44 protein-coding genes (2 of these 44 cut by a window edge) are annotated in these 57,671 nt (G+C 68.0%); 25 read left to right on the top strand and 19 right to left on the bottom strand.

Annotated elements, in window-relative coordinates; all coding sequences use genetic code 11:
- From cheA to ACTG4X_RS26500, 12 genes are all read left to right on the top strand, one after another.
- Window positions 1-1,963: the 3' portion of a chemotaxis protein CheA gene (gene cheA / locus ACTG4X_RS26555; RefSeq protein WP_440532318.1), read on the top strand. The gene continues 101 nt to the left of window position 1, outside the view; the window shows 1,963 of its 2,064 coding nt (coding positions 102-2,064); its start codon lies beyond the left edge, outside the window; it ends in the stop codon at window positions 1,961-1,963.
- 29 nt (window positions 1,964-1,992) lie between these two features.
- Window positions 1,993-3,312, top strand: coding sequence for an EAL and HDOD domain-containing protein (locus ACTG4X_RS26550; RefSeq protein WP_440532317.1), 1,320 nt, complete (start codon window positions 1,993-1,995; stop codon window positions 3,310-3,312).
- Window positions 3,313-3,406: 94 nt separating this feature from the next.
- Complete coding sequence (locus ACTG4X_RS26545) at window positions 3,407-4,246, top strand: CheR family methyltransferase (RefSeq protein ID WP_371127567.1); 840 nt, start codon at window positions 3,407-3,409, stop codon at window positions 4,244-4,246.
- Window positions 4,243-4,881, top strand: a complete 639-nt coding sequence (gene cheD, locus ACTG4X_RS26540) for a chemoreceptor glutamine deamidase CheD (RefSeq protein ID WP_093178162.1) — start codon at window positions 4,243-4,245, stop codon at window positions 4,879-4,881. Before ACTG4X_RS26545 ends, cheD begins: the two co-directional genes overlap by 4 nt.
- A gap of 56 nt (window positions 4,882-4,937) precedes the next feature.
- Window positions 4,938-5,963, top strand: coding sequence for a protein-glutamate methylesterase/protein-glutamine glutaminase (locus tag ACTG4X_RS26535; protein ID WP_373559405.1), 1,026 nt, complete (start codon window positions 4,938-4,940; stop codon window positions 5,961-5,963).
- A 31-nt stretch (window positions 5,964-5,994) separates the two neighbouring features.
- The gene (gene cheY, locus ACTG4X_RS26530; RefSeq protein ID WP_172839779.1) at window positions 5,995-6,390 is read left to right on the top strand and encodes a chemotaxis response regulator CheY; all 396 of its coding nucleotides are present in this window, start codon (window positions 5,995-5,997) and stop codon (window positions 6,388-6,390) included.
- A gap of 1 nt (window position 6,391) precedes the next feature.
- On the top strand, window positions 6,392-7,033 hold the full coding sequence (cheZ, locus tag ACTG4X_RS26525; protein ID WP_093058575.1) for a protein phosphatase CheZ: 642 nt from the start codon (window positions 6,392-6,394) through the stop codon (window positions 7,031-7,033).
- Between the two features lie 143 nt (window positions 7,034-7,176).
- Window positions 7,177-8,319: a flagellar biosynthesis protein FlhB gene (gene flhB, locus ACTG4X_RS26520; RefSeq protein ID WP_093178159.1), complete on the top strand. Its 1,143-nt coding sequence runs from the start codon at window positions 7,177-7,179 to the stop codon at window positions 8,317-8,319.
- On the top strand, window positions 8,316-10,415 hold the full coding sequence (gene flhA / locus ACTG4X_RS26515) for a flagellar biosynthesis protein FlhA (RefSeq protein ID WP_093077268.1): 2,100 nt from the start codon (window positions 8,316-8,318) through the stop codon (window positions 10,413-10,415). The genes flhB and flhA overlap by 4 nt, the downstream gene beginning before the upstream one ends.
- Window positions 10,416-10,486: 71 nt before the next feature.
- Window positions 10,487-12,847 (top strand): flagellar biosynthesis protein FlhF, encoded by a 2,361-nt coding sequence (gene flhF / locus ACTG4X_RS26510; RefSeq protein WP_440534427.1) that lies wholly within the window; start codon window positions 10,487-10,489, stop codon window positions 12,845-12,847.
- Window positions 12,848-12,857: 10 nt separating this feature from the next.
- A complete protein-coding gene (locus tag ACTG4X_RS26505) occupies window positions 12,858-13,664 on the top strand; it encodes a MinD/ParA family ATP-binding protein (protein WP_093178156.1) in 807 nt (268 codons plus the stop codon).
- Window positions 13,665-13,698: 34 nt separating this feature from the next.
- On the top strand, window positions 13,699-14,433 hold the full coding sequence (locus ACTG4X_RS26500; RefSeq protein WP_097198379.1) for an RNA polymerase sigma factor FliA: 735 nt from the start codon (window positions 13,699-13,701) through the stop codon (window positions 14,431-14,433).
- A gap of 30 nt (window positions 14,434-14,463) precedes the next feature.
- Here ACTG4X_RS26500 and ACTG4X_RS26495 read toward each other — a convergent pair whose 3' ends face one another.
- Window positions 14,464-15,120: a hypothetical protein gene (locus tag ACTG4X_RS26495; protein WP_093058581.1), complete on the bottom strand. Its 657-nt coding sequence runs from the start codon at window positions 15,118-15,120 to the stop codon at window positions 14,464-14,466.
- A 265-nt stretch (window positions 15,121-15,385) separates the two neighbouring features.
- Between ACTG4X_RS26495 and ACTG4X_RS26490 the strand changes: the two genes are divergently transcribed.
- On the top strand, window positions 15,386-17,335 hold the full coding sequence (locus ACTG4X_RS26490) for a glycoside hydrolase family 15 protein (RefSeq protein ID WP_440532316.1): 1,950 nt from the start codon (window positions 15,386-15,388) through the stop codon (window positions 17,333-17,335).
- On the opposite strand, the gene ACTG4X_RS26485 is transcribed toward ACTG4X_RS26490, so the two are convergent.
- The 4 genes from ACTG4X_RS26485 to ACTG4X_RS26470 are packed head-to-tail and all read right to left on the bottom strand — an operon-like array spanning window position 17,301 to window position 19,924.
- The gene (locus tag ACTG4X_RS26485; protein ID WP_093058583.1) at window positions 17,301-17,639 is read right to left on the bottom strand and encodes a hypothetical protein; all 339 of its coding nucleotides are present in this window, start codon (window positions 17,637-17,639) and stop codon (window positions 17,301-17,303) included. The genes ACTG4X_RS26490 and ACTG4X_RS26485 overlap by 35 nt on opposite strands.
- A 47-nt stretch (window positions 17,640-17,686) precedes the next feature.
- Window positions 17,687-18,586 (bottom strand): NAD(P)-dependent oxidoreductase, encoded by a 900-nt coding sequence (locus ACTG4X_RS26480; protein ID WP_440532315.1) that lies wholly within the window; start codon window positions 18,584-18,586, stop codon window positions 17,687-17,689.
- Window positions 18,583-19,140 carry a gluconokinase gene (locus ACTG4X_RS26475; protein WP_440532314.1) on the bottom strand — a complete coding sequence of 186 codons (558 nt, stop codon included), beginning with the start codon at window positions 19,138-19,140 and terminating at the stop codon, window positions 18,583-18,585. Before ACTG4X_RS26475 ends, ACTG4X_RS26480 begins: the two co-directional genes overlap by 4 nt.
- 4 nt (window positions 19,141-19,144) lie before the next feature.
- On the bottom strand, window positions 19,145-19,924 hold the full coding sequence (locus ACTG4X_RS26470; RefSeq protein WP_176928978.1) for an SDR family oxidoreductase: 780 nt from the start codon (window positions 19,922-19,924) through the stop codon (window positions 19,145-19,147).
- A 133-nt stretch (window positions 19,925-20,057) separates the two neighbouring features.
- Here ACTG4X_RS26470 and ACTG4X_RS26465 point away from each other — a divergent pair, with 133 nt between their 5' ends.
- Both ACTG4X_RS26465 and ACTG4X_RS26460 read left to right on the top strand, forming a co-directional pair.
- Entirely contained in the window at window positions 20,058-21,011 is a 954-nt protein-coding gene (locus ACTG4X_RS26465; RefSeq protein WP_440532313.1) for a 2-hydroxyacid dehydrogenase, read from the top strand.
- A gap of 19 nt (window positions 21,012-21,030) precedes the next feature.
- On the top strand, window positions 21,031-22,104 hold the full coding sequence (locus tag ACTG4X_RS26460; protein WP_093058588.1) for an L-idonate 5-dehydrogenase: 1,074 nt from the start codon (window positions 21,031-21,033) through the stop codon (window positions 22,102-22,104).
- Between the two features lie 26 nt (window positions 22,105-22,130).
- On the opposite strand, the gene ACTG4X_RS26455 is transcribed toward ACTG4X_RS26460, so the two are convergent.
- On the bottom strand, window positions 22,131-24,458 hold the full coding sequence (locus ACTG4X_RS26455) for an ATP-binding protein (RefSeq protein ID WP_440532312.1): 2,328 nt from the start codon (window positions 24,456-24,458) through the stop codon (window positions 22,131-22,133).
- An 18-nt stretch (window positions 24,459-24,476) separates the two neighbouring features.
- Window positions 24,477-25,328: a helix-turn-helix domain-containing protein gene (locus tag ACTG4X_RS26450; RefSeq protein WP_426389918.1), complete on the bottom strand. Its 852-nt coding sequence runs from the start codon at window positions 25,326-25,328 to the stop codon at window positions 24,477-24,479.
- A gap of 224 nt (window positions 25,329-25,552) precedes the next feature.
- Here ACTG4X_RS26450 and ACTG4X_RS26445 point away from each other — a divergent pair, with 224 nt between their 5' ends.
- From ACTG4X_RS26445 to ACTG4X_RS26435, 3 genes are read left to right on the top strand one after another with little or no spacing between them, the layout of a single operon-like run.
- Window positions 25,553-33,619 (top strand): SdrD B-like domain-containing protein, encoded by an 8,067-nt coding sequence (locus tag ACTG4X_RS26445; protein ID WP_440532311.1) that lies wholly within the window; start codon window positions 25,553-25,555, stop codon window positions 33,617-33,619.
- Window positions 33,616-37,890: an OmpA family protein gene (locus ACTG4X_RS26440; protein WP_440532310.1), complete on the top strand. Its 4,275-nt coding sequence runs from the start codon at window positions 33,616-33,618 to the stop codon at window positions 37,888-37,890. The genes ACTG4X_RS26445 and ACTG4X_RS26440 overlap by 4 nt, the downstream gene beginning before the upstream one ends.
- A gap of 31 nt (window positions 37,891-37,921) precedes the next feature.
- Window positions 37,922-38,206 (top strand): hypothetical protein, encoded by a 285-nt coding sequence (locus ACTG4X_RS26435; protein WP_143042651.1) that lies wholly within the window; start codon window positions 37,922-37,924, stop codon window positions 38,204-38,206.
- 19 nt (window positions 38,207-38,225) lie between these two features.
- On the opposite strand, the gene ACTG4X_RS26430 is transcribed toward ACTG4X_RS26435, so the two are convergent.
- Window positions 38,226-39,236, bottom strand: coding sequence for a LacI family DNA-binding transcriptional regulator (locus ACTG4X_RS26430; protein ID WP_093077247.1), 1,011 nt, complete (start codon window positions 39,234-39,236; stop codon window positions 38,226-38,228).
- Between the two features lie 278 nt (window positions 39,237-39,514).
- On the opposite strand from ACTG4X_RS26430, the gene ACTG4X_RS26425 reads away from it, so the two are divergent.
- Genes ACTG4X_RS26425 through ACTG4X_RS26410 form a run of 4 tightly spaced genes read left to right on the top strand, consistent with a single transcriptional unit; the run spans window position 39,515 to window position 44,190 of the window.
- Entirely contained in the window at window positions 39,515-40,438 is a 924-nt protein-coding gene (locus ACTG4X_RS26425) for an SMP-30/gluconolactonase/LRE family protein (protein WP_440532309.1), read from the top strand.
- Window positions 40,435-41,961, top strand: coding sequence for a sugar ABC transporter ATP-binding protein (locus tag ACTG4X_RS26420; RefSeq protein ID WP_440532308.1), 1,527 nt, complete (start codon window positions 40,435-40,437; stop codon window positions 41,959-41,961). The genes ACTG4X_RS26425 and ACTG4X_RS26420 overlap by 4 nt, the downstream gene beginning before the upstream one ends.
- Window positions 41,958-43,046 carry an ABC transporter permease gene (locus ACTG4X_RS26415; RefSeq protein WP_093058597.1) on the top strand — a complete coding sequence of 363 codons (1,089 nt, stop codon included), beginning with the start codon at window positions 41,958-41,960 and terminating at the stop codon, window positions 43,044-43,046. Before ACTG4X_RS26420 ends, ACTG4X_RS26415 begins: the two co-directional genes overlap by 4 nt.
- A 28-nt stretch (window positions 43,047-43,074) precedes the next feature.
- Window positions 43,075-44,190: an ABC transporter substrate-binding protein gene (locus ACTG4X_RS26410; RefSeq protein WP_093178136.1), complete on the top strand. Its 1,116-nt coding sequence runs from the start codon at window positions 43,075-43,077 to the stop codon at window positions 44,188-44,190.
- A gap of 36 nt (window positions 44,191-44,226) precedes the next feature.
- Here ACTG4X_RS26410 and ACTG4X_RS26405 read toward each other — a convergent pair whose 3' ends face one another.
- The 3 genes from ACTG4X_RS26405 to ACTG4X_RS26395 all read right to left on the bottom strand — a co-directional run bounded on the left by ACTG4X_RS26405 (window position 44,227) and on the right by ACTG4X_RS26395 (window position 46,082).
- A complete protein-coding gene (locus tag ACTG4X_RS26405) occupies window positions 44,227-45,171 on the bottom strand; it encodes an alkaline phosphatase D family protein (RefSeq protein ID WP_093077243.1) in 945 nt (314 codons plus the stop codon).
- A 117-nt stretch (window positions 45,172-45,288) separates the two neighbouring features.
- On the bottom strand, window positions 45,289-45,690 hold the full coding sequence (locus tag ACTG4X_RS26400; RefSeq protein ID WP_093058600.1) for a phage holin family protein: 402 nt from the start codon (window positions 45,688-45,690) through the stop codon (window positions 45,289-45,291).
- Window positions 45,684-46,082: a VOC family protein gene (locus tag ACTG4X_RS26395; protein WP_093077241.1), complete on the bottom strand. Its 399-nt coding sequence runs from the start codon at window positions 46,080-46,082 to the stop codon at window positions 45,684-45,686. The genes ACTG4X_RS26400 and ACTG4X_RS26395 overlap by 7 nt, the downstream gene beginning before the upstream one ends.
- 101 nt (window positions 46,083-46,183) lie before the next feature.
- Here ACTG4X_RS26395 and shkS point away from each other — a divergent pair, with 101 nt between their 5' ends.
- Window positions 46,184-47,599, top strand: a complete 1,416-nt coding sequence (gene shkS / locus ACTG4X_RS26390; protein WP_093058602.1) for a surface-behavior sensor histidine kinase ShkS — start codon at window positions 46,184-46,186, stop codon at window positions 47,597-47,599.
- A gap of 148 nt (window positions 47,600-47,747) precedes the next feature.
- Here the strand turns inward: shkS and ACTG4X_RS26385 are convergent, their stop codons facing one another.
- The 8 genes from ACTG4X_RS26385 to ACTG4X_RS26350 all read right to left on the bottom strand — a co-directional run bounded on the left by ACTG4X_RS26385 (window position 47,748) and on the right by ACTG4X_RS26350 (window position 55,762).
- Entirely contained in the window at window positions 47,748-48,350 is a 603-nt protein-coding gene (locus tag ACTG4X_RS26385) for a LuxR C-terminal-related transcriptional regulator (protein ID WP_093058637.1), read from the bottom strand.
- A gap of 74 nt (window positions 48,351-48,424) precedes the next feature.
- Window positions 48,425-49,756 (bottom strand): tryptophan--tRNA ligase, encoded by a 1,332-nt coding sequence (locus ACTG4X_RS26380; protein WP_097198389.1) that lies wholly within the window; start codon window positions 49,754-49,756, stop codon window positions 48,425-48,427.
- A gap of 18 nt (window positions 49,757-49,774) precedes the next feature.
- Window positions 49,775-50,446 (bottom strand): site-2 protease family protein, encoded by a 672-nt coding sequence (locus tag ACTG4X_RS26375; protein ID WP_093077238.1) that lies wholly within the window; start codon window positions 50,444-50,446, stop codon window positions 49,775-49,777.
- 41 nt (window positions 50,447-50,487) lie between these two features.
- Window positions 50,488-51,123, bottom strand: coding sequence for an L-threonylcarbamoyladenylate synthase (locus ACTG4X_RS26370; RefSeq protein WP_093058605.1), 636 nt, complete (start codon window positions 51,121-51,123; stop codon window positions 50,488-50,490).
- Window positions 51,124-51,139: 16 nt separating this feature from the next.
- Window positions 51,140-52,117 (bottom strand): DMT family transporter, encoded by a 978-nt coding sequence (locus ACTG4X_RS26365; RefSeq protein WP_097198390.1) that lies wholly within the window; start codon window positions 52,115-52,117, stop codon window positions 51,140-51,142.
- The gene (locus tag ACTG4X_RS26360; RefSeq protein ID WP_093058607.1) at window positions 52,114-52,971 is read right to left on the bottom strand and encodes a 3',5'-nucleoside bisphosphate phosphatase; all 858 of its coding nucleotides are present in this window, start codon (window positions 52,969-52,971) and stop codon (window positions 52,114-52,116) included. Before ACTG4X_RS26360 ends, ACTG4X_RS26365 begins: the two co-directional genes overlap by 4 nt.
- A gap of 97 nt (window positions 52,972-53,068) precedes the next feature.
- Entirely contained in the window at window positions 53,069-54,121 is a 1,053-nt protein-coding gene (locus ACTG4X_RS26355) for a transporter (protein ID WP_093077234.1), read from the bottom strand.
- A gap of 9 nt (window positions 54,122-54,130) precedes the next feature.
- A complete protein-coding gene (locus ACTG4X_RS26350) occupies window positions 54,131-55,762 on the bottom strand; it encodes an inorganic phosphate transporter (protein WP_097198391.1) in 1,632 nt (543 codons plus the stop codon).
- A 146-nt stretch (window positions 55,763-55,908) separates the two neighbouring features.
- Between ACTG4X_RS26350 and ppk2 the strand changes: the two genes are divergently transcribed.
- Together ppk2 and ACTG4X_RS26340 are read left to right on the top strand one after the other, a co-directional pair.
- Window positions 55,909-56,835 carry a polyphosphate kinase 2 gene (gene ppk2 / locus ACTG4X_RS26345; protein WP_097198392.1) on the top strand — a complete coding sequence of 309 codons (927 nt, stop codon included), beginning with the start codon at window positions 55,909-55,911 and terminating at the stop codon, window positions 56,833-56,835.
- 77 nt (window positions 56,836-56,912) lie between these two features.
- Window positions 56,913-57,671, top strand: the 5' portion of a protein-coding gene (locus ACTG4X_RS26340) for an extracellular catalytic domain type 1 short-chain-length polyhydroxyalkanoate depolymerase (RefSeq protein WP_097198393.1). Its footprint extends 294 nt past the window's final position; the window shows 759 of its 1,053 coding nt (coding positions 1-759); its start codon is at window positions 56,913-56,915; the stop codon falls past the right edge of the window.

Below are 57,671 nucleotides of genomic sequence, written 5' to 3'. Positions count from 1 at the left end.
CAGCGAACAGCTCAACGCCATCTTCCGCGCGGCGCACTCGATCAAGGGCGGCGCCGCGACTTTCGGTTTCGTCGCCCTGACCAACACCACGCACGTTCTCGAGTCGCTTCTGGACCGCGCCCGCCACGGGCAGCTGCGCCTGAACGGCCGAATGATCGATGCATTCCTGGAAACGAAGGACGCCTTGCAAGAACAACTCACTGCCTACCAGGCCGGCAAGGAGCCGGACCCGGACATGGTCGCGCACATCTGTGGCGTGCTTCAGCAACTCGCGCTCGAAAGCGGCGACGACAGCGCGGTGGCGCAGGTGTCCGCACCGGCGCCTGCTCCCGCTTCAGCGCCAGTGGCTGCGCCTGCAGCGCCGGTCGCATCGTCCGCATCGAGCAGCGGCGCGCTGCGCATCCGCTTCGCGCGCCTGTCCGACAGCGAATGCGACCTGCTCGCGGGCGAGCTGGCCAACCTCGGCAAGGTGTTGTCGCGCACGCGCAGCAACGACCAGCTGACCGTGCTGCTGGAAACCACCTGCGCGCCCGACGACATCGTCGCGGTCTGCTGCTTCGTCATCGACGAGTCGCAGATCGACATCACGCATGAAGCCGCTGCTGCTGCCGTAGAGGCTCCGGCCGTGGCCGAAGCCCCGGCACCCGTGGCTGCGCCAGTGCCCGAGCCTGCTGTAGTCGCCGAGGCATCGAAGCCGCAGGCAGCGGCATCGGTCGTCGCACCCGCCGCCAAGGAATCGAGCTCCATCCGCGTCGATGTCGAGAAGGTCGACCAGCTCATCAACCTCGTGGGCGAGCTCGTCATCACGCAGTCGATGCTCACGCAGGCCGCGACCATGCTCGACCCGGTGGCCTACGAGCGCTTCCTGAGCGGCCTCGGCCACCTGGAGCGCAATGCGCGCGACCTGCAGGAATCGGTCATGTCCATCCGCATGATGCCGATGGACTATGTGTTCAGCCGCTTCCCGCGCGTGATCCGCGACGTCAGCGCCAAGCTCGGCAAGCAGGTTCGCCTGGACACCTACGGCAAGGAAACCGAACTCGACAAGGGCCTCATCGAACGCATCGTCGACCCGCTCACGCACCTGGTGCGCAACAGCCTCGACCACGGCATCGAAACGCCGGAAGTGCGCCTGGCCAAGGGCAAAGACGCCACCGGCCAGCTGCTGCTGTCGGCGCAGCACCACGGCGGCAACATCGTGATCGAGGTGAGCGACGACGGCGGCGGCCTCAACCGAGAGCGCATCCTGGCCAAGGCCATGCAGCAGGGCATGCCGGTCAGCGAGTCGATGCCCGACGAAGAGGTGTGGCAGCTCATCTTCGCGCCCGGCTTCTCCACAGCCGAACAGGTTACCGACATCTCGGGCCGTGGCGTGGGCATGGACGTGGTCAAGCGCAACATCCAGGAGATGGGCGGCCACGTGGAGATCCACTCGCGCGGCGGGCAGGGCACCACCACCCGCATCGTGCTGCCGCTCACGCTGGCCATCCTCAACGGCATGTCGGTCAAGGTGGGCAGCGAGGCCTACATCCTTCCGCTGAGCTACGTCATCGAGTCGCTGCAGCCGCTGCCGGAGCACCTGCATTCCATTACCGCCGACGGCCACGTGATCCGCGTGCGCGGCGAATACCTGCCGTTGATCGAACTGCACCGCGTGTTCGACGTGTCGGGTGCGCAGACGCATCCCACGCAGGGCATCCTGGTGATCGTGCAGGCCGACGACAGCCGCTTCGCGCTGCTGGTGGACGAACTGCTCGGACAGCACCAGGTGGTGGTGAAGAACCTGGAAACCAACTACCGCAAGGTGCCCGGCATTTCCGCCGCGACCATCCTCGGCGACGGCAGCGTGGCTTTCATCATCGACGTGGGCGCCATGCCGCGCATCCAGCGCGCGCAGGCCGCGAGCACGGCCGCGCTGGCGGGCGCCGCCCGGAGGATTGCCACCGACGCCATCGCGCTTTGATCGCTCTGACACCCCACGGAGACAGCTGAATGCGGTTTGATTTCTTCCGGCGTTCCTCCGGCGACACAGGGGCCAACCCCGATCTTGGCGCCGGCACCGACGCGTCGGCACAGCCCGACGCGGGGCCCGACGGCCACGTGGCCTACGCCATGCTGCTCGACGCGCAGCGGCGCGTCATGGGCTATCGCATGGCCTGGCGCGCGGCGGGCGGCGAGGGCTCCGGCGTGTCCGGCGCTGCCGGCGTCAAGGCGCTGATGGACACGCTCGCCATGCACCTCAACCCCACGCCCGCGGGCTGGCTGCTGGGGCCGCAGCTGGTGTTCGTCGACGTGACGGTCGATGCGCTGTTCCAGAGCGAGCTGCAATCGCTGCCGCCACAGCACATGGTGCTGTGCATGGGCGTGGACGAACTGCTGGACGCGGACATGCGCTCCATCCTGCTGTTCCTGCGCGAGCAGGGTTTCGGCTTCATGCTGTGCGGCGCCACTGCGCTGCCCGAAGACCTCGAGCTGCGCGCCATCGTCACTCACTTCGAGGTGGATGCGCGCGACGCCGACACCGTGGCTCGGCTGCGCCGGGACGCGGAGCTGGGCCACCCGCCGGTCGAGCCGATCGCCTCGCGCGTGGAAAACTGGGACGAATTCGACGCCTGCGCCGGGCGCCGCGTGAATGTGTTCATCGAAGGCGCGTTCCGCAACCCGCCGGTGCGCGAGACCGAAGACGCGCTGCAGCCCGAGTCGCTGCTGATCGTGCAGCTGATGCAGATGCTCCAGCGCAACGAAGACGTGCGCGTCATCGAGGCCGCGCTCAAGCACGACGCTGCGCTCACCTACCGGCTGCTGCGCTACATCAACTCGCCCTCGGTCGGCATGGCGGTGGAAATCCATTCGCTGCGCCATGCGGTGGCCATGCTCGGCTACTCGCCGCTGTACCGCTGGCTGTCGCTGCTGCTGGCCACCAGCAACAAGGGCGGCTCGCCCTTCATGATGAAGAAGGCGATCCTGCGCGGGCGCTTCGTCGAACTGATGGGGCAGGGCATGCTGCCGGCCAGCGAGGCCGACAACCTGTTCGTGGCCGGCATGTTCTCTCTGCTCGACCAGTTGCTGGGCGTGTCGATGGAGGGCGTGCTGCGCAAGGTGCAGCTCACCGAGTCGGTGCAGCAGGCCATTCTTTCGCGCGGCGGCCTGTACGGCCCCTTCGTGGCGCTGGCCGAAAGCTGCGAGCTCGACGACGGACAGGCTTCGCGCCTGTCGGAAGCGTTGTTCCTGAGCGCGGACCAGGTCAATGCGGCACAGCTGTCTGCGCTGGTGTGGGCGCAGGACGCGAGCCCGGTCGCGGCCGGCCCCTGAACGCGCGCGAGGCCGGAAGTGCAGGGCATTTGTTCGTTTGATCGGGCCATTGGAAACGGCGGGCGCTATGTACATTGAAAGCCAAGCTTCCAGGATGGCCGTGACTACCGAGTTCCTTTTTACCGACAGCGACTTTTCCCGGATCCGCACCCTCATACACCGCCGCGCCGGCATCGCCCTGGGCGAGCAGAAGCGGCAGATGGTGTACAGCCGGCTCTCGCGCCGGCTGAGAGAGCTCCAGGTACCCGACTTCGCCACCTACCTCGACTGGCTCGAAGGGCGGCAGGATGGCGAGGAGTGGCAGTTGTTCATCAACTCGCTCACCACCAACCTGACCTCGTTCTTCCGTGAGGCCCATCACTTCCCGACGCTGGCCGAGCACGTGCGCAAGGCGAAGCAGCCCGTCACCGTGTGGTGCGCGGCGGCCTCGACGGGCGAGGAACCCTATTCGATTGCCATCACACTGATGGAGGCGCTGGGTGACAAGGCGGGCTCGTCGCGTGTGATCGCCACCGACATCGACACCTCGGTGCTGGCCAAGGCGGCTACCGGCGTGTTCACCGCCGAGCAGGTGCGCAGGCTTGCACCCGAGCGGCTGCGGCGCTTCTTCAACAAGGGCACCGGCGCGAATGCGGGCAAGGCGCGCGTGCGTCCCGAGGTGGCGGCGCTGGTGAAGTTCTCGCGGCTCAACCTGCTCGACAGCGCGTGGGCGGTGAAGGAGCCGGTGGACGCGATCTTCTGCCGCAACGTGATGATCTATTTCGACAAGCCCACGCAGAAGAAGGTGCTCGACCGCTTCGCGCCGCTTCTCAAGCCGAACGGCCTGCTGTTCGCGGGGCATTCGGAGAACGCGTCGCTCGTCAACCAGGCCTTCCGGCCGTTGGGCCAGACCGTGTACGAGCTGGCGCGCGCGCGTGCCACGGGCGTTCCATGATGGCTTCGAACCCTGCCGCACCGGACTCGGTGGCCAGCCACCACTACTTCGACCGCGACGTCGGCCTCATGGCCGTGAAGCTGTTGCCCTCCGAGTACTACGTGACTTCGAGCAACACCGTGCTGAGCACCGTGCTCGGCTCGTGCGTGGCCGCCTGCCTGCACGACAGGGAAGCCGGCGTGGCCGGCATGAACCACTTCATGCTGCCCGACGACGGCGAAGCAGCCGGCACCGGCACGCGCGATGCATCCGAGTCGATGCGCTACGGCGCCTACGCCATGGACACCCTGATCCGCGAACTGGTGCGCGCGGGGGCGCGCCGCGACCGGCTGCGCGCCAAGGTGTTCGGCGGCGGCGCGGTACTGGCCAACATGACCACGCTCAACATCGGCGACCGCAACGCCGACTTCGTGCTGCGCTACCTGCGCAACGAACGCATCGAAGTCGCCGCGCAAGACCTGCGCGGGCCGCATGCGCGCCGCGTGTGCTTCGTGCCGGCGACCGGCAAGGCCATCGTGCGCAAGCTGCGTGCGCAGACAGAAGTGGCGCAGGTGCAGAACGAAGAGGGCGAGTTGCTGCGCAGGCTGTCCGGCCTTCGCGCGGCGCCGGCTGCCTCAACCAAGGGAAACCCGTGAGCAATAAAAAAATCAAGGTGCTGTGCGTCGACGACTCGGCACTGATCCGCAGCGTGATGACGGAGATCATCAACAGCCAGAGCGACATGACCGTGGTGGGCACGGCGGCCGATCCGCTGGTGGCGCGCGACCTCATCAAGGTCACGAACCCCGACGTGCTCACGCTCGATGTCGAGATGCCGCGCATGGACGGGCTGGAGTTTCTCGAAAAGCTCATGCGGCTGCGGCCCATGCCCGTGGTCATGGTGTCGTCGCTGACCGAGCGCGGCTCGGAGATCGCGCTGCGCGCGCTCGAGCTGGGCGCCATCGACTTCGTGACCAAGCCGCGCCTGGGCGTGCGCGACGGCCTGCTCAACTACACAGAACTGATCGCCGGCAAGATCCGCACGGCCGCGAGCGCGCGGCTGCTGCCCGGCCGGCATGCCGCGGCCCCGCGCCCTGGCGGCGACGCGCCGCACGAATCGCTGCTGCGCAGCCCGTTGCTGAGCACCGAAAAGCTCATCATCATCGGCGCCTCCACCGGCGGCACCGAGGCCATCCGCGAAGTGCTGCAGCCGCTGCCGCCCGATTCGCCCGCGGTGATGATCGCGCAGCACATGCCGGCCGGCTTCACCCGCTCGTTCGCGCAGCGGCTCGACGGCCTGTGCCGCATCAACGTGAAAGAGGCCGAGCACGGCGAGCGCGTGCTGCCCGGCTATGCCTACATCGCGCCCGGCGGCTTTCACCTGTCGCTCGCGCGCAGCGGCGCCAACTACGTGGCCCACCTCGACCAGGAGCCACCGGTGAACCGCCACCGGCCGTCGATCGACGTGCTGTTCGATTCAGCGGCCAGGCACGCGGGCAAGAACGCCATCGGAATCATCCTGACCGGCATGGGCAGGGACGGCGCCGAAGGCCTGCTGCGCATGAAGCGCGCGGGTGCGCACACGCTGGCGCAGGACGAGGCCAGCTGCGTTGTCTTCGGCATGCCGCGCGAAGCCATCGCACTGGGCGCGGTGGACGACGTGTCCCCATTGAGCGAAGTGAGCCGCCGGGTGATGGCGCACCTTCGCACGTTCGGCGAACGTGCGAACCGAGTTTGAAAAACGACCTGTTGGAGTTGGAAATATCGTGATCGACAAGAGCATCAAAATCCTGGTTGTGGACGACTTCCCGACCATGCGCCGCATCGTGCGCAACCTGCTGAAGGAACTGGAGTTCCTCAACGTCGACGAGGCGGAAGACGGCGCGGCCGGTATCGAGAAGCTGCGCGGCGGCAATTTCGGTTTCGTGGTGTCCGACTGGAACATGCCGAACATGGACGGCCTGACCATGCTGCAGACCATTCGCGCCGACCCCGAGCTGAAGAAGCTGCCGGTGCTGATGGTCACGGCCGAGGCGAAGAAAGAGAACATCGTGGCGGCCGCGCAAGCTGGCGCCAACGGCTACGTGGTGAAGCCATTCACCGCCGCCACGCTCGAAGAGAAGATCACCAAGATCTTCGAAAAGCTTGCGAAGGAAGCGGCCTGACATGAGCCAGAACGCTGCCGGGGCCGCGGACCCCACCAACACCGCCGAAGAACTGCTGGGCCGCATCGGCCAGCTCACGCGCCAGCTGCGCGAAGGCCTGCGCGAGCTGGGCCTCGACAAGCAGGTGGCCAAGGCCGCGCAAGCCATTCCGGATGCGCGCGACCGCCTGAGCTACGTAGCCGCCACCACCGAGCGTGCCGCGCACCGCGCGCTGAACGCCATCGACGTGGCACAGCCGCTGCAGGAAGCTCTGGCCAGCGATGCCAAGGGCCTCAGCAAGCGCTGGGACCTGTGGTTCGAAAACCCCATCGAGCTCGACCACGCGCGCGAACTCGTGCTCGACACGCGCAGCTACCTCAACGAGGTGCCGGAGCGTGCCGGCGCGATCAACTCGCAGCTGATGGAAATCCTGATGGCGCAAGACTTCCAGGATCTGACCGGCCAGGTCATCAAGAAGATGATGGAAGTGGTCAACGACGTGGAGACGCAGCTGCTGCAAGTGCTGATCGACAACTCCGCGCCCGAGAAGCGCCAGGAGGCCGCGCACAGCCTGCAGAACGGCCCGCAGGTCAAGCCCGGCAACCCCGATGCGGTGACCGATCAGGCACAGGTCGACGACCTGCTGGAGAGCCTCGGCTTCTGAGCCCGGGCCGGGCTTCCAGGCCCTGCCTATTGTCCGAATAGCAGGGCGATAAGGGCCCTTATCGGCAGATTGTTCCGGACGACCGAATTCAATAATTTGGTCATGAGCAAGGCGTACTTCGCCACTGCTGGTTCGGAGCATGAATGGCTGAGGAAAGCGATCTCGAAAAAACGGAACCCGCCTCCGAGCGACGCCTGGAGAAGGCGCGCGAGGAAGGCAACGTAGCCCGTTCGCGCGAGCTCACCACCTTCGTCATGCTGGGCACCGCATGCGCGGGGCTGTGGTTCGCAGGGGAGTCGCTGGGCACGAGCATGAGCGGTGCGCTGCACCGCGGCCTGCAGTTCGACCGCGCCAGCGCTTTCGATCCCTCGCACATGCTGGCCCAGACCGGGTTGATGGCGATGCACACGCTCACGGCCATCGGCCCGCTGTTCGCGATGATGATCGTCGCTGCCGTGGTCGCGCCGCTGATGCTCGGCGGCTGGCTGTTCTCCACCAAATCGGTGGGACCGAACTTCAGCAAGCTCAATCCGCTGGCCGGCATCGGCCGCATGTTTTCCGCGCAGTCGCTGGCCGAGCTTTTCAAGGCGCTGGCCAAGTCGGCGCTGATCGGCGGCGTGGCGTGGTGGGTGGTATCGCGCGACATCGGCGCGCTGATGGACCTGATGGCGCAGCCCGCGCACTACGCGCTGCCGCACGCAATGGTGCTGGTGGCCAAGCATTGCGCGCTGATCGCGGCCACGCTGTTTCTCGTGGCGCTGATCGACGTGCCCTTCCAGCTCTGGAGCTACTACCGCAAGCTGCGCATGTCGCGCGAAGACCTGCGCCAGGAGCACAAGGAAAGCGAAGGCGATCCGCACATCAAGGCCGCGATCCGCCGCCAGCAACAGCAGATGGCGCGCCGCCGGATGATGGCCGAGGTGCCCAAGGCAGACATCGTGCTGACCAACCCCACGCACTTTGCGGTGGCGCTGAAGTACACCGACAGCGGCATGCGCGCACCGCGCGTGGTGGCCAAGGGCACCGAGCTGGTGGCCGCGCGCATTCGCGAGATGGCGCTGGAGCACAAGGTCGCGATTCTCGAAGCGCCGCCGCTCGCGCGCGCTCTCTACAAGCACACGAAGCTGGGCGATGAGATTCCGGCTGGCCTGTACACCGCGGTGGCCGAGGTGCTGGCCTGGGTGTACCAGCTCAGGCGCTGGAAGACCGAGGGCGGCGACGCCCCGCGCACGCCGACCGACCTGCCGGTGCCCGCAGACCTTCAATACACAGTGGAAGCCGCATGAACGCGATGACAAACCTGATGCGTCTGCCGACGCGTCTGTTCTCCGGCTCGCAGTTCAAGGGACTGGCCGGGCCGATTCTCATCATCCTCATCCTGAGCATGATGGTGCTGCCGCTGCCGCCCTTCCTGCTCGACCTGCTGTTCACCTTCAATATCGCCATGTCGGTGATGGTGCTGCTGGTGAGCATGTACACGATGAAGGCGCTGGACTTCGCGGCCTTCCCGGCCGTGCTGCTGTTCTCGACGCTGCTGCGCCTGTCGCTGAACGTGGCGTCCACGCGCGTGGTGCTGATGCACGGCCATACCGGGCCCGACGCGGCGGGCAAGGTGATCGAGGCCTTCGGGCACTTCCTCGTGGGCGGCAACTTCGCGGTGGGTGTGATGGTCTTCATCATCCTCGTGCTCATCAACTTCATGGTGATCACCAAGGGCGCGGGGCGCATCGCCGAGGTGGGCGCGCGCTTCATGCTCGACGCGATGCCGGGCAAGCAGATGGCCATCGACGCCGACCTCAACGCCGGCCTGATCGGCGAAGACGTGGCCCGCAAGCGCCGCACCGAGGTTGCGCAGGAGGCCGACTTCTACGGCTCGATGGACGGTGCCAGCAAGTTCGTGCGCGGCGATGCGATCGCGGGCCTGCTCATCATGGTGATCAACATCATCGGCGGGCTGGTGGTCGGCATGCTGCAGCACGGGCTCGACTTTTCCACTGCCGGCAAGACCTACACGCTGCTGGCCATCGGCGACGGCCTGGTCGCGCAGATTCCGGCGCTCGTCATCTCCACCGCTGCCGGCGTGATCGTGTCGCGTGTGACCACCGACGAGGACGTGGGCAGCCAGCTCACGGGCCAGCTCTTTTCCAACCCGCAGGTGCTGTTTCTCACGGCCGGCATCGTCGGCCTGCTGGGCATGATCCCGGGAATGCCGAACCTGGCCTTCCTGCTGATCGCGGGCGGCCTGGTGTGGCTGGGTCGACGGCTTGTGATGCGCAAACCGCAGGAGGCCGCGCAGAAGGCAGCCGCCGCCGCGCAGGCCGCGAACCCTGCGCCCTCGGCCGAGATGGAAGAAGCGACGTGGGACGACGTTGCAATGGTCGACCCGCTGGGCATGCAGGTCGGCTACCGGCTCATTCCGCTGGTGGACCAGTCGCAGCAAGGCGAGCTGCTGGGCCGCATCAAGAGCATCCGCAAGAAGATTGCGCAGGAGGTTGGCTTCCTGGTGCCGGTGGTGCACATTCGCGACAACCTGGAGATCAAGCCCAACACCTACGTCATCAGCCTGAAGGACGTGGAGATCGGGCGCGGCGAGGCCTTCCCCAACCAGTGGATGGCCATCAACCCGGGGCAGGTGACGGGCACGCTGCCCGGCACGCCCACGCGCGACCCGGCCTTCGGCCTCGCGGCGGTGTGGATCGACGCCAGCCTGCGGCAACAGGCGCAGGTGCAGGGCTACACGGTGGTCGATGCCTGCACGGTGATGGCCACGCACCTGAACCACCTGATCCAGACGCATGCCGCAGAACTGCTGGGCCGACAGGAAGTGCAGCAGCTGCTCGACCAGATCGCCAAGACCGCGCCCAAGCTCACGGAAGACCTGGTGCCGAAGGTGCTGTCGCTCAGCACGCTGCACAAGGTGCTGCAGAACCTGCTCGACGAAGAGGTGCCCATCCGCGACATGCGCACCATCCTCGACGTGATGGCCGAGCATGCGCCGACCATCAAGGACCCGACCGAACTCACCACGCTCACGCGCCTGGCGCTGGGCCGCGCCATCACGCAGCAGCTGTTCCCGGGCGACACCGAGATGCAGGTGATCGGCCTCGACGGCTCGCTCGACGGCGTGCTGCAGCAGGCCTTGACCAACAGCAGCGGCATCGAGCCGGGCATTGCCGACAACCTGCTCAGGCAGGCGCAGGCAGCGATTCTGCGCCAGGAGCAGATGGGCCTGGCGCCGGTGCTCGTGGTGCAGCACGCGCTGCGCGTGCTGCTGTCCAGATTCCTGCGGCGCAGCCTGCCGCAGCTGAAAGTGCTTTCGCATGCGGAGATTCCTGACTCCCGCACCATCAAGATCACCACCGCCATCGGAGGACGAGGTTGAATTCCAAGCAGACCGACGTGCGCACCACCGCGCGCAAATTCGTCGCGGCCACCAGCCGCGAAGCCCTGAGGATGGTGAGGGAGGCGCTGGGCGCCGACGCCATCGTGCTGACGCATCGCGCAATGGCCGAGGGCGTCGAGATCGTCGCAATGGTCGAGGGCGAAGTGCAGGGGGTGTTGAAAGACACCGCGTCTGTGCCTGCGAAGCCCGTGGTGATCGCGGCGCCCGTGGCATCGGTCCCCGTGCCTGTGGCGGCCCCTGTGCCCGCTCCTGCACCCGCACCCGCTGACACCGTGCTCACCGAACTGCATTCCATGCGCGGCATGATCGAAGAGCAGCTCGCCAGCGTCGTGTGGAACGACAAGCAGCGCCGCGACCCGGTGCGCGGCCGCCTGCTGCGCACGCTGCTTGGCGCCGGCTTCAGCGCGGGCCTGTCGAAGGCCATGCTGGAGAAGATGCCCACCGGCCAGACATACGCCGAAGGCATGGCCTACGTGCGCTCGGAGCTGATCCGCGCCGTGCCTGTGCATGAAGACGAAGACGCGCTGTTCGCGCAGGGCGGCGTCTACGCCCTGATGGGCCCGACCGGCGTCGGCAAGACCACCACCACCGCCAAGCTGGCTGCGCGCTGCGTGATGCGCTTCGGTGCCGACAAGCTCGCGCTGGTGACCACCGACAGCTACCGTATCGGCGCCTACGAGCAGCTGCGCATCTACGGCCAGATCCTCAATGTGCCGGTGTACGCCGTGAAGGATGCGGCCGACCTGCACCTGGTGCTGCAGGACCTGCGCGACAAGCACATGGTGCTGATCGACACCGTCGGCATGAGCCAGCGCGATCGCGCCGTGTCCGAGCAGATCGCGATGCTCGGCCAGAGCCAGCGGCCCGTGAAGCGGCTGCTGCTGCTCAACGCCACCAGCCACGGCGACACGCTCAACGAGGTGGTGCATGCCTACCGCCACGGCAACGAGCTCACCGGCTGCATCTTCACCAAGGTCGACGAGGCCACGCATCCGGGCGCACTGATCGACACCGTGATCCGCCACCGCCTGCCGGTGCACTACATCTCCAGCGGCCAGAAGGTGCCCGAGAACCTGATGCAGGCCGACCGCGCGCAGCTGGTGGACAGCGTGTTCCAGCCGCGCCAGCACAGCCCGCTGTTCGTGCCCGCGGAAAGCGATCTGCACGAGGAGCCGGCGGGCGCGGGCCCCTCGGCGCAGGTGGTGCAGGCGCAGGGCGAGACCGATCGCCTGCGGCTGAAGTACCAGAACCTGATTCGCGCCATGGCGCACGACGCGCAAGAGCTCGCCACTACCGCCAGCGCATTGGCCGGCGCGCAGATCGGCTTCGAGCGTTCGCGCGCACTGTGGCGCCAGGCCGGCGACGAAGGCACCGGCCAGAAGACCGTGCTGCACGACCTGATGGTGCATGCGCGCAGCGAAGTGGCCGCCGGCTGCGAGACCCATGTGCTCGCACTGTGCGGGCAGGTCGGGCTGCGCTCGAACGAAGGCGGCGACGCTTATGAATGCCACGGCAGCCTGCTGCTGTCGGACCGCACAGGCCTGCCGTTGGCGGCGCCGAACCAGTGGCTCTCGACCGCCGCCACGCGCGGCATGAAGGACGCTGCGCGCAAGCCCGGCGCACGCCAGGTGCCGTGGCTGCGCCAGCAGGACTTCGGCCACAAGCCGCTGGTGTATCTGTTGACGAGGCTGCCCGGCATCGAGGCCATGGTGCAGTGGCAGGCCGCGGGACAGCGCTGGCTGGCGCGCGCGCCGGGCTCCACTGCGGTGATCGACGTGCGCACCGGCGCACCCGACACGCTCGCGCGCATGGACTTCGAATTCGGCGAGGGGCGGCCCGTGCGCTTTCGCGGCAAGGCGGCGTTGCGCAGCGAGGCGCATGCCGACGTGGTGCTGCGCTTCAACGCAGCCGCCATGGCGGCGGGCATCGGGCGCGATGCGATGCCCGCGCTGCGCTGCGTCGCCACGCGGGTGGTCGATGCGCGCACCGGCAACGTGCTGGCGCAGGGCCATGCATTGACCAATATCGGCGCGGACGTTTCCACGCAGCAGCTCGCGCAATGGCAGGGCTGGGCCAGCGACGCCGAGCCCTGCTTCCGCCTGCTGCGCGACGGTGTGCAGATGGTCGGCGGCATCGGCGAGCTGGGCGACCCCGACATCATGAAGCGGCTGCTGATCGCCGGCCAGATGACCACCACCGTGTGGCGCCTGTTGCACGCCGAAGGCGAATGGGCCGACCGCACGCGCGCGCTGCTGGGCCAGCTCACGGGGCGCCCGGCGCGCAACGGGCGGGCCATGAGCGGCAGTGCTCTGTATGCGGGCGTGGGCAAGCTCTTTCTGCTGCTGGAGGCGCTGGGCACCGAGTCGACCGCTCCCACGCAGGCGCCGCGTGCGCTGGAGAAGTTGGGTTGAGGAATCAGGAATGAACAAGCTGGTTGCGGATCAGGCCGACGGACTGCGGCGCATGCTCGCACCGACGCATGCGCGCGTGGTGGCCGTCGCAGGCCTGGGGCAGGGCGCGGGGAGTACCACGGCCGCGATGAATCTCGGTGTGGCACTGACCCTGCAGGGTCGCAACGTGCTGCTGCTGGACGAGCACTGCCCGACTGTGGGCTCCGCCTGTGAGGTGTGGGACATCGATCCGCTGGGGAACCTGGCCGATGTAGCAAGCCAGCGCCTGACGCTGGATGGTGCAGAGGTCAAGGCAGCCTGCGGCGTGCACGTGCTACCCGCGCCGCACGGCGCGGTGAATGGTGCGGATGGCGAAATCGACCCGCGCAAGTTCTGGCACGACGGCGTCGTCATCGTCGATGCGGCTTTCGACGCCGAGGGCCGGTTGTCGGCGCTCGCGCAGGGCGCGGACGACCTGCTGCTGGTGCTGCAGCCGCACCCCGCGTCGATCACCGCGGCCTATGCAGGCATCAAGCGGCTGCACCACGCGCACGGCCTCAAGCAGATGCGCTTCCTGGTCAACGGCGCGGCCGACGTCGTGGCTGCGCGCCAGATCATGAGCAACCTCGCGCATGCTGCCAGCCGCTATCTCGCGCTGCTGCTGCAGCCCGCGGGCTGGGTGCGCTTCGACCCGCTCGTTGCCGACGCGTGGCGCCTGAAGAAGACCATCGTCGAGGCCTTTCCCGCGAGCCATGCCGCTGTCGACTTCCGGCGCATTGCCGGCGAGGTCGACCGCTGGCCTTGGCGCGCGGCCGAGCCGCTGCAGGCCGTGGCCTGAGCCCGCCGACCCGGACAACCCAAGAAGGACGGCCGTGTACACCGCACAGGGAACCATCGAAAAATCACATCTGCTGGCGCAGCACCAGCCGCTGGTGCGCCGCATCGCGTTGCAGATGATGGCCAAGCTGCCGGCCAGCGTGGAGCTGGACGACCTGATCCAGGCCGGCATGCTGGGCCTGCTGGACGCCTCCAGCCGCTACCAGGACAACCGCGGCGCGCAGTTCGAGACCTTCGTCAGCCAGCGCATCCGCGGCGCCATGCTCGACGAACTGCGCGCCAGCGACTGGGGCTCGCGCGGCCTGCGCCAGTCGGCGCGCGGCGTCGAGAAGGCGATCCAGGCGCTGGGCCACAAGCTCGGGCGCTCTCCCACCGAAGGGGAGATCGCCAAGGAGCTGAAGATGGACCTGGGGGCGTATCAGTCGCTGCTGCAGGAGATCCAGGGCTGCCAGCTGGTGTATGTCGAAGACTTCTCCAAGGACGACCCGGACAGCCCGTTCCTCGACAGCCATTCCCAGGACGCGCGCAAGGACCGGCGCGGCAGTGACGATCCGCTGGAGCAGCTGCTGGAGAGCGGCTTCCGGCATCAGCTGGTAGACGCCATCGGTGCGCTGCCGGAGCGCGACCAGCTGCTGCTGAACCTCTACTACGAGGAAGAGCTGAACCTGCGCGAGATCGGCGCGATCCTGGAGGTGAGCCAGTCGCGGGTGTGCCAGCTGCACAGCCAGGCGATCAGCAGGCTGCGGGCGAAGCTGAAGGATGTGCTGTAGCGGACTCCGGGGCCAGGGCCGCCGCCTGAATCAGAAAGTCGCATCGAGCACCTGCGAGGGGATGAGGCCGTTGAGCGTCACATTGTTCGTGAGTGGATCGAACAGTTGCGGTTGCAGAACGTACTTCCAGGCGCCGTTCCTGTAGTACAGGAAGTTGAAGGCGTTCGGCAGCGGAATATGCTGATTGGCGTGGCCGTAGTCGTCGAAGCCGATGTACGAGATCACTTCCTGCCCTTGCGTCTGGATCATCTGATTGATGTTGGCTTGCCCGGGGTGCTGGTGGTGATACACCCTGATCAGATGCGCACCGAGCGGCGAGTTCGTCACCATCAGGGCGCAGCCATTCATGGCGGCGGTGAAGACGAACCTGTGCTGCGGGTTGTGTCGAGGTACGTCGACGAATCCGGGCATCACGTTGCCCTGGATGAAAGGACACCAATACGCCGAGATCGGCTGATCCTGATGGAGGACATTTCCCACCGGCCTCAAGGTGACCTGGAGGGCTTGCGCGGTGCCCTGCAGATCGAACGAGCCCATCTTGGCCGTGTTGAGTACCAGGACCTGCATGGCGAAAGCTGGATTCTGCTGCGCCTGCGCGTTCTGCATGAACCACGAAACGCCGTTGATCGCGCGAAGCTGCGCGTACGCAACGGGATCGGCTCGGAAGAGTTGGTTGTGTCCGTTCACGTGTGATGTCTATTTGCGTTGGAATGGGAGGGGCAAAGTAGAGCGCTGCACCATGGGGCCCAAGCGGCGACCTGTGCCGTTTCATCTTCACGAGCCTCTTGTCATTTCGTGCGCGGCTGATGGTAGGAGCGCGACGGTGCGAAGGCCATCCCCAGGAACAAGTAGATGGGTGCCTTATTTGTCATGCGCCATTAGGCGTTGTCCGTCAGCAATCCGCGCCCGCCGCTGGCGTGCCGCATCTGAGTGCGCGGCAAAGCTCGGGCTCTTGCCTAAGACCTCAAAGCAACCCTCCGCACGGCTTTACGCCGACCGCCCGAACCGCCCCATTGGCGACTACGCGCTCATCGGCTCGACCCACAGCGCGGCCCTGGTGCATTGCGGTGGCGATATCGAGTGGCTGTGCCTGCCGCGCTTCGATTCGGCCGCGATGTTCGCCAGCCTGCTCGGCGACGAGCGCAACGGCCATTGGACGATGCGCGCCAAAGACCGCAAGGCGCGTGTCACGCGGCGCTACCTGCCCGGCACCGTGGTGCTCGAAACCACGATCCGCACGGCCAAGGGGACGGCCATCGTCACCGACTTCATGCCCCGACCCGCGCTCGACGGCACGCATGAGGTGGTGCGCATCGTGCAGGGCGTGCGCGGCACGGTCGCCATGCATACCGAGTTCCGCATCCGCTTCAACTACGGCGGGTGGTGCCCGTGGATGGAGCGGCGCGACGGCGCGGTGTTTGCCACGGCCGGACCGGACTCGGTGCGCATCAGCTCCGGCGTGCCGCTGACCAACGAGAACTTCGCGAGCTTTGCCGACTTCACCGTGTCCGCGGGGCAGGCCATCGCGTTCAGCCTCGACTGGTTTCCCTCGCACCTGAAGCCGCCGGTGACGCGCGACGCCAGCGCGCTGCTGGCGCGCACCGTCGCCGAATGGAGCGCGTGGACCGGCCGCTGCGGCTACCACGGCGAGTTTCGCGAGCCGGTGATGCGCTCGCTGCTCACGCTCAAGGCGCTCACCTACGAGCCCACTGGCGGCATCGTCGCCGCGCCGAGCACCTCGCTGCCCGAACTGCCGGGCGGCGAACGCAACTGGGACTACCGCTTCTGCTGGCTGCGCGACGCGGCGCTCACGCTCTACGCGCTGATCGGTTCGGGCTATGTCGAGGAAGCCAGCGCCTGGCGCTGGTGGCTGATGCGAGCGGTGGGCGGCTCGCCCGAAGAGCTGCAGGTGATGTACGGCCTGCACGGCGAACGCTCGCTCACCGAACTCGAGCTCGGCTGGCTGCCGGGCTACGAAGACAGCCGCCCGGTGCGCATCGGCAATGGCGCGCACGGGCAGCGCCAGCTCGATGTGTACGGCTCGGTCATCGCGGCCTTTCATGCGGCGCGCAAGGCCGGGCTGGCGGACATGGACAAGGTGTGGCCGCTGGAGCGCGCCATTGCGAAGCACCTGATGGTGCTGTGGAAGGAACCCGACTGCAGCCTGTGGGAAGTGCGCGGCGAGCCGCGCCACTTCGTGCATTCCAAGATCATGTGCTGGCTGGCCTTCGACCGGGTGATCGCGAGCGCGACGGAGTATGGGCTCGAAGGCCCTGTCGAGCGCTGGCGGGAGGTGCGCGACGAGATCCACGCCGAGGTCTGCGCCCGCGGCTACGACGCCGCGAGCAATTCATTCGTGCAGTACTACGGCGCAGACACGGTGGATGCGGCGCTGCTGTGGATGCCGCTGATCGGCTTTCTGCCGATCCATGATGCGCGCGTGCAGGGCACCATCGCGCGCATCGAGAAGGAGCTGATCTTCAACGGGCTGGTGTACCGCTATCGCACAGAGAAAGGCGTGGACGGCCTCGAAGGCGGGGAGGGCGCGTTTCTCGCGTGCAGCTTCTGGCTGTCGAACGTGTACGTGGCCATGGGCAAGCTGCGCAAGGCGCGAGCCCTGTTCAAGCGCCTGCTGGCGCTGGGCAACGACCTGGGCCTGTTCGCCGAGGAGTACGACCCGGTGGCACAGCGGCAGCTCGGCAATTTTCCGCAGGCGTTTTCGCACATCGGGCTGATCAACAGCGCGCATGCGCTGGTGTCGGCGGCCGGTGGCGTGTGGGAGCTGGCGGACCTCGATGGCAAGGCGGCATCGAAGAAGACGGCGCCGAAGAGAGCGGCACCGAAGAGGACGGCAAGAAAGACGCCGCTCAGGCGGCCGGCAGCGCGAACTCCTCGGCGCTGAACACCGTGTGGAAGACCGTGCCGTCGAACATCTCGAACAGCTTCTTCGAGACCTCGCGGCTTTCATGGCGAACGGGTGAGTCGAGTGCGCGGGCGATGTCCTCGCGACTCGCATAGCGGATCGACAGCACCATCGCCAGTTCGGGGTCGCTCACATCGCTTTCGATCTGGCGCAGCACGCGCACTTCGAGCGCACCGGGGAAGCGGGTCCACAGCGGCACGAGTTTTTCGTGCACGTGGCGGTCGAAGGCTTCTTCCATGCCGGCCTTGACCCGGCCCCTGAAAAACGCGCAGCGGATGAACATGGTGTCTCTTCTTTCCTGGGTGAAAGCCGTGTGTGGCGGGAGGCGCTTCAGCCGCGCCCGTAGCCGTCGAACTGCCGCATCATGGCCGCCGTGTCTTCGGCGCCGAGCCCGGCCGCGACGAAGGCTCGGTGCAGCTCCGAGACGGCGCCCGCCAGCGGCATCGGCAGGCGCTGGCCTTGCGAGAAGGCCTGCACCGCTTCGAGGTCCTTGAGCATGTTGTCGATGCGGCCGGTAGGCGTGTAGTCGCGCGCGGCCATCTTGGGGCCGAACTCGCGCAGGATCTGGCTGTCGGCGCGGCCGCCGGCCAGTGCGGCGGGCAGCTTCGATGCATCGACGCCACCGGCTTCGGCCAGCCGCACCGCCTCGGCCACGGCCTGAAAGCCGATGGCGCAGAGCAGCTGGTTGACGAGCTTGGTGGTCTGGCCCGCGCCGCTGTCGCCCATGTGGGTGTAGTTGGCGCACAGGCTGTCCATCACGGCGCGTGCGCGCTGCACGTCGTCGGCGCTGCCGCCTGCCATCACCGTGAGTTGCCCGAGCAGGGCCTTGGGCGCGCCGCCGGAAAGCGGCGCATCGACGAAGCCCATGCCCGTGCGCTCGCGCAGCGACTGTGCGAGCCGGCGCGTGGAAGGTGGGTCGATGGACGACATGTCGATCAGCAGCCGCTTCGCATCGGCAGGTGCGGCGGCGACGATGCCGGCCTCGCCGAAGATCGCGCGCTCCACCACCGCCGCAGAGTTGAGGCTGGTGATGACGAAGTCGCTGGCTGCCGCTGCCGCTTGCGCGGTGTCGGCCGCCTGTGCGCCTTGTGCTGCCAGCGCGGCCACCTTGGCCGCATCGAGGTCGAACACGTTCACCCGGTGGCCGCATTCGAGCAGCCGGCGCGCGATGGCCGAGCCCATGATGCCCACGCCGATCACGGCCACGCGCTGGCTGGATGCTGCTGTCATGCAGAGACTTTCATGGAAGCATCCTTCGAGCGTTGAACGAGCTGTGCGCCGATGTCGGCCACGATCTGCTGCACGGGCACGGCGATGTCGGCGTGCAGCACGTCGGGTTCGCTCGCGTCGGGCCTCTCCAGCGTCTTCAGCTGGCTGTCGAGCAGCGCCGGCGGCATGTAGTGCCCGGTGCGTTGTTCCATTCGCTGCCGCACCAGCGCGGGCGACCCGTCGAGAAACACGAACTGCAGCTCGGGCGACGCGGCGCGCAGCCGGTCGCGGTAGGCGCGACGCAGGGCGGAGCAGGCCACCACCACGCCACGCGGCGCGGCCGTGCGGTCGGCAAGGCTGGCGCCCACGCGGTCGAGCCAGGGCCAGCGGTCTTCGTCGGAGAGCGGCAGGCCGGCGCGCATGCGCGCCACGGCCTCGGGCACGTGCAGGTCATCGGCATCGACCCACGGCACGCCCAGCGTCTGCGCCAACCCGGCGGCCACACTGCTCTTGCCGGTGCCCGACACGCCCATTACCACCACGCTCAGGCGCTGCGGCTGCTCTGGATGCTGCACGGTGCTACAGGCTCGAGGTGATGCCGCCATCCACATACAGGATGTGGCCGTTGACGAAGCTCGACGCATCCGAGGCCAGGAAGATGGCCGCGCCGCCGAGCTCTTCCACGTCGCCCCAGCGGCCGGCGGGCGTGCGGCCCGAGAGCCACGCCGTGAAGGCTTCGTCGGCCACCAGCGCCTGAGTGAGTTCGGTCTTGAAGTAGCCCGGCCCGAGGCCGTTGACCTGGATGCCGTACTTGCCCAGGTCGATCGCCATGCCCTTGGTGAGCATCTTCACCGCGCCCTTGGTGGCGGCGTAGGGTGCGATGCCCGGTCGGCCCAGCTCGCTTTGCACCGAGCACACGTTGATGATCTTGCCGCGCTTGCGTTCGATCATGCGCTGCGCGACGAAGCGGCCGACCAGGAACACGCTGTCGATGTTGGTGGTGGTGATCTTGTGCCACGCGTCGATAGGGAATTCGGCGAACGCACCGCGGTGCTGCATGCCGGCGTTGTTCACGAGGATGTCGATGGCGCCGATGTCGGCTTCGATGGCGGCCACGCCGGCTTCCACCGCGGCGGCGTCGGTCACGTCGAAGGCAATGGCCTCGGCCGCGATGCCCTTGGCGCGCAGGGCGTCGCGGGCGGCGTTGAGCGATGCGGCATCGCGTGCATTGAGCACCACGCGCGCGCCGGCGTTGCCGAGCGCAGCCGCCAGCGCAAAGCCGATGCCCTTGCTGGAGCCGGTGACGAGGGCGGTGCGCCCGGAAAGATCGAAGAGTTTCAAAGGAGGCTCCGAGTACATGGCTGACGGCATAAGTTACCGGTATCTTTTGAGATCGTCAACTGGTAAAACCTCCGCTGGCATTATTTTCTTTCATCAATTAAAGTTACCGGTATCTTATTGAGTCGCAACCGCTATCCGAGGAGACACCCGCTTGACCGCTACCGCTACATCCCCGCACGTGCTGATGCCAGGCACCTACCCGGAATGGGACATGGCGCCGATGCGGGCGGCCTACACGCTGCATCGCCTCTGGGAAGCGCCGGACCGGCAGGCCTTCATTGCCGAGCACGCGCCGAACATTCGCGCGGTCGCAACGCGCGGCGAGCTGGGTGCCAACGCCGAACTGATCGCCGCGCTGCCTGCGCTGGAGCTGATCGCCTGCTACGGCGTGGGCACCGACGGCATCGACCTTGCCGCCTGCCGCGCGCGCGGCATCCGCGTGACCAACACACCCGACGTGCTCAACGGCGACGTGGCCGACCTCGCCGTGGGGCTCACGCTGGCGGTGCAGCGGCGCATTCCGGCGGGCGATGCTTTCGTGCGCAGCGGCGCGTGGGCCGGTGGCGGCATGCCGCTGACCACCCGAGTCTTCGGCCAGCGCATCGGCATCGCGGGCTTCGGCCGCATCGGCAGCACCATCGCGCGGCGGCTCTCGGGCTTCGACGTGGAGCTGGGTTACTTCAGCCGCACGCCGAAGGCCGACAGCCCGCACCGCCACTTCGCCAGCCTGAGCGCGATGGCCGACTGGTGCGACGTGCTCATCGTCATCCTGCCCGGCGGAGAGGCCACGCGCGGCATCGTCAATGCCGAGGTGCTGCAGGCGCTGGGCCCCAAGGGCTGGCTCGTGAACGTGTCGCGCGGCACCACCGTCGACGAATGCGCGCTGCTGCAGGCGCTGGAGGCGCGCGGCATTGCCGGCGCGGCGCTGGACGTGTTCCTCAACGAGCCGCGCATCGACCCGCGCTTTGCCGCGCTCGACAACGTGGTGCTGCATCCGCACCATGGCAGCGGCACCGAACAGACGCGCCGCGCCATGGGCGAGCTGGTGCGCCGCAACCTCGAGGCCCACTTCGCGGGCCAGCCTCTCATTACTCCCGTGCCCTGACTGGCCGAAGGAAAGAATCATGCGTTTGCGTTGTATGTGCCTCGTGATCCACGCCCCCGACGACCTGCGTCTGGACGAACAGGACGCCGGCGAGATCGGCCCCGGCCAGGTGCTGGTGAAGGTCGGCATGGGCGGCATCTGCGGCTCCGACCTGCATTACTTTCACAACGGCGGCTTCGGTACCGTGCGCATCAAGGAGCCGATGGTGCTGGGCCATGAAGTGGCCGGCACCGTGGTGGCGGTGGCGCCTGGCGTCGAGAGCGTGCGCATCGGCGACAAGGTGGCCATCAACCCGAGCCGCCCCTGCGGCGCCTGCAAGTTCTGCCTCGAAGGCCTGCCCAACCAGTGCCTCGACATGCGCTTCTACGGCAGTGCCATGCGCACGCCGCACGTGCAGGGCGCGTTCCGCAACATGCTGCTGTGCGAGGCCACGCAGTGCGTGAAGGTGGCCGAGCACGTGCCGCTGCGCCTGGCCGCGCTGGCCGAGCCGTTCTCGGTGGGGCTGCACGGCGTGTCGCGCGCCGGTCCGCTGCTGGGCAAGCGTGTGCTGGTGTCGGGCTGCGGACCCATCGGCGTGCTGGCCATTGCGGCGGCGCGCGCGCATGGCGCAGCCGAGATCACCGCCACCGATGTGGTCGACGAGCCGCTGGCCATCGCGCGTGCCATGGGCGCCGACAACGTCATCAACGTCGCGCAGGACAAGACCTGGGTGTCGCGCTATTCGGCCGACAAGGGCACCTTCGACGTGATGCTCGAATGCTCCGGCAACGAGCGCGCACTGCGCGACGGGCTGGAGGTGATGCGCCCGCGCGGCGTGGTCGTGCAACTGGGCCTGGGCGGGGACGTGAGCATTCCGCAGAACATGGTGGTGGCGAAAGAGCTCAGCATCTGCGGCTCGTTCCGCTTCCACGCGGAGTTCGCGCTTGCGGTGCGGCTCATCAACGAAGGGCGCGTGGACCTGTCGCCCGTGGTGACGCACACCTTCCCGATGCTGCAGGCGCGGCAGGCCTTCGAGCTGGCGAGCGACCGTCAGAAGGCGATGAAGGTGCTGATCGACTTCGCGGACGTGGGCGCGGAGGCCGTCGCGGCCTGACGGGTTTTCCGCAGACGCCCGCAGCGTCATTGGCTCGCGTTAGGCGTAGCGCGCGCCAGCAGGCGGATGTGTTCGAAGTCCAGCATGTCCAGCGCATGCCGCACCGCGTCGACCAGCGCCGAGTGGCGCGCGTCGGCCGCGAGCCGGTCGGCCCATTCGTGCAGGTCGCTCCAACGGCCGTCGCGCGCGAGCGTTTCGAGTTCGTCGCGCACCGATGCGGGAAGCGGCGCGATCGCGGGCACCGGTGGACGTCTCACCCTGTGGCCCGGTACGGGCACGGGCGGTGCATGGCGCGGCTGCTGCGGCTGCTGTGACTTGGTGGCCAGGGGCAGCAATTCTTTCGGCGCGTCCTTCACGATCACCGAGAAGTGCACACGCGTTCCCAGGTTGCGGTGGCTCTCCAGCAGCAGGCGCCCGCCCATGTGCTGCACGATGCGCCGCGCGATCGCCAGCCCCAGTCCGTGGCCGTTGGCGCTGGGCGCGCCCTGCGCGATGGCCTGGACGATGCGCGCCTGGTCTTCCTTGTCGATGCCGATGCCGCTGTCCCACACGTCGAACCTGAGCCGCCACGAGTCCGCGCGCGGCCGCGCCTGCACGCGCAGGCCGATCTTGCCGTCGCGCGTGAACTTCGCGGCGTTCGACAGCAAGTTCAGCAGCAGTTGCTGGAAGCGCTTGCTGTCGATGTACACCGCGACCGGCAGTGCGCCCAGCACTTCCAGCTCGAACCGGTTGTGCTGCCGCTGCGCGAGCGTGTCTGCGTACTGCGCGATGTCGTCGATCAGCGCGCGCAGGTGCACCGGCCGGGGCTCGAAGGCGAAGGGCAGCAGCTCGCTCTTCGCGTAGTCGAGCAGATCGTCGATCAGCGCGAGCTGGTAGGCCACGCTGCGCTCGATGGCCTGTAGCCGCTCGGGCGGCGGCGAGCTGTCGCCATGCAGCAGGCGCGCGTTGCCGATGATGGTCGACAGCGGTGCGCGCAGGTCGTGGCTGATGTAGGCCAGCAGCTGCGTCTGCTCGCGCGCCTGGTGCTCGGCCTGCTCAAGCGCGGCGTTCAGCGCGTGCGTCTTGCGCTTCACTTCTTCCTGCAGCCGTTGCTGTTCCTCGGCCTGCCAGTGCACCAGCGTGCGCTGCGCGACGCGCTGCTGCCGCGACAGGTGGTGCGCCCACGCCGCCAGCGCCACCAGGCCGACCAGCATGCCCGGGAAGCCCAGCGCATAGGCGTCGAAGCCGGGGATCGTGTGCGCCGGCATCGCGAGTTCGGTGAGCCGCAGGCACACCCCGACGGTGACGATGCTCATCACCGGAAAGGCCAGCCGCCCGCCCGGCCCCGCGCGCCGCATGTAGATGAAGGTGCCGACGGTCAATGCGAGAACCACCACCGGCGCGCTCAGCGTGCCGGCCAGCGCGAAAGGCGCGTACGGCCCCAGCAGCGTGCCCAGCACCACGACGCATTGCCCTGCCGCGAGCACCGCGAAGAGCGACAGTCCGGGCGCGCGCACCGGGCTGCGCCGCGACACCGCGTACAGGTAGAACATCAGCGAGAGCACGCAGCAGCCCGCGGTGACGCCGGCCGCGCGGTAGCTCCATTCGAGGCTGTCGGGCCACAGCGCCAGCCGTGCATGGCCGCGGTAGGCGCCCTCGTAGAGCGCCACGAGCGCGAAGCCCAGGCTCTGCAGCGCCGTTGCCAGGTCGCGCGAGATGAACCACAGCGCCAGCGAATACACGGAGAGCACCAGCAGCCCGCCGATCAGCAGGCCGTCGAGCAGTGCATGGCCGCTTTCTGCTTCGCGCCAGGCGTCGGCCGAATACAGCGCCGGCGCGAGCTTGACGCTGCTGTTCGTCTGAACCCGCACCAGCACGCGAGCCTGCTCGCCGGGCTGCAGGTCGAGGGCCAGCGTCGGTACGCGCTCGCGGTCCCGTCCGGTGCGTGATCGCACCGACACGCCGGTTTGCTCATGTGTCCACGTGGCCCAGCCCGCCAGCTCGCGGCGCGCATGGAAATCAACGTGCTGCAGCCACGTGGCGTCGAGCACCAGCCGAAGCGGCTGGATCGCGCCGGTGTCGTTCACCAGCGTGAGCCGCAGCCAGAAGGCCGAACGCGAAAAGCCCGGCCGCGTGCGCGCTGCGTTGCCGGGCTGGAAGCCGCCGGTCACGCCGCTTTCCAGGGCATCGATTTCGTCGAGCGACAGCCGTGTGCTGGTGTCTTCGAACACCTCGGCGCGCGTGTCGAGCGCCACCGGCCAGCGGGTCGCGTCGTCGACGCGCAGCATGCCCGCCTGCGCTGTGGCCGACCCCGCCAGCCAGAAGGCGCAGCACAGCAGCAACGTGCGGATGCCGCGCAGGGCCGGGGTGGTCACCGCCTTCTCAACGCCGCATCAGGCCGACGGCACCGATGGCGGAGAGGTCGAGGCGGCAGGCGCCTGGCGAAACGCCGTGGGCGTGCGGCCGAAGCGCTCGCGGAACGCGGTCGAGAAGTTGGCCGCGCTGGAGAAGCCCACGGCCAGCGCGACTTCTTCCACGCTGAGCGCCGACTCCGCGAGCAGCCGCTGCGCCTCGGCGAGGCGCGCCTCGCGTGCGAACTCGAAGACCGTGCGGCCCGTCTGTTCGCGGAACACGCGCGACAACCGCTTTTCGTGCGTGCCCACGCGCGCCGCCAATTCGGGCAGGGTGGGCACGTTCGCCAGGTCGGCGCGCACCAGGCGCTCGACGGCCTGCGCGAGCACGCGGTCGGTGTGGTCGGCGCCCGGGGTGTTGGTGCCGCGTTCCCGTTTCGCGTTTTCCACTGCGCTTTCGGCCTGCGCGATGCAGGCCTGCGCCTGCTGCCGGCTGCTTGACAGCGCAAGGTGTACGGCCACGCGCGCCAGCACTTCCGCAGGCTCGAAGGGCTTCAGGATGTAGTCGACCGCGCCTTCGCGCAGGCCGGTGAGCCGCTCTTGCACCGAGCTCGACGAGGTCACGAAGATCACCGGGATGCGTGTCGTCGCGCGGTCGGCCTTCAGCAGCCGGCAGGTCGCGAAGCCGTCGGTGGCGCCCATGCGCACGTCCAGCAGTATCAGGTCGGGCTGCAGCGCCGTGGCCCTGCGGTAGCCCTCCAGCGCGTTGAACGCCAGGCTGATGCGGTGCCCGGCTTCGCGCAGTACTCCCAGCAGCAACTGCAGTTCTTCGACGTTGTCGTCGATGACGAGGATGTGCGCGCGCCGGGGTGGCGTGGTCGACCAGTAAGACATGGACGTCGAGCGTAGGAGTGCGTCGCCGAAACGCTGTGTGATTTAGTTCACATTATGTTGCATTCGTAAACAAATGTCATTAACGGCAAAGCTTTTGTCCTGAATGCCAAAAGTGCACCGGCGAGTGGGGTCCAAGAATCGCGCCCTTTCCGGAGCACCCCGCCGCATCGAGCGGCGACAAAAGAAACGGTGCCCGGTCCATCAGAGCAATCACGAGGGACGGGATGTTCAGGACCCCAACGAATCTGTCGCACGCGTCGGCGCGTCGCGACGTGCCTTCCAACGCAGCGCGCTTGCGCCGCTGCCTGACGCGCGTGGCAGCGCCTCTGGCGGGGCTGTTGTTCGCCGCGGCCGCGCATGCCGTGCCGCAGGTGTCGAGCCTTGTTCATTCGCCCGACATCCTTCCCGCTGGCGGCACGGTGACCAGCACCATCACCATCGCCGAGACCGACAGCCTGCCGATCGGCGCGCCGGGCGCCTCCTTCACCTACACGATCCCCGCGAACACCATCTACATGGGCACCGGCGCGGTTCCTGTGGGCAGCTGCTCGTCCGGCGTCGCGGTGGGCGCAGCCGGCCCGGGCACGCTGACCTGCTCGGGCATCACGTTGGGTGCGAACGAGTTGCGCGATTTCCAGGTACTGCTGCGCACCACCGTCCAGGGCACGCTGAGCGTCACCGCCGCGATCAGCGGGGGCAGCTCGAGCGAAACCAAGATCATCACGGTGAACCAGGGCGCCGACGTGTCGGTGGCCATCAACGCACCGGCCACCGCGCCGAGCGGCAGCACGGTGCCGATCGTCTTCACGCTCACCAACAACGGCCCCGACACCAGCTCGGGCTCGACGCTGACCTATTCCATTCCCACGGGGTTGTCGGTCTCGGGCTCCGGCCTGCCTTCGGGCTGCTCGATCAGCGGCAGCCTGCTGACCTGCAACGTGCCGGCCACGCCTGCCACCCCGGGCAGCAACACGCGCACCTTCACCGTCAACGGCGTGGTCACCGCGGGCGCGGGCTCCACCATCACGCACCAGCCGGCCGTGGCGCCGACGGGTTCGATCGGCGATGGCGTTTCCACCAACAACAGCGCCACCGCTAACACCACCGTGACGGCGGGCTACGTGCTCGCGCTCGCCAAGAGCCATGACGGCGGCCAGCTGCTGGTGGGGCAGCGCTTCAACTTCCGCCTGAGCCCGAGCTTCAGCGGCACTGCTCCCACGGGCGTCACGCTGAGCGACACGCTGCCGGCCAACTTCACGATCCAGCCGTTCTCCGCGGGCGGCGGCTGGACCTGCTCGGTCGCCGGCCAGACAGTCAGCTGCACGCGCACCGACATCGGCGGCACCGGCGGCGCCAACGTGGCGCTCGGCGACATCCTCATCCCCGTGATCGCCTCGTCTGCCGGCACCGGCGTCGTCAACCAGGCCACCGTGAGCGCGACCGGGCCCATCGCCAACTCCGCCACGGGCAGCGTGCCCGCCGACGTGGCGGTCTCCGCCACCGACTTCCGCGCCGACAAGCGACGTGGCTGGCCGCAGAACAACGTGCCGCTGGGCCAGGCCTTCGACTACCAGGTCGGCAGCACCAACCTCGGCAGCACGCGCCTGCTGGCGGGCAGCACCATCCAGCTGGTGGACGACCTGCCGGCCGGCGTGCAGATCAACAGCGTCACGCAGCGCGACGGCTACACCTGCACGGTGACCCAGGGCGGCACCACCGTCGTCCCGACGCCCGCCACGCCGGTGCCCGGCCCCGCGACCGTGACCTGCACGCGCACGCTCGCCGCCGACATCGATGTCGACCTGTCGAACGGTGCCAGCGCGCGCAACGGCGGCTACATCATCGTGAACGCCACCATCCCGGCGCTGCCGTCGGGCGGCGGCCAGATCGTCAACAGGATGTGCGTGAACGTGGCGTTGCCCGCGAGCGCGCCCACGCTCGGCACCGACCCGGACGCCAACACCGGCAACGACTGCGTGAACCTCGGCACCGGCGTGGACGACGTCGCCACCGCCGCTGACGTGAAAGTGCTCAAGCGCGTGGTGGGCATCGGCGACAGCGCCGGCAACCGCCAGATCGCGGGCCAGCCCGTCACGTGGGAAATCGAGGTGGTCAACACCGGTCCTTCCGAAGCGCAGAACGTGGTCGTCACCGACGCCTTCGCGCAGGTGATCGGCGCCGGCAACGTCACGCAGACCGCCAACGGCGGCACCTTCGCCGGCACCTGCGCGCTGCCGGCCAACGGCGGCGGCTTCGGCCAGGCATCGCTGTCCAACTGCACGCTGTCGACCCTGCCGGTCTGCCGCGCGAGCACCGACGCCGTCAGCGCGCTGCCGCTGTGTCCGGTGATACGCGTCGTTGCGTCGCACTACGGCGACGGCCGCTCGGCCACCGACCACGGCTTCGAAATCAACAACACGGCGAACGCACTGGCGGTCACGCCGGCCGACCCGAACCTGGCCAACAACGACGGCAGCGCCATTGCCTACCTCGTGGCGCGCAGCGACGTGACGGTCACCAAGTCGGCCAGCCCGGCCTCGGTGCCGGTCGGCCAGCTGCTCACTTACACACTGACCGTCGTCAACCGGAACGTACCGGACAGCCTGAGCCGTGCATACGCCGTGAGCGTGACCGACACGTTGCCGGCCAACCTGATGTTCCTCACGGCCGTCGCCTCCGGCGGAGGCACTTGCGGTACGACACCGGTCACCACGCAGCCCACGGGCACCGGCACCACCAACAACCAACTCGTGTGCAGCTGGAGCTCGCTCAACCGCAACGTGCAGCAGACCGTCACGGTGCGCGTGCGGCCGCTGTACGCGCTCAACGGCACCGCGGTGACCAACGGCGCGCACGTTGCCACCGACACGCCCGAGCTGCTCACCACCAACAACGACGCCGCCGTGCCCGCGACCGTTACCGCGCCGGTATACGACCTGGTCGTGACCAAGCGCGACGACGCCGACCCGGTGAACGTGGGCGACGACGTGGGCTACACCATCACCGTGTCGAACAACAGCGCGTCGACCGCGGAAGACGTGCGCCTGATCGACACGCTGCCGCTGCCCGGCCCAGGCGGCGAGACACCGCCCACGCTGGTGTCGGTGAGTATTCCGTCGAATGCCCCGACGGGCACCAGCTTCGCGCTGGCCGGCGGCGCAGCCATCGGCTCGGCCGGCGGGCAGATTGTGTTCACCATCCCGACGCTGGGCGGCACGGGCCCCACGTCCACCGGCGAGCTCAGTTCGCTGCAGTTCCGCGTGGTGCTCAGGGGCACGTCGCGCGGCACTTTCCAGAACAACGCGAAGGTCGACTTCTTCGACGCCACGCGCAATGCCTTCGACACCGTGCAGGGCAACAACGCGGTGGCAGAGAACACCACCTTCCGCTTCAAGGCCGACGTACAGGTGGTCTCCAAGGCCGCCGTCACGACCGGCACCGCCACGCCGCTGGCCACCGTGTCGTCGGCCCAGACCTTCGACTGGCTCGTGCAGCTGCGCAACAACGGCCCCGACAGCGCCGAGACCACCAGCTTCACCGACACGCTGCCCGCGCCGCTGGTGCTGACGGGCACGCCGGTGTTCACCGTCACGAGCGGCGCCTTCACGCCCGCCGCGCCCACCTGCACCGGCGTTGCCGGCGGCACGGCCGTGAGTTGCGCCATCACCTCGATGCCGGCCAACGGCACGGCCACCGTGCGCATTCCGGTGCGCTTCAGCGGCGCCGCGCCAGCCAACGGCACCGTGCTCACGAACCGCGCGCACATCGTCACTACCGGCTCGGGCGACACCAACGGCGGTGCCGATCCGGACGCCGGCAACAACTTCAACGACGGCCAGATCACGGTGCAGAACAGCGCGCTGTCCGGCCGCGTGTACGAAGACCTGAACGGCAACGGCCTGATCGACGGCGGCGAGCCCGGCATCGCCGGCGTGACCATGCGGTTGAGCGGCACCGACAGCTCGGGCAACGCGGTCGCCATGACCACCACCACCGACGCCAACGGCAACTGGGGCTTCACCGTGCCCGCGGGCACCTACAGCGTGGTGGAAGACCAGCCAGCGGCCTACCAGCCCGGCATCACGCGCGCGGGCACCGTCAGCGGCGTGGGCAGCACGGTAGGCACGGTCCCGCCCGGCACCAGCAACGGCCCGAACGGCTCCAATGCCAACCGCATCGACAACATCGTGCTCGGCACGGGCGGCGCTTCCACGGCCAACAACTTCGGCGAGGTACGCGCATCCAGCCTGGCCGGCCGCGTCTACCAGGACGCCGACTACAACAACGCCGCCAGCGCGGGCGACCCCGGCATCGCCGGCGTGACCGTCACGCTCACCGGCACCGACATGTTCGGCAACCCGGTGTCGCTGACAACCACCACGGCCGCGACCACCGGCAACTATGCCTTCAACAACCTCACGCCCGGCAGCTACACGCTGACTGAAACACAGCCCGCAGCCTTCGCCGACGGCAGCGACGCGGCCGGCACCGCCGGCGGCACCGCGGGCAACGACGTGGTGAGCGCGATCGCGCTGCGCTCCAACGTCACGGGCACCGGCTATGACTTCGGCGAGCTGCTCACCCGCATCACGACGCACGTGTTCGTCGATGCCAACAACGACGGCGTGCCGCAGGCCGGCGACACCGGCATCCCGAACGTCGAGCTGCGCCTCACGGGCACCGACGCCGCGGGCAACGCGGTGAACATCCTGGCCGTGCCCACCGGCACGGTCGGCAGCTACGAGTTCCGCAACGTGCCCCCGTCGGGCGCGGGCGGCTACACCATCACCGAGACGCAGCCGGCCAACTACGCGCCGGGCAAGGCCAACAACAACGGCCAACCCGGCACGCCGCAAGGCGGCGGCAACGTCATCACCGGCGTGACCGTCTCGGGCACCAGCGTGCCGACCACGCAGGGCGAATACTGGTTCGGCGAGCTGCTGCCCGGCGGCATCTCGGGCCGCGTGTACTACGACCGCGACGGCAGCGGCGCGCAGGGCGCGCCGGCCACCGAGCCGGGCCTGGCGGGCGTGACGATCACGCTCACGGGCACCGACGTCAACGGCCAGACGGTGTCGCGCACCACCACCACCGACGCCAGCGGCGACTACAGCTTTCCGAACCTCGCGCCCGGCAGCTACACCGTGACCGAGACGCGGCCCACGGGCTACCTGCCCGGCATCACGCGCGCCGGCAACGTCAGCGGTGCGGGCAGCACGCCCGGCGCCGTGCCGACCGGCGGCACCGGCGTGACCAACGGCCCCAACGGCTCGACGGCCAACGTCATCCAGAACATCGTGCTTGGCGCCGCGGGCGCGGGCTCGGCCGGCAACAACTTCTCGGCGGTGAAGCCCGCGAGCCTCTCGGGCTACGTGTACGCCGACGTGGCGCCGTCCAACGGCACCAAGGACAGCGGCGAGCCCGGCATCGCCGGCACCACCGTGCGCGTCACCGGCACCGACTTCCAGGGCAACGCCGTCGATCGCACGGTGCAGACCGCTGCCGACGGCCGCTACCTGGTCGACGCGCTGACGCCTGGCACCTACCAGATCGACGAGACGCAACCCGCCGGCGTGGCCGACGGCCCCGAGTCGCTCGGCACTGTTGGCGGCGCCGCGCGCGGCACCGTCAACCCCGGCGGCACCAACGACCGCTTCGGCGGCCTCGCGCTGGTCTCGGAAGACGTGGGCATCGACTACAACTTCGGCGAGCGCGGCGGCCAGATCGCCGGCTGGGTGTACGTCGACACCAACAACGACGGCATCCGCCAGCCCACCGAGGTCGGCATTCCCGGCGTGACGCTCACGCTCACCGGCCGCTCGGCCAGCGGCCTGGCGGTGAACGCCACCGTGGTCACCGACGCCAGCGGCCGCTACGTCTTCACCGGCCTGCTGCCGGCCGACGCCGCGGGCTACACCATCCGCGAGACGCAGCCCGTGACGTATGCCGACGGCCTCGACGCCGTGGGCACGCTCGAGGGCGCGGCCAGCGGCACGCTGGGCAACGACGTCATCGGCGCCATCGCGTACCGCGGCGGCAACGGCGACAACTACAACTTCGGCGAACGCGGCGCATCGCTGGCGGGCACCGTCTACAACGACGCCAACCGCAACGGCACGCGCGAGCCGCAGGACTTGCCGATCCCGGGCGTGACCATCACGCTCACCGGCACCGATGCCGCGGGCCAGCCGGTGACGCGCACCGCCGTCACCGACGCCAACGGCCGCTACGAACTGCCCGGCCTGCCGTTGCCCGGCAGCGGCGGCTACACCGTCACCGAGACGCAGCCCACGGGCTACGACGAAGGCATTGCCGTGCCCGGCACGCTGGGCGGCACCGCGCAGGGACCGAACCAGATCCGCGTGAACTTCACCGGCCTGGACGCCCACGGCACCGGCTACGACTTCAACGAGCACAGCAACCAGCCCGCCTCGCTCACCGGCACCGTGTGGTTCGACCAGAACCACAACCGCACCCGCGAGTCGGGCGAAGGCCAGGGCGAAGGCTGGACGGTCGAGCTGCTGCGCTGCGCCGACGGCGGCAACGCCTGCGCGGAAACCGCGGCCACCGTGCTCTACACCGTGACCACGAGCGCCAACGGCAGCTACCGCTTCGGCGACCTCGTGCCCGGCGAATACCGCGTGCGCTTCCGCGCGCCCGACGGCCGCGTCGTGGGCGGCGTATGGCCGACCGATGCGTCGCAGAACGGCGCGAGCGGCCCGTATCCCACGCCCGCCGCGAGCGATCCGCGCTTCACCATCAAGGTGCGCGTGAACGCGGGCGCCAACGTGCAGAAGCAGGACCTGCCGTACGACCCGGGCGGCGTGGTGTACGACAGCGTCAGCGGCACGCCGGTGCCGGGCGCCGTGGTGCGCCTGGTCGGCCCGCCCGGCTTCGACCCCGCGCAGCACCTGCTGGACGGGCGCGACACCTACACGACCGGCCCCAACGGCTACTACGACTTCTTCCTGCTGCCGGGCGCACCGGCCGGCGACTACCGCCTGGCCATCACGCCGCCGGGCGCCTACCTGCCGTCGTCGATGTACCCGGCCGCGGCCGGTGCGCTGGGCACGCAGTCGTGCGCGGCGCCCGCCAACGGCCCGGCACCCGCGCAGACCAACCCCTGCGTGGTGAGCCCCGGCGCGGCGCTGGTCACCGGCGCGGGCTACTACCTGATGTTCAAGATGCCGGGCGGCGGCGGCCAGCACGTGGTGGCCAACAACATCCCGCTCGACCCGTCGGACGCCACGCTCATCGAGCTGCGCAAGACGACATCGAAGCTCACCGTGAAGAAGGGCGAGCTGCTGCCTTACCGCATCACGGCGCGCAACACGCGCGGCAACCCCGTGCCGGGCGTGGCCGTGGTCGACACGCTGCCGCCGGGCTTCCGCTACATCCAGGGCTCGCTCACCGTGCGCACCATGCCCGGCGGCGTGGCGCTGCCGGTGGTGCCGCAGATCAACGGCCGCCAGGTCGTGGTGCCCGGCCAGAACTTCGCGCCCAACGAGACCAAGGAATACCTGATGGTCGCGGGCGTGGGGGTCGGCGTGGGCGAGGGCGAGTTCGTCAACCAGGTCGTCGCCCTGCAGGGCGTGGGCGGCCGCACGCTGTCGAACCTTGCCACGGCCACCGTGCGCGTGGTGCCCGATGCGCTGTTCGACTGCACCGACGTGATCGGCAAGGTCTACGACGACAAGAACGCCAACGGTTACCAGGACGACGGCGAACCGGGCCTTGCCAACGTGCGCATCGCAACGGTCAACGGCGTGCTGGCCATCACTGACGCCGAAGGCCGCTACCACATCGCCTGCGCCGCCATTCCGAAGGAAGGCACCGGCAGCAACCTGGTGCTCAAGCTCGACGAGCGCACGCTGCCTTCGGGCTATCGCACCACCAGCGAGAACCCGGCGGCTGAGCGCGCCACGCGCGGCAAGGTGCTGAAGATCAACTTCGGCGCCACCGTGCACCGCGTGGTGCGCCTCGCGCTGCAGGGCGCGGCCTTCGAAGACGGCAACAGCGCGCTGCGCGCCGGCTTCGCGGGCGAGCTCGACCGCACCGTGAGCGTGCTGGCCGAAAAGACGGCAGTGCTGCGGCTGGCCTACAAGGCCGCGCAGGGCGAGCCCGCATCGCTGGGCCGCCAGCGCACGGACGCGGTGAAGGCCGCGGTGCTCGCGCGCTGGAAGCAGCTTGGCGAACAACGCGCCGGGCGCAACGAGCCGCCGCTTTTCAACCTGGACATCGAGGTCGAGCTGGTGCCTGCCACCGCCGCCTCGGACGAGGCGAAGCCATGACCCGCCCACAGACACCGAACCCGATCCAGCGAGCCGACATGAGAAGAAGAAAGACGCTTCCGAAGCGCATGGCCCTTGCAGGCGCCGTGACCGCCGCCTGCCTGAGCATGGGGCTGGCCGCCGCGCAGGAGACCGCCGTGCGCGGCCGCATGCTCGATCAGGCCACGGCCGACCCGCGCGCCGTGGATATCGACGGCGCACGCCGCCTGCCGCGCAGCAGCGAGCGCGAGCTGCCCAAGGCCACCTTCGTGCTCGGCGATGCGGTCGAGCCCCGCGCGGCGACGGCCGCCGTGGCCGCATCGCCCGCCGAACGCAGCAACACCAGCACGCCGCATTTCGACTCCGGCGCAGATGGCCTGCTGCCCGCCGACCGCGCGCAGCTCGACCGCATCGCCGACCAGGTGAAGGGCCGCGACGGCCTGCGCTTCGAGATCGTCGGCCACACCGACACGCAGCCCCTGAGCGCGAAGTCGCGCGAGCGCTTTGCCGACAACCACGCGCTGGGCCTGGCCCGCGCGCAGCAGGCCGGTCGCTACCTCACGCAGCGCCTGGGCCTGCCGGAGGCTGCGGCCTCCGCCACGTCGCGCGGCCCCGATGCACCCGTGGCCACGCCTGCAACTGACCCCGCCAACTGGGCCGCCAACCGGCGCGTGGAAGTGCGCGTGTACTGGCGCGATGCTGTCGTTGCGCCGGCACCCGCACCAGCCGACCCCGGCGTGTGCCGCACCTTCACCGCCTTCGGCACCGACGACGCACCGCTGCGCCTGAGCGTGGACGGCCAGCTGCTGTCCGCAGACGGCAAGCTCCCGTCCGCCGAAGGTACGACGAGTGCCGACCGCCAGCGTTGCGTCGACGTGCAGCTGGAGCGCAACCAGCTGCGCCTGCAGTACGACAACCTCTCGCAGCCGCGCCGCCTGAGCGCCAGCGCATGGCCCACCACCGTGGTGGCGGGCGACACCGTGCGCTTCGCCGGCTACAGCAACTACCTGCTGTTCACCAGCAAGGCAGAGCTGCGCGTGTTCACCGCCAACGACGTGATGCAGCGCCGCCTGGTCGCAACCGTGCCGCTGGACGCCGCATTGCGCGGCGAATGGCAGGTGCCCGATGGCCTGCTGAACCGCCTCGCCGAAGGCGCGAGCGGCAAGCTGTACTACCGCGTGCGCGTGTACGACCGCCAGGGCCGCTTCGACGAAACCGACGACCTCTCGCTCACGCTGGCCCAGCGCCACAAGCCCGAGACCGGCACGCCGCCCGACCCGGTGCGCGAGCTGCTGCGCGGCTATGGCCAGAACAACATCGCCATCGCCAACATTCCGTTGAGCGCCGGCACCGTTACCGCCAGCGGCGCGGCCATTCGCCCCGGCGAGAGCGTGCGCGCGCTCGGCTTTGCGGTGCCGGTGGACGAGAGCGGCCGCTTCGTGTTCCAGCAACTGGTGCCGCGCCGCGTGCAGACCGGCGAGATCGCCGTTACCGACGCTCAGGGCGCCACGCGTGCCTACCGCCGCGACTTCGAACTGCCCGCGAGTGACTGGTTCTTCGTGGGCCAGGCCGACCTCACCGTGGGCAGCAACAGCGTGAGCGGCCCGGCCGCGATCATGACCAACGACAAGAACCGCTACGGCGGTGGCGGCTGGAGCGAAGGTCGCATTGCCGGCTATGCGAAGGGCCAGCTCAACGACCGCTGGACGCTAACGGCCAGCGTCGACACCGAAGAGCGCCCGCTGAAGGAGCTGTTCCGCAACCTCGACCGCAAGGACCCGACCTCGCTGTTCCGCCGCTTCGACCCCGAGGATTCGTGGAGCACCTTCGGCGACGACTCCACCACCATCGAGGACGCGCCCACGCAGGGCCGCTTCTACCTGCGCGTGGACGACGGCCGCTCGCAGGCCATGTGGGGCAACTTCAAGCTCAACTTCGGCGACACCGAACTCACCCGCGTGAGCCGCGGCCTCTACGGCTTTCATGGCCGCTACCTGGGCGAGGAGTCGACCGCCTTCGGCGAGGCGCGCCTGAAGGTCGACGCCTTCGCGGCCGAGCCCGGCACGCTGGCCGCGCGCGAGGAATTCCGCGGCACCGGCGGATCGCTCTACTACCTGCGCAACCAGGACATCACGCGCGGCGCCGAGCGCGTGACGCTGGAGATCCGCGACAAGGACTCCGGCTTCGTGCTCAAGCGCACGCAGCTCGTGCCGAGTTCCGACTACGAGATCGACTACCTGCAGGGCCGCGTGCTGCTGTCGGCGCCGCTGCCCAGCCTGTCGGACGACGGCTCGCTGGTGCGCGCCGGCGGCTTCACCGGCATGCCGACCTACCTGGTGGTGGACTACGAATACACGCCGCTGACTTCCTCGCTCGACACGCTCGCCGTGGGCGGTCGCGTGTCGTGGTGGGCCAACGACCACGTGGGCGTGGGCGTGACGGCGTCGCGGCAGGACCAGATCGGCGGCGACCAGCGCCTGGCCGGCGCCGACATCACGCTGCGCAAGACCGAAAACACCTACTTCAAGGGCGAGTTCGCGCGCAGCAAGGGCCCGGGCACCAGCCAGCTCGACTCGCTGGACGGCGGCTTCAGCTTCACGGGGCGCAACGGTGCCATCGGCAACACGCTGGGCAACGGACCCACCGGCAACGCAAACGCATGGCGCCTCGAAGGCCAGGCCGACCTGGGCGACTTCGACATCCGCGGCGGTGGGCGCGTGAGCGCCTACGCGCAGTCGCGCGACGCGGGCTTCTCGGCGCCGGGCCAGTACGCGAGCAACGCCACGCGCCAGACCGGCGTGCAGGCCACCGTGCCCTTCGGCGAGAAGGGCCAGAGCGGCGCAGGCGAGCTGCGCCTGAAGGCCGACCGCCGCGACGAGCGCGACGGCTACAACAGCAGCGTGCTCGACGCGCAGTACGCCCTGACCCTGTCGCCCGAGTGGAAGCTCGGCCTCGGCCTGCGCTACGACGACAAGACCGGCGACGCGCTCATCACCAGCCCGTCGCTGCCGACCACGCAGGCGGTGTCGGGCGAGCGCGCCGACGCGGCCGTGCAGCTCGAATACACCGGCAGCGACCGCTGGAGCGCCTACGGCTTCGCGCAGAAGACGCTGCGGCGCACCGGCACGCGGCTGGAGAACGACCGGCTGGGCTTCGGCGGGCGCTACCGCGTCAACGACAAGCTCGCGCTGCGCGGCGAGGTCTCCACCGGCGACGGTGGACTGGCCGGCAAGGCCGGCGTCGACTACCAGTACGACGACCGCTCCAACCTCTACATGACCTACGTGGCCGACACCGGCCGCACCGACGAGAACCTCATCGGCCGCGGCGGCAGCCTCGTGACCGGCGTGCGCTCCCGCGTGGGCGACGGCCTCACCATGTTCACCGAGCATCGCCAGGCCACCGGCGCGCAGCCGGGCCTCACGCATGCCTACGGCGTGCAGTACGCGCCCGACACGCGCTGGACCTTCGGCGTCAACTTCGAGAACGGCTGGATCGGCGCCGAGACCCTGGGCGCCACGCGCCGCGAGGCCGTGGCCTTCACCACCGGCTATTCGAGCGAGCGCATGAAGTACAGCGGCGGCCTCGAATACCGCAAGGACCGCACCACGGCCGAGACGCGCACCAGCTGGCTGGTGAAGAACTCCTTCAGCTGGAAGGTGGACGACGATGCGCGCTGGGTCGGCAAGTTCAACTGGGCCGACAGCGACAGCACCACCGGCACGCTGGCCGCCGCCAAGTACACCGAAGCCATGCTCGGTTACGCGCTGCGCCCGGCGCTGAACGACCGGCTGAATCTGCTCTTCAAGTACACCTACCTGTACGACCTGTCGTCGCCGGGCCAGGTGGTGTCGGGCGGGGTCGACTCGAGCCTGGGAACCGTGTCGACCACCGGCATCGACTACCAGCAGCGCAGCCACGTGTTCGCGATCGACGCCACCTACGACATCGACCCGCGCTGGACCCTCGGCGGCAAGTACGCCTGGCGCCGCGGCGAACTGCGCGCGAGCCGCGACAACTCGTCGCCGTGGTTCAAGAGCTCGGCCGAGCTTGCCGTGCTGCGTGTCGACTGGAAGCTGGTGCGCAACTGGGACTGGATGCTCGAGTGGCGCACGCTGCGCGCCAAGGAACTCAAGGACCGCAAGAGCGGCTGGGTCACCGCCGCGTACTACCACGTCAACGAGAACCTGAAGGTGGGCGTGGGCTACAACTTCACCGACTACTCAGACAACCTCACCGACATGAGCTACCGCAGCAAGGGGTGGTTCCTGAACGTGCTCGGCAAGTTCTGACGAAGCCCGTGCCATGCGCGAAGGACACGACATGCCCATCACGGTTCCGCTGGTCGACATCGCGCAAGCGCTCGCGCGGGCGGGCTGCCCCGGCAACCGTTGCGACCGCTACCGGCTCTACGAGGAGTGGGCACGCGATTTCCAGGCCGACTTCGAGGCCCGCGCCGCGGCAGGGCGCAAGCCAGGGCGCACCTACCTGCACGACGTGACGGCCTTCGCGCTGCGCCGGGCGGCGGCCTACGGGTTCGACGTGCGCTGCGAAGACTTCGGCGCGCGGCTGTGCAGCGAGGCGCGGCTGGTTGCCGGCGTTCGCTGACCCTGGAAGAACCCGGTACCTAGGAGCTTTCGCGCTGCTCGATGCGGAACGGGATCATCACCGTCTCCGCGGGCGGCCGATGCCCTTCGCGCGCACCGTCGATCACACGCAGCAGCAGTTCGCCCGCCGCCTTGCCGATGCCCACGCAATCCACCGCCACGGTGGTGATGCGCGGGTGGCAGGCACGCGCTACTTCGAAATCGCCGAAGCCCGCGATCGCGATGCGGCCCGGCACGTTCCAGCCGCGCCGCTGGCATTCCATCAGCGCGCCGAAGGCCGAGAGGTCGGACACGCAGATCACCGCATCCACGTCGGGCCACTGCCGCACGAGTTGCACCACCGCTTCACCGCCTTGCGCCATCGAGATCGGCGGCTGGCCGAAGCTGATGACGCGGCCGTCGGGCAGGCCCAGTTCGCGGATTGCCTCCGCATAGCCGCGCTGGCGGTCTGCGCCGCGCGTGTCGCGGTTCGAGGTGCCGCCGATGAAGGCGATGCGCCGGTAGCCCTTGCCGTGCAGGTGCCGCACCATCGCGGCCGCGGCCTCCGCGTTCGAGAAGCCGACCGTGTGTTCGATGGGCGTGGCGGGCAGGTCCCAGGTCTCGACCACCGGCACGCCGGCGGCCTGTAGCATCGAGCGCGCGGCGGGTGTGTGCGAGCCGCCCGTGAGGATCACGCCTTCGGGCCGGCGCGCGAGCATGGCGCGCAGCAGGCGCTCTTCGGTTTCCACGCGGTAGTCGGTGTAGCCCAGCAGCAGCTGCAGGCCGCGCGCTTCCACCGCCGCGGTGATGCCCTGCGCGGTTTCCGAGAAGTTGGAGTTGTTGAGCGACGGAATCAGCACCGCGATGAAGCCCGAACGCTTGCTGGAGAAAGTGCGTGCCGTCTGGTCGATGACGTAGCCCATCTCCTCGCAGGCCTGCAGGATGCGCTGGCGCAGCGCCTCGGAGGTCACGCGGTCGCTGCTCGCGCCGCGGTTGAGCGCGCGCGACACCGTCATCTTCGACACGCCGACGCGCGCGGCCACGTCAGCCATCGTCGCGGGGCGGGTGAGGGGGGCGGCAGCAGCGGTGGCTTTGTTTGGAGGCAAGGGCTTCTTTCTCTCTCGGAAATGCGGGTTCGAGGATATGCGACGCGAGGTCAGATACCGATAACCTGTAAATCGCCGATTTAGGTATGTAAAGAATACAGCGATTGATTCTTTTACAAGAATGAAAAATAGCGCAATCAGCGTACGGGAAAAGCCTAAGTTACCGGTATCTTTTCCGGTGCCACACTGCAAACCCCAAGTTCAGGGAAACCAGCGCCGTGGCCATGACCATCGAAGTCTTCGATTCCCGTTTCGCCCCCGTCGCCCGCGATGCCGGTCCGCTCGAGCGCCTGTGCACCGGCGCCGCCTGGAGCGAAGGCCCGGTGTGGATGCACGAAGACGGCGCGGTGCTGTGGAGCGACATTCCCAACAACCGCATGCTGCGCTGGCATGCCGAAGGCGGCATGAGCGTGTGGCGCGAGGGCGTGGAGTTCACCAACGGCCACACCCGCGAGGCCGACGGCGCTTTGCTGCATTGCTCGCACGGCCAGCGCGCCATCGTGCGCACGCGCTTCGGCCCGGGCCTGCTGCCGCTGGCCGACGAGGTGGTGGTCGACCGCTATCAGGGCCGCCGGCTCAACTCGCCCAACGACATCGTCGTGAAGCGCGACGGCAGCATCTGGTTCACCGATCCGCCGTACGGCATCGTGTCCGACCATGAAGGGCACAAGGCCCAGAGCGAACTGGGCCGCAACCATGTGTTCCGCTTCGACCCCGCAAGCGGCGCGTTGCGCTCGGTGAGCGATTTCGTCGAAGAGCCCAACGGCCTGGCCTTCTCGCCCGACGAAAGCGTCCTCTATGTGAGCGACACATCGGCCGCCTTGCGCACCGACGGCTCGGGGCATCACCATATCGTCGCCTTCGAGGTGATCGGCGGGCAGGACCTTGCCAGCCCGCGCGTGTTCGCGGTCGTGAACCCGGGGCTTGCGGATGGCTTTCGCATCGACGTGCACGGCTTCGTCTACACAAGCAGCGCCGACAGCGTGCAGGTCTATCACCCTGACGGCACGCGCATGGCGCGCATCGCGGTGCCGGAGAAGGTGGGCAACCTGACCTTCGGTAGCAATGACGGCAACGAGCTGTTCGTGTGCGCCTCGACATCGCTCTACCGCATTCGCCTGAACACCCGCGGGGCGGTGCGCGCATGAACGCCGCTTCTGCCTTGCTGCAGTTCCAGGGCATCAGCAAACGCTTCGGCGGCACGCAGGCGGTCGACAACGTCACGCTCGACGTGCGCGCCGGAGAAATCCTCGCGCTGCTCGGCGAGAACGGTGCGGGCAAGTCCACGCTCATCAAGCTGCTCGCGGGTATCTATCCCGCGGACCAGGGCGAGATTCTTTTCGACGGCCGACCGCAAGCCGACTGGCGGCGCAGCGACCGGCGCGAGCAGCCGGTTGCGTTCATCCACCAGGACCTGGGCCTTGTCGAATGGATGACGGTTGCCGAGAACGTGGGTCTGGGCACCGGTTATCCGCGCCGCTTCGGCCTCATCGACTGGTCCGCCGCGAACGACACGGCGCGCCGCGTGATGGCGCGCGTGGGCTGCGACATCGATCCAGGCCGCCGCGTGTTCTCGCTCACGCGCGCCGAGAAGTCGCTGCTGGCCATCGGCCGCGCGCTTGAAGTGAAGGCGCGGCTGCTGGTGCTCGACGAGCCCTCGGCCAGCCTTCCGATGAGCGACGTGGAGCGCATGTTCGGCGTGCTGCGCGAATTGCGCCGGCAAGGCATGGCAATGCTGTACGTGTCGCACCGGCTCGACGAGGTGTTGGCCATTTCCGACCGCGCGGCCGTGATGCGCGACGGCAAGCTGGTGGCGGTGAAGGACACGGCGCAGACGAACGAGGGCGAACTCGTCGGGCTGATCGTGGGCAAGGCGCTGTCGGCTTCGGTGCAGAAGGCGAAGGCACCTGAACCCGGGAGCAGCGAGCCTGTGCTGCAGCTCGACGGCGCGGCCAGCGGCAACGCCGGCCCGTTGAGCCTCGCCGTGCACCGCGGCGAAGTGCTGGGCCTCGTCGGCCTGCGCGGCGCGGGCCACGAGGCCATCAGCCGCGCGATCTTCGGCCGCGAGCCGCTGTCGGCCGGCCGCATGCGACTGCTCGGCAACGCATGCGCCTTCACGTGTTCCGCCGACGCCATCCGCGCCGGCGTGGCCTACGTTGCCGGCGAGCGCCTTGAAGAAAACCTTGCCGGTTCGATGACCGTGCTGGAGAACCTCTTTCCCAACGTCGCATTGCATGGCGACCGCGGCCTTGCCTTCGACCGCCCGCGCCGGGAGAACGACCAGGCACTCGCGCTCATCCGGCGCTTCGACGTCAATCCGCCCGCGCCGTCCGCCGAAGTGCAGCAGCTCTCCGGCGGCAACCAGCAGAAGGTGGTGCTGGCGCGCTGGTTCCACCTGGACAAGCCGCTGGTAGTGCTCGAAGAGCCCACCGCAGGCGTGGACGTTGGCGCCAAGCGGCAGATCTACGGCGTGCTGCGTGAGCGCGCCGAGGCTGGCACGGCGCTGGTCGTGGTCTCCACCGACTTCGAGGAAATCGCGACCGTGTGTACGCGCGTGTTCGTGTTCCGCGACGGCCTGATCGCGGCCGAACTCACGGGCGACGCGATCACGGTCGAAAAGCTATTGGCATTGGCAGCAGGCGCGGCAACGCGCGAGGAGATTCACGCATGAGCAGTTCCATCCGGTCCACGGCGCTGGAGCCAGACAAGTCCCTCGACGGCGAGGCCATTTCCCTGGCGCAGAGCATCGGCCGCGCAATGCCGGTCTACGGGCTCGTGGTGCTGATGGCGGCGCTGGCGCTGCTGTTCTCGCTGCTGCTGCCCGACACCTTTCCGACGCTGTTCAACCTGCGCGCGATCCTGGCCGACAAGTCGGTGATTGCACTGCTGGCACTGGCCGCGACCATCCCGATGATCACCGGCAAGATCGATCTCACGGTGGGCTACGGCATTGTGCTGTGGCACATCCTCGCAATCAGCCTGCAGACGCAGCTCGGCCTGCCGTGGCCGGCGGCAGTGCTGGTGGTACTGGCGTGCGCGGCGCTGTTCGGCGTGCTCAACGGACTGCTGGTCGAACTGGCGCAGATCGATTCGTTCATCGCCACGCTGGGTACGGGCACCGTGATCTACGCGGTGGCCATGTGGCACAGCGGCGGGCGGCAGGTGGTGGGCGAGTTGCCCGACGGTTTTGTCGGCATCGCGGGCGGCAACCTGCTGGGGCTGCCGGTGGGCGCGTTCTATGTGCTTGCGGTGAGCGTCACGCTGTGGGTCGTCACCGAGTTCACGCCGCTGGGCCGCGCGCTGTACGTCATTGGCGCGAACCCGAAGGCGGCGCAGCTCAACGGCATTTCGGTGCGCAGGCATGTGATGGGCGCGTTCGTCGCGTCGGGGCTGCTGTCGGGCTTTGCGGGCGTGCTGCTGGCTTCGCGGCTGCAGATCGGGCAGGCGAGCGTGGGGCTCGAATTCCTGCTGCCTGCGCTGGTGGGTGCGTTCCTTGGTTCGACCACCATCCGGCCCGGCCGAGTGAACGTGTGGGGCACGCTGGTTGGCGTGGCGATTCTTGCCATCGGCATCTCGGGCATCCAGCAGTTCGGCGGCGCCTTCTATGTGGAGCCGCTTTTCAACGGCCTGACGCTGCTGGTGTCCATCGGCATCGCGGGCTGGGCGCAGCAGCGGCGCAACCGTTCGATCAAGCGGCGCATTGCCGAGCGGCAGCTCGATCACGCGCAACCCGTTCCCTCAACGCCGTCGGAATGACGGCTCATCACAACGACTGGAGACAAGCATGAAGAAGAGTGTTCCCGCACGCACCGTCGCCGCTGCCGTGCTGGCCCTGTGCGCCGCCACGCTGGCACCCAAGGCCATGGCCGATGACTTTCTCGATGTTGCGAAGAAGAAGGTCGAGATCGCGACCATGACCAAGGAAAAGTGGGACGGCCCCACCACCGGCCCCAAGGCCAGCGCCGGAAAGACCATCGTCTTCGTCGCGGGCGACATGAAGAACGGCGGCATCGTCGGCGTCAGCAAGGGCGTGGAAGAAGCGGCCCGCGCCATCGGCTGGACGGTGCGCGTCATCGACGGGCAGGGCACCGTGAGCGGGCGCACCGCCGCGCTCAATCAGGCGCTGGCCGTCAAGCCGGCGGGCATCGTGGTCGGCGGCTTCGACACCACCGAGCAGAAGGCTGCGTTCGCGGGCGCCGCGAAGTCGGGCATTCCGCTGGTCGGCTGGCACTCGGGCGAGCAGCCGGGCCCGAACGACAAGGCGGGCCTGTACGCCAACGTGACCACCGTGACCGACGACGTGGCCGACGTCGCCGCCTCGTGGGTGGTGGCCGATTCGGGCGGCAAGGCCGGCGTGGTGATCTTCACCGACTCGCAGTACGCCATTGCGCTGTACAAGGCGCGCGCCATGGAGGCCGTCATCAAGAAGTGCGGCGGCTGCACCGTGCTGAGCTTCGAGGACAGCCCCATCGCCGAAAGCTCCACCCGCATGCCGCAGCTCACCACCTCGCTGCTGCAGCGCTTTGGCGACAAGTGGACGCACTCGCTGGCCATCAACGACCTGTACTTCGACTTCATGGGCCCCTCGCTCACGGCGGCAGGCAAGAAGGGCGACGGCTCGCCCAAGGCCGTGTCGGCCGGCGACGGCTCCGAGGCGGCCTACCAGCGCATCCGCACGCAGCGCTTCCAGGCCGGCACGGTGCCGGAGCCGCTGAACATGCAGGGCTGGCAGATCGTGGACGAACTCAACCGCGCCTTCGCCAAGGAGAAGTGGTCGGGCTACGTGCCCAAGGTGCATCTGGTGACGGTGGGCAACGTAGGCAAGGACGGCGGGCCGAAGAACGTGTTCGACCCGGACAACGGCTATCGCACGCAGTACAAGGCCGTGTGGGGCAAGTGACTGCCGCAAGGGTGCCGAGAGGCACCCCAGGTGCCTTCACCGGATCTCCTTGTGCACGAAGGTGGCGTTGTCGATGACGTTGTGCCTTCCGAGCCCGCGCTTGTCGAACAGCTTGATGTCGGTGCTCGCTGGCGAGTATTCGAGGATGCCGAAGTTCTCGCGCTCGCCGGTGTAGTAGTACTTGGTGACGAAGGCGCCGGAGGAGACGACCTCGAACATCTTCGTCTCGCCGGCCGGCGGCAGGAACGCGTTCTCGTGGATGTCGCCGGTCAGGAAGATCACGTTGCGCTTGTAGATGATCTCGCGGAACTTCGCGTAGTCGTCGCGGTAGCGCATCCAGCCGTTGCCGGTTGCGCGGATCGGCATGCCGGCGCAGATCAGCACGTAGCCTTGCTCGTTGGCCAGCTCCTGCTTGAGGTAGTCGAGCTGCTTCTGCCCGAGCAGCGGGCTCGCGTCTCCGGGGTCTTTGCTGTACCAGCGGGTGTCGAGAAAGATCGCCTTGCCGATGCGCTGCTGCTGGTGCATCAGGGGCACCGAGTAATAGATGCCGTCGATCTTGGGGTCGAGGTGCGCGGGGTTGCGCAGCTGCTCGATCTCCATGTATTTGGTGAACAGCCGGCGGGTCTCCTGCTTCACCGGCGCCTTGACGTCCGAGCCATGCGCGTTGTTCCAGGCGAAGTCGTGGTCGTCCCAGGTGCCGTACACGCCGCCGCCGTTGTCCTGCCGTTGGCGCAGCGCGGTTCGCAGCGCCTTGAAATTCGGCACGTTCCATTGCGCTTCGTACTTTCCCTGCATCACGTCGGCGAACTTGGCGGCATCCCACTTGGACGGTTCGCCCAGGTCGGGAAAGAAATCCATGTAGATCTGGTCGCCCAGCAGGAACAGGTAGTCCGGCTGCTCCTGCGCGATGCGGTCCCAGACGTGCTGGTAGCCGTCGGGGCCGGACTTGAAGTTCATGCACGACGTGAAGGCGATCTTCATGGGGGCTCCTCATTCACCGGTCTGTATGCCGGGTGAGGCGGATCATAGGCAGCCCTTGCGCGTTGTCTCTCCGCAAAACATGGGATGGCGCCGTGTGCTCAGGCGTGCGCGCTCAATTCAGAGCCAGTTGCCGCTCTGCGGCATCTGCACCTTCTCGGCCGGGTCGTCGCTCGTCACGAACGAGCCGATGGCGATGCTCAGCAGCGAGATGAAGATGCTCGCGAACAGCGCGGTCCAGAAGCCCGACACCTTGAAGCCTTTCACCAGCGCCGCCACCAGCAGGATCATCAGCGCGTTGATGACCAGCAGGAACAGCCCGAAGGTCACCAGCGTCAGCGGCAGCGTGAGCACGATCAGCAGCGGCTTGACGACGGCGTTGGCTAGGCCCAGCAGCAGCGCCGAGACCACCAGCGCACCGGTGCTGTCGAACTTGAGTCCGCGAAACAGGTGGCTGGCCACCCACAGCGAGATGGCGGTGATGGCCCAGTGGATGAGGAAGGGAGTCAGGTTGTTCAGCATGGGTTTGGTGTGTGGCAGCAGACGCAGAGTTTGTTTCCGTCCGGATCGCGGAAGTAGGCGCCATAGTAGTCCGGGTGGTAGTGCGGCCTGAGGCCGGGCGGGCCTTCGCACACGCCGCCGTGCGCGAGGGCGGTGGCATGGGCGCGGTCCACCGTGGCCCGGTCGGCGGCCATCAGCGCCACCATCTGTCCGTTGCCGGGCGAGGCGGCCTGGTCGTCGTACGGGGTACCCACCAAGAAGAGCGGGCGGGGCGCATCAGGGCTTTGCCAGCCGGCCCAGGGCTTGCCGTCATCGCGAAACCTCAGCTTGAGGCCGAGCTCGCCCATGAGCGCCGAATAGAAAGAAAAGGCGCGTTCGAAATCGTTCGCGCCGATGTAGACATGGGAAAGCATGCGAGTGAATTCTTCCTGGTTAGCGTTTGAATTGTTGAACGCTGTTTTCGATTGTTACCCTAGGAAACAATGGCGAGGACGCCGTTAAGATCGCCGCTCTTATGGCCAACGCGTCTATCGCCAGCATGACCCCCGCCCCGGCTTCGGCCGACGAGGCCGAATCGTGGGTGCGCGGCGAACTCATCCGCAGCCTGATGCGCTCCGCGCGGGGCTCGTATTTTGTCTCGGCCGCGCTCATGCCCGCGATGGTCGGCCTGAACTGGGCCTATGTGCCCCGCTGGGAGCTGCTCACGTGGCTCGTAGCCGGCCTCATCGCCACCGCGTGCCGCGCATGGGGCGCGCGGGTCTATGCGGTGCGCTATGCGGGGCGCAGCGCGGCGGCGCAGCAGCAGTTCACCGAGCGCTACGGCTTCGTCTGGAGCACCAGCGCGGTGGTGTGGGGCTTGTCGGTGCTGCTGTTCTTCGAGCGCACGCCGCAGGTCAACCAGTTCATGAGCTGGCTCATCGTGGCCGGTGTGGGCACCTTCCCGCTCAACGGGCTGGCGCTGCATCCGCCGCTGCTCAAGCGCTACGTCAACACGCTGTTCATCACGATGCTGGGCGCGGTGGTGATACGCCTGGCGTCGATCGCGCTGCACCATCCGCAGTTCCAGTACGGCTACCTGATGCCGATCCTGCCGATCCTTCACTGGTTCCTGCTGCTGCGGGCGGGGCGGCACATTCATGAGACGGCGCGCAACAGCCTGGAGCTGCTGTTCCACAACCACATCCTGATCAAGTCGCTGACCCAGCAGCGCCAAGCGGCGGTGTCGGCCGTGGCCATGAAGAACCGTTTCCTGGCCAGCGCCGCGCACGACATGCGCCAGCCGGTGCTGGCACTTTCGTTGTACGCCGATTGGCTGCGCAACGAGCCTGAGCTGGTGCTGGAGCTCGCGCCGAAGATCGTGCGCGCCACGCATGCGGTGAATGCGCTGTTCGACTCCATGTTCGACCTGGCGCGCATCGACTCGGGCCAGGTGCGCCTGCATGTGGAGCGCGTCGACGTGCCCGAGCTGCTGCACGACCTCGAACTGCAGTACCGCCCGGTGGCCGAGAGCCGCGGCCTCGACTTCCGCGTGCACGTGTGCGAGGGCTCGTTCCTGACCGACCCGATCCGCGTGCGCCGCATGATCGGCAACCTGCTGGCCAACGCCATCAAGTACACAGCCGAAGGCGGCGTGCTGCTGGCGGCGCGACAGACACGCGACGGTCTGCGCGTGGAAGTGTGGGACACCGGCATCGGCATCGCGCCCGAGCATCTGCGCGACGTGTTCCTGGAGTTCTACAAGGTAGCGGACCATGCCGGCACCTCCGACGGCTTCGGCCTGGGCCTTGCCATCGTCGCGCGGCTGTCGCACGTGCTGGGCCATCCCGTCAGCGTGCGTTCGCGCCTGGGCAGCGGCAGCGTGTTCCGCGTGGCGCTGCACGACGCCGACGAAGCGGTAGCGCAAGCCCGCGTGAGCGCCTCGGGCGGCTGAGAGCCCTCATAAAAAAACCGCGCTCATGCGCGGTTTTTTAAATTCCAGAAACACCGAGGAGCCGGCTTTGCCGGGCCTCAGGTGTTGCCCCCTGCAAGGGGGGAGGCGAAGCGACACGAAGTGCGCGAAGCCTGGGGGTTAGCCAGAGTTATCCCGACAGCAAACCGTTGGTGCGCGCGTAGTGCAGAGCTTGGGTACGGCTCTTCACGCCGAGCCTGCGGAACAGGCGCCACAGGTGCACCTTCACCGTGTGCTCGCTGATCTCCAGGTCGGTGGCGATGTCGCGGTTGCTCATGCCCTTGTCGAGCATGGCGATCAACTGCGTCTGCCGCTTCGACAGCTTGCCGCTGTTGGCGGCTGGCATCTCGTCGGCTTCATCTTCCGAGCCTGCCATCAGCAGGCCGCGCAAGGCAGCCGCCAGCTCGTTGGAACTGGCCGACTTCTCGATATAGGTGTCTGCGCCGGCTTCGATGCAGGCGTCCTCCATGTCCGCGGAAGGTGCTGCCGAATACACGGCAATGGGCACGTTCGGATAGACCTGCTTGACCGCGATCACGCCCGACACGCCATTGGTGTCCGGGAGCTTCAGGTCCAGGCAGAAGAGGGTGGGCGCACCACGCTGCTGCACCGAGCTCGCGAGCTTGTCGAGGCGCTCGAGCTCGACGATGTTCTCGGCCGGACGCAATCGCCGCAAGACCATCACGATCGCGTCGCGCATCAGGGGGTGGTCGTCGATGACATAAATGCTCATGTTTTCTTCCTTTGTGATCGCACCGTCTTCTCTCTTCCTGCTCATCGGCAGATAAGCCGATGGGCTTTGCCGGATCAACTCCCGCTCGTTGTGGGTGTTGCCTCCGTCAGGGCCTCCAGCGCCTCGGTGACGGCGCGTGTTCCTTCTGTGTCGATGGGTTCCAGCTGGCTGGCCAGTGTGGTCAATGCTTCGCCGTGCTGCGCCTGCAAGATCGCGATGGTACGGCCCGCTTCCTGCGGTGACGTGAATCCACGGCTTTGCAGCAGGGTTTCGCCGCGCGCATCCAACAGCTTGAAATAGAAAAGCCCGTCCGCCTTTTCGCGGTACTGCTTGAAACTTGGCTTCGCGACCTTGGCAGCCTTGGCTGCGCCCTTGTCCTTGCCGGCCGCGAGATTGCGCAGGCCGACCGCGTGGCGCAGGCTGGCCATGAACGGCTTCGACAGGGCTTGCGCCTTCTCGGCGCCGATGAGCAGGATGCGCTCGATCTCTGCCGGGTCGTTCATCAGCGCGTCGTAGCGCGCGCGCAGCGGCGCCACTTCATGGTCGATGCGCTCGAACAGCAGCTGCTTGGCGTCGCCCCAACTAATGCCATTGGCGTACTCCTTGCGCAGTGACTCGGTTTCTTCGGCGCTGGCAAAGGCCTGGTAGATCTGGAACAGGGCCGAGCCCTCGGTGTCCTTGGGCTCGCCGGGCGCGCGCGAGTCGGTCACGATGCTGGAGATCTGCTTTTGCAGCTGCGCGCGCGGCGCGAACAGCGGGATCGTGTTGCCGTAGCTCTTGCTCATCTTGCGGCCGTCGAGGCCGGGCAGGGTGGCCACGGCGTCGTCGATCTCGGCCTCGGGCAGCGTGAAGTGATCGCCGTACAGGTGATTGAAGCGCTGCGCCATGTCGCGCGCCATCTCGATGTGCTGCACCTGGTCGCGGCCCACGGGCACCTTGTGGGCGTTGAACATCAGGATGTCCGCGCCCATGAGCACCGGGTACATGAAGAGGCCGGCCGTCACGTCGGCATCGGGGTCCTCGCCCTTGGCCACGTTCTTGTCGAGCTGTGCCTTGTATGCATGCGCGCGGTTGAGCACGCCCTTGCCGGTGACGCAGGTGAGGAACCAGGTCAGCTCGGGGATCTCGACGATGTCCGACTGGCGGTAGAAGGTGACGCGCTCGGGGTCGAGCCCGCAGGCCAGCCAGCTGGCGGCAATCTCGAGCGTGGAGCGCTGGATGAGTGCCGGCTCCTGCACCTTGATGAGCGCGTGGTAGTCGGCCAGGAAGAAAAAGCTCTGCACACCGGGCGCGACGCTTTGCCGCACCGAATGGCGGATCGAACCGACGTAGTTGCCGAGGTGAGGCGTGCCCGACGGCGTGATGCCGGTCAGGACGCGCAGGGGAGCTTGAGGAGACGGAGCCATGGGACGAAGAAAGAAGACTTAGAGCAGCAACGCCTTGAGCGGGGTGATGATCAGGTTGATGACGAAGTAGCCCACGTCCATCAGCGGTCGCAGCCAGTATGTGCTGACGACGCCCGCAATGACGAGGCCCATCACGATGAAGAAGCCGTACGGTTCGATGCGTGCCAGGAACATCTGCGCCTGTCCGTTGGGCAGCAGGCCAGCCAGTACGCGGCCGCCGTCGAGCGGGGGCAGCGGGAACAGGTTGAAGGCCCACATCACGAGGTTGACGAGGATGCCGCCCTGCGCCATCTTGATGAAAAAGGATTCACTCACGCCAGCGGCAACAAGCGCCACCAGCACCAGCGCCCACAAGATCGCCTGCACGAAATTGGAGGCCGGCCCGGCCAGCGCGACCCACACCATGTCGCGCTTCGGATGACGCAGCCGCCCGAAGTTGACCGGCACCGGCTTGGCATAGCCGAACAGGAACGCACCCGAGGTCGCGAAGTACAGCATCAGCGGCATCAGGATGGTCCCGATGGGGTCGATGTGCTTCATCGGGTTGAGGGTGACGCGCCCCATGACCTCGGCCGTGTTGTCGCCGAAATGGCGAGCCACATAGCCGTGCGCTGCCTCGTGCACGGTGATCGCGAAGATCACGGGCAGCGCGTAGATCAGTACGGTCTGTATCAGGTTGGAAATATCCACTGGGCGATTGTGTCAGACGGGAGTGGTTCTCAGCCCCGATTTCAGAGGCCGAGCACAGCCAATGCACCGCGTCCCTGGCGCACCACGACCGGCTCGTCGCCAGTGCCCATGGGCGTGAGGTCGACCACCGTGGTCGGCTGCGACGGGCAGGCACCTGCGTCGATGACGCCGGCGATCTGCTTCTCGAAGCGCTCGCGGATGATCTGCGCGTCGTTCAGTGCCTCGGTCTCGCCCGGTGCGATCAGCGTGGTGGCCAGCAGCGGCGCGCCGTGCAGCGACAGCAGCTCCAGCAGCACCTTGTGATCAGGCACGCGCAGGCCGATGGTCTTGCGTTGCGGATGGCTCACGCGGCGCGGTACTTCCTTGGTGGCTTCGAGCAGGAATGTGTAGGGGCCGGGCGTGGCCGCCTTCAGCAGGCGGTATTGCTTGTTGTCGACGCGCGCGTAGTTGGCCAGCTCGCTCAGGTCGCGGCACAGCAGCGTGAGGTGGTGCTTCTCGTCGACCTGGCGGATGCGGCGCAACTGGTCGACCGCGTCCTTGTCGTCGAGGTGGCAGGCCAGCGCATAGCTGGAGTCGGTGGGCACCGCAATGATCTCGCCGCGCTCGAGCAGCGTGACGGCCTGCTTCAGCAGCCGCTGCTGCGGGTTCTCGGGGTGGACTTCGAAGTACTGGGCCATGAAAAAAAACTCCGGATCAGGATTCGGCGGGCTCGATAGGTACGCGGCGCTCGCGCACCGTAAGCCACGCACCGGCCGCACCGCAGACCGCGATCATCGCCATGCCGATGAGCGAGTAACGGTCGGGCAGTTGGGAAAAGATGAGCCAGCCGCCGAGCATGGCAAAAGCGATCTGGGCATAAAGATAAGGCGTGAGCGTGGATGCCGGCGCGCGCTGGTAGGCCAGGATCAGGATGAAGTGACCCACCGTGCCCATGAAGCCCATCAGGCACAGCAGCGCCCACCAATGCCACGACTCCAGCTCGGTCCACACGAAGGGCACTGCGAGCGATGCAATCAGCGCGCCGACCCAGCCGGTATAGAAATGCATCGTGAGCGGGTTCTCGGTTTGCGCGAGCTTGCTCGTGAGCACCTGGAACCACGCATTGGTCAGCACCAGCCCGATCGGCAGCAGGATGGCCCAGCTGAAGGCCTCGCCGCCCGGTCGCAGGATGACCAGCGTGCCGATGAAGCCGCCCGCCACCAGCACCCAGCGCAGCGGCGACACATATTCCTTGAGCGTGGTGGCGGCCAGCAGCGTGATCACCAGCGGCGCAATCAGCACGATCGACGTGAACTCGGCCAGCGGCATGTAGCGCAGGCTAAGGAAGGCCAGCGTGCTCGACACCAGCAGCAGCGCACCGCGCAGCAACTGGTAGCGCGGGTGCCGCGTGCGCAGCAGCGCCGTGCCATGCAGCGGCAGGAGCACGGCCGTGGTGGCCACGGCCTGGAATGCGTAGCGGAACCACACGCCCATGAGGATGGGCACGCCCGCGGTGGATGCTTTGGTTGCGGTGTCGAGCGTGGCGAAGCAGGCCACGGCCACCAGCACAAGGCCGATACCTGCGAGGATGCGGCCCGATTCGGTGTCGCGTGCCTTTTGCGCCGCAAGGCGCGCATTCGCCAGCGCAACGGTTGCCGCGTTGTCGATGCCGGTCCCGGGGTTCTGGCTCACTGCTGGATGCGGTCGCCGAGCAGTTCCCACACAGGAGTGAGCGCGCCAGGCAACGGCGGCAGCTTGCCGAGATCGCAATGACTCTCGTCGGGGCTGTGGAAATCGCTGCCGCGCGAGGCGGCGAAATCGAATTCGAGCGCCTTGTCGGCGTACTCGACATATTCGGCCGGCGTGTGGCTGCCGGTGACGACCTCGATCGCCTTGCCGCCATGCGCCTTGAATTCGAGGAACAGCGCGTATTCCTCGTTGGCCGTGAACTTGTAGCGGCCCGGGTGAGCGATCACGGCCATGCCCTTGGCTGCGGTGATCCAGTGCACGGCGTCCTTCAGCGAGGCCCAGCGGTGCGGCACGTAGCCGGGCTTGCCTTCGGTGAGGAACTTGCGGAACACCTCGGGCGTGTCGCGGCAGTGGCCCTGCTCGACGAGAAAGCGCGCGAAGTGCGTGCGCGAAATGAGTTCGGGGTTGCCGACGAACCTGAGCGCGCCTTCGTATGCACCGTGGATGCCGACCTTGGCCAGACCTTCGGACATTTCCTGCGCGCGCTTGCCGCGGCCGCCGCGTGTGTCGTAGAGGCCTTGCGACATCGCTGCGTCGTTGGCATCGAAGCCCAGGCCGACGATGTGCACCGTTTCGCCCGCGAAGGTCACCGAGATCTCGGTGCCGGTGAGGTAGCGCATGCCGTTTGCACGCGCTGCTGCTGCTGCGCGGTGTTGGCCGCCGACCTCGTCGTGGTCGGTGAGGGCCCAGAGTTCGACCCCGTTGGCGGCCGCGCGCGCGGCCAATTCTTCGGGCGTCAGTGTGCCGTCGGAGACCACGGAGTGGCAGTGAAGATCGGCATTGAGAATGGAGGACACCCTCGCATTCTATGGGGTCTGGAACATCGATGCGGGCGCATGGATGCTGTGCAAGTTGCTATTAAATAAATAGCATTACTGTGCCGCCGCATGCGGCTCAGCGCTTCTTGCGAAAAGCCGCCCAGGCCGCCACCGCAGTGAAGCTTGCGACGATTGCCACTACGATCCAGAAGCCGTGCTTGTGGTCGGCCAGCGGAATGCCGCCGACGTTCATGCCGAACAGGCCGGCCAGGATGTTGATCGGCAGCGCCAGCACCGTGACCACCGTCAGCACGAACAGGCTGCGGTTGTTGTCCTCGTTCACGTTGGCGGCTATTTCTTCTTGCAGCAGCTTGATGCGCTCCTGCAGTGCCTGCATGTCGCGCAGCACCACCGAGAACTCCTCGGTCGAGCCGCGCAGCGCCTGCGCGTCGGGCTCGGCCATCCAGGCGGGAGGCCCTTGCAGCAGGCGGAACAGGGCGGCAGGCTCGGGCGCGAGCAGCCGCTGCAGCCGCACCAGCAGCCGGCGCAACACGCCCAGCCGCGCGCGCTTGTGGTCGAGGCGGCCGGCGAGCAGTTCGTCTTCGATGCGGTCGATGCGCGAGGTGACGCCGCGCACGATCTTCACCAGCACGTCGGCCTGCGCGCGCAGCAGGTGTTCGAGCAGCTCGGTGCTCGAACGCGGCGCGTCGCCCGCCTTCACGGCCGTGCGCAGCGTGTCGACCGAGCGCAGCGGCTTGGTGCGCGCTGTGACCACGAGGCGCGGGCCCACGCTGATCCACAGCGTGGAGATGTCGGAGGGCTCGAAGCTGAATTCGAAGTGCACGTCGTTGATGACTGCGATCAGCGAATCGTCGGCGCGCTCGATGCGCGTGGAGGGCAGGCCTTCGTGCAGCGTCTCGTAGAAGGTGTCCGGGAGGTTCGCGTGCCGCACCAGCCAGCGCTCGGCATGCGCGTGGCTCAGGTTGAAGTGCAGCCAGACGTAGGAGGGGTTCTCTTCGCCGCTGCCTTCATCGCCTTTGTCGCGTTGTTCGACCAGCCATGCCGCCGCCTGCGCGGAGTCGATGACCCGCGCTGGCTCGGGTGCGGAGGCGTCGAACAGGTAGCCGGAGATCAGTCCGGCTTCGTCGCCTCCGTAAGACTGGGAGGCGAGGTCATGGAATGCCGACAAGATGCGTGATCAGAAAATGCGGGTGAACAACCAGTAGAGCGACCCCGACAGCAGCATCGCCACCGGCAGCGTCAGCACCCAGGCCAGCGCGAGGTTGCGCAGCGTGGACATCTGCAGGCCCGAGCCGCTGGCCGTCATGGTGCCGGCCACGCCGGACGACAGCACGTGCGTGGTCGACACAGGCAGCCCATACATGTCTGCTGCGCCGATGGTGATCATTGCCACCACTTCGGCCGAGGCGCCCTGCGCGTAGCTCAGGTGCGTCTTGCCGATCTTCTCGCCCACGGTGACCACGATGCGCTTCCAGCCGATCATCGTGCCCAGGCCCAGTGCGATGGCCACCGCGACCTTGACCCACAGCGGGATGAAGCGCGTGGCGCTGTCCAGTTCCTGGCGGAACGTGTTGACGCGCAGTTTTGTCTCGTCGTCGAACTTGGCCGCGCCGCTCTTGTCGAGGTGGCGGATGGCTTCGGAGGCCAGGTACATGTCATTGCGCACGTTGGCAACGGCATCCGCGGGGACGCCGGCCAGCGAGCCGTGCTCGCGCACCTGCCGTCCGATGCTGCCGGCGGTCGCTGCCAGCGCGGGCACCACCGAGGGACTGAACTCGCGGGTGCGCACATAGGTGGAGAGCGTGTCGCGCGCCGCGGCGGGCTCCAGCGCGGGCAGCGAGGTCGGCGCGCTGCGGGTCAATGCGGTCTGCGCCATCTCGGCCACGGCCGCGAACTTCACGGTCTCGTTGGCGGGCATCGCACGGTTCAGCGCGTAGGCCATAGGCACCGTGCCCACGAGGATCAGCATGATCAGCCCCATGCCCTTCTGACCGTCGTTGGAACCATGCGCGAACGACACGCCCGTGCAGGTCAGGATCAGCAGGCCGCGGATCCACCATGGCGGCGGCTCGCTGCCCTTGGGTTCTTCATACAGTGCGCGGTTCTTCACGAAGGCCCGCAGCGCCAGCAGCAGCAGCGCGGCGCAGCCGAAGCCGACCATCGGCGACAGCAGCAGCGAGTAGCCCACCTTGGTGGCCTGCGCCCAGTCGACGCCGCTGGTGCCGTCGCGGCCGTGCATCAGCGCATTGGCCACGCCCACGCCGATGATCGAGCCGATCAGCGTGTGCGACGACGAAGCCGGCAGCCCCAGCCACCACGTGCCCAGGTTCCAGATGATGGCGGCGATCAGCAGCGCGAACACCATCGCGAAGCCTGCGCCCGAACCCACCTGAAGAATGAGCTCCACCGGCAGCAGCGCGATGATGCCGAAGGCCACCGCGCCGCTGGACACCAGCACGCCCAGGAAGTTGAAGAAGCCCGACCACACCACAGCGAAGTTGGGCGGCAGCGAATGGGTATAGATGACGGTCGCCACGGCGTTGGCCGTGTCATGGAAGCCGTTGACGAACTCGAAGCCCAGCGCAATCAGCAGCGCCACGCCAAGAAGCATGTAAGGCACCCAGGTGGTGACGGGCGCCCCGGAGGACGTCACGTCGCCCACCAGGCTCCAGGCCGTGAAGAGCAGGCCGGCGGCCAGCAGCCCCACGAAGGTGATCAGCGTGAGCGGACCGGGCTTGGAGTCGAGCTTGGGCCGTTGCGCGGCGGGCGCGGACGGCAACTCGGCATGCGGGGCTGCAAGCGTGTTCATGGGCGTTTCTGGGGTGTTGGAATAGCTGCAGATGGTGTTCGCGGTGTGTGACAACTCCGTGTCAACGGGGTCAAAACCGTCACGCAGCCGTCATATACGGCGAGCAGCATGCTTTTTCCTGCCCCTTTCACTCTTTCCGCCCCACCATGCCGACCAGCGCACTTCCCGACCACGAAGACCTGATGCAACGCATCGCCCGTGACCTGATCGACAGCTACGACGAAGAGCTCGAGCTGGAGATCGAAGACCGCAACATCGACGGCCTCGACCCCGCCTTGGCAACGCCGACCTCCGCCGACAAGGCCGCCCGCCAGGCCTACTTCAAGGAGCTGTTCCGCCTGCAGGGCGAGCTCGTCAAGCTGCAGGACTGGGTGCAGCACAGCAAGCAGAAAGTCGTCATCCTGTTCGAAGGCCGCGACGCGGCGGGCAAGGGCGGCGTCATCAAGCGCATCACACAGCGCCTGAATCCGCGCGTGGCCCGCGTGGCCGCTCTGCCGGCGCCCAACGACCGCGAACGCACGCAGTGGTACTTCCAGCGCTATGCCGCGCACCTGCCGGCAGCGGGCGAAATGGTGCTGTTCGACCGCAGCTGGTACAACCGCGCCGGCGTCGAGCGCGTGATGGGCTTCTGCACCGACGAAGAGTCCGAAGAGTTCTTCCGCACCGTGCCCGAGTTCGAGAAGATGCTCGTGCGCTCCGGCATCAAGCTCATCAAATACTGGTTCTCCATCACCGACGACGAGCAGCACATGCGCTTCCTCGGCCGCATCCACGATCCGCTCAAGCAGTGGAAGCTCAGCCCGATGGACCTCGAAAGCCGCCGCCGCTGGGAGGAATACACCAAGGCGAAGGAAATCATGCTGGAGCGCACCCACATCCCCGAGGCGCCGTGGTGGGTGGTGCAGGCGGTCGACAAGAAGAAGGCACGGCTGAACTGCATCAGCCATCTGCTGGGCCAGATGCCGTACCAGGAAGTGGCGCATCCACCGGTCGAGCTGCCCGCGCGCGTGCGGCACGACGACTATCTGCGCCAGCCTGTTCCGGCCAACATGATCGTTCCGGAAATCTACTGATGCGTGCCGGGGCGGTAAGGCCGCCCCTTGTTTGGTGTTGTTAGGCCGGCCGGCGCTTTGCGTTCACACTGCGCGCCATGGCCCGTTCTTCCACCGCTTCCGTCTTTGCCCGCGCCTACGAGCGCAACCTGCGCGCGCTCACCAAGGCCACGCTGAGCAACAGCAAGCGGATCGCGGGGCAGGTCCAGCGCGCCGCGGCCAAGCGGCTCAAGCCGCCGCCTGGCAAAGGCGACTGGCTCAGCGGCATGGCGATGGGCCCGGGCGGCGCGCGCGGCTATCACCTGTTCCGGCCGGCCGGCTTGCAGCTGAAGCCGGGCGAGCGGCTGCCGCTCATGGTCATGCTGCACGGCTGCGGCCAGACCGGGCGCGACTTTGCTGCGAGCACGCGCATGAACGCGCTGGCCGTGCGCCAGCGCTTCCTGGTGCTCTATCTCGAGCAAGACCGGCTTGCCCACCCGCAGGGCTGCTGGAACTGGTACGAGCGTCGCTCCGGCAAGGCCGACGCCGAAGCCGCGACGCTGATGGCCGCCATCGACCAGGCCTGCATGCTGTACCCCGCGGACCGCGATCGCGTGGCGCTGGCGGGGCTCTCGGCCGGCGCGAGCATGGCGGCCTTGCTGGCCACGCGATACCCGAACCGCTTCCGCGCCGTCGTCATGCATTCGGGCGTGGCGCCCGGCGCTGCGAAGTCGCCGGCCACGGCCCTTGGCGCAATGCGCGGACAGAACGTGCCGCCGATGCCCTCCACGGCAGTCGGCAAGGCGATGGGCGCCGCGGCTGTCTTCGCCACCTTGCCGCCGATGCTGGTGCTGCACGGCGATGCCGACGCAGTCGTT

Origin of the sequence: Variovorax sp. YR566 (genome assembly GCF_051992195.1) — a bacterium.
Classification (GTDB): Bacteria; Pseudomonadota; Gammaproteobacteria; order Burkholderiales; family Burkholderiaceae_C; genus Variovorax.
The sequence above is the reverse complement of the archived record's forward strand: the minus strand, read 5'-3'. Positions and strand labels throughout refer to the sequence as shown.

What these genes read in the sequence shown, in the direction of transcription:
- ACTG4X_RS26415 (WP_093058597.1), top strand. Translation starts at nt 41,958, where the DNA reads ATGAGCAGTTCCATCCGGTCCACGGCGCTGGAGCCAGACAAGTCCCTC.
- ACTG4X_RS26395 (WP_093077241.1), bottom strand. Translation starts at nt 46,082, where the DNA reads ATGCTTTCCCATGTCTACATCGGCGCGAACGATTTCGAACGCGCCTTT.
- ACTG4X_RS26445 (WP_440532311.1), top strand. Translation starts at nt 25,553, where the DNA reads ATGTTCAGGACCCCAACGAATCTGTCGCACGCGTCGGCGCGTCGCGAC.
- ACTG4X_RS26470 (WP_176928978.1), bottom strand. Translation starts at nt 19,924, where the DNA reads ATGTACTCGGAGCCTCCTTTGAAACTCTTCGATCTTTCCGGGCGCACC.
- ACTG4X_RS26550 (WP_440532317.1), top strand. Translation starts at nt 1,993, where the DNA reads ATGCGGTTTGATTTCTTCCGGCGTTCCTCCGGCGACACAGGGGCCAAC.
- ACTG4X_RS26485 (WP_093058583.1), bottom strand. Translation starts at nt 17,639, where the DNA reads ATGTTCATCCGCTGCGCGTTTTTCAGGGGCCGGGTCAAGGCCGGCATG.
- flhA (WP_093077268.1), top strand. Translation starts at nt 8,316, where the DNA reads ATGAACGCGATGACAAACCTGATGCGTCTGCCGACGCGTCTGTTCTCC.
- ACTG4X_RS26440 (WP_440532310.1), top strand. Translation starts at nt 33,616, where the DNA reads ATGACCCGCCCACAGACACCGAACCCGATCCAGCGAGCCGACATGAGA.
- ACTG4X_RS26505 (WP_093178156.1), top strand. Translation starts at nt 12,858, where the DNA reads ATGAACAAGCTGGTTGCGGATCAGGCCGACGGACTGCGGCGCATGCTC.
- cheZ (WP_093058575.1), top strand. Translation starts at nt 6,392, where the DNA reads ATGAGCCAGAACGCTGCCGGGGCCGCGGACCCCACCAACACCGCCGAA.
- flhF (WP_440534427.1), top strand. Translation starts at nt 10,487, where the DNA reads ATGGTGAGGGAGGCGCTGGGCGCCGACGCCATCGTGCTGACGCATCGC.
- ACTG4X_RS26380 (WP_097198389.1), bottom strand. Translation starts at nt 49,756, where the DNA reads ATGGCTCCGTCTCCTCAAGCTCCCCTGCGCGTCCTGACCGGCATCACG.
- flhB (WP_093178159.1), top strand. Translation starts at nt 7,177, where the DNA reads ATGGCTGAGGAAAGCGATCTCGAAAAAACGGAACCCGCCTCCGAGCGA.
- ACTG4X_RS26385 (WP_093058637.1), bottom strand. Translation starts at nt 48,350, where the DNA reads ATGAGCATTTATGTCATCGACGACCACCCCCTGATGCGCGACGCGATC.
- ACTG4X_RS26405 (WP_093077243.1), bottom strand. Translation starts at nt 45,171, where the DNA reads ATGAAGATCGCCTTCACGTCGTGCATGAACTTCAAGTCCGGCCCCGAC.
- ACTG4X_RS26480 (WP_440532315.1), bottom strand. Translation starts at nt 18,586, where the DNA reads ATGACAGCAGCATCCAGCCAGCGCGTGGCCGTGATCGGCGTGGGCATC.
- ACTG4X_RS26545 (WP_371127567.1), top strand. Translation starts at nt 3,407, where the DNA reads ATGGCCGTGACTACCGAGTTCCTTTTTACCGACAGCGACTTTTCCCGG.
- ACTG4X_RS26435 (WP_143042651.1), top strand. Translation starts at nt 37,922, where the DNA reads ATGCCCATCACGGTTCCGCTGGTCGACATCGCGCAAGCGCTCGCGCGG.
- shkS (WP_093058602.1), top strand. Translation starts at nt 46,184, where the DNA reads ATGGCCAACGCGTCTATCGCCAGCATGACCCCCGCCCCGGCTTCGGCC.
- ACTG4X_RS26425 (WP_440532309.1), top strand. Translation starts at nt 39,515, where the DNA reads ATGACCATCGAAGTCTTCGATTCCCGTTTCGCCCCCGTCGCCCGCGAT.
- ACTG4X_RS26370 (WP_093058605.1), bottom strand. Translation starts at nt 51,123, where the DNA reads ATGGCCCAGTACTTCGAAGTCCACCCCGAGAACCCGCAGCAGCGGCTG.
- ACTG4X_RS26535 (WP_373559405.1), top strand. Translation starts at nt 4,938, where the DNA reads ATGACGGAGATCATCAACAGCCAGAGCGACATGACCGTGGTGGGCACG.
- ACTG4X_RS26400 (WP_093058600.1), bottom strand. Translation starts at nt 45,690, where the DNA reads ATGCTGAACAACCTGACTCCCTTCCTCATCCACTGGGCCATCACCGCC.
- ACTG4X_RS26420 (WP_440532308.1), top strand. Translation starts at nt 40,435, where the DNA reads ATGAACGCCGCTTCTGCCTTGCTGCAGTTCCAGGGCATCAGCAAACGC.
- ACTG4X_RS26350 (WP_097198391.1), bottom strand. Translation starts at nt 55,762, where the DNA reads ATGAACACGCTTGCAGCCCCGCATGCCGAGTTGCCGTCCGCGCCCGCC.
- ACTG4X_RS26430 (WP_093077247.1), bottom strand. Translation starts at nt 39,236, where the DNA reads ATGGCTGACGTGGCCGCGCGCGTCGGCGTGTCGAAGATGACGGTGTCG.
- ACTG4X_RS26450 (WP_426389918.1), bottom strand. Translation starts at nt 25,328, where the DNA reads ATGTCTTACTGGTCGACCACGCCACCCCGGCGCGCGCACATCCTCGTC.
- cheD (WP_093178162.1), top strand. Translation starts at nt 4,243, where the DNA reads ATGATGGCTTCGAACCCTGCCGCACCGGACTCGGTGGCCAGCCACCAC.
- ACTG4X_RS26460 (WP_093058588.1), top strand. Translation starts at nt 21,031, where the DNA reads ATGCGTTTGCGTTGTATGTGCCTCGTGATCCACGCCCCCGACGACCTG.
- ppk2 (WP_097198392.1), top strand. Translation starts at nt 55,909, where the DNA reads ATGCCGACCAGCGCACTTCCCGACCACGAAGACCTGATGCAACGCATC.
- ACTG4X_RS26410 (WP_093178136.1), top strand. Translation starts at nt 43,075, where the DNA reads ATGAAGAAGAGTGTTCCCGCACGCACCGTCGCCGCTGCCGTGCTGGCC.